This window comes from Nocardia sp. PLKS1-43 (assembly GCF_059510335.1).
In genome coordinates this window covers 1-57,671 of record NZ_JCAJZQ010000003.1, presented here as the reverse complement: position 1 = coordinate 57,671, position 57,671 = coordinate 1, and the positions used below count along the sequence as shown (strand labels likewise).

Annotated in this window: 23 protein-coding genes and 1 tRNA gene (1 of these 24 running past the window's edge); 10 read left to right on the top strand and 14 right to left on the bottom strand. The window is 67.2% G+C overall.

Annotation, left to right across the window (positions count from 1 at the left end):
- On the bottom strand, positions 1–1,144 hold the 5' portion of the coding sequence (locus tag AC5WS7_RS12165) for a DEAD/DEAH box helicase (protein ID WP_495954568.1). It extends 1,181 nt beyond the left edge of the window; only the first 1,144 of its 2,325 coding nucleotides appear in the window; it begins with the start codon at positions 1,142–1,144; its stop codon lies beyond the left edge, outside the window.
- 498 nt (positions 1,145–1,642) lie between these two features.
- Here AC5WS7_RS12165 and AC5WS7_RS12160 point away from each other — a divergent pair, with 498 nt between their 5' ends.
- From AC5WS7_RS12160 to AC5WS7_RS12145, 4 genes are all read left to right on the top strand, one after another.
- On the top strand, positions 1,643–1,849 hold the full coding sequence (locus AC5WS7_RS12160) for a cold-shock protein (RefSeq protein WP_011206895.1): 207 nt from the start codon (positions 1,643–1,645) through the stop codon (positions 1,847–1,849).
- 405 nt (positions 1,850–2,254) lie between these two features.
- Positions 2,255–5,146, top strand: coding sequence for a type I DNA topoisomerase (gene topA / locus AC5WS7_RS12155; RefSeq protein ID WP_495955152.1), 2,892 nt, complete (start codon positions 2,255–2,257; stop codon positions 5,144–5,146).
- Positions 5,147–5,467: 321 nt separating this feature from the next.
- Entirely contained in the window at positions 5,468–5,992 is a 525-nt protein-coding gene (locus AC5WS7_RS12150) for a mycothiol transferase (protein ID WP_495954567.1), read from the top strand.
- Positions 5,993–6,045: 53 nt separating this feature from the next.
- Positions 6,046–7,245, top strand: a complete 1,200-nt coding sequence (locus tag AC5WS7_RS12145) for a DNA polymerase III subunit delta' (RefSeq protein WP_495954566.1) — start codon at positions 6,046–6,048, stop codon at positions 7,243–7,245.
- Between the two features lie 148 nt (positions 7,246–7,393).
- On the opposite strand, the gene AC5WS7_RS12140 is transcribed toward AC5WS7_RS12145, so the two are convergent.
- Both AC5WS7_RS12140 and AC5WS7_RS12135 read right to left on the bottom strand, forming a co-directional pair.
- Positions 7,394–8,743 (bottom strand): alpha/beta hydrolase, encoded by a 1,350-nt coding sequence (locus tag AC5WS7_RS12140; protein WP_495954565.1) that lies wholly within the window; start codon positions 8,741–8,743, stop codon positions 7,394–7,396.
- Positions 8,744–8,765: 22 nt separating this feature from the next.
- A complete protein-coding gene (locus tag AC5WS7_RS12135; protein WP_495954564.1) occupies positions 8,766–8,912 on the bottom strand; it encodes a hypothetical protein in 147 nt (48 codons plus the stop codon).
- A 369-nt stretch (positions 8,913–9,281) separates the two neighbouring features.
- Between AC5WS7_RS12135 and AC5WS7_RS12130 the strand changes: the two genes are divergently transcribed.
- Complete coding sequence (locus AC5WS7_RS12130; protein WP_495954563.1) at positions 9,282–10,178, top strand: oxidoreductase; 897 nt, start codon at positions 9,282–9,284, stop codon at positions 10,176–10,178.
- A 14-nt stretch (positions 10,179–10,192) separates the two neighbouring features.
- Here AC5WS7_RS12130 and AC5WS7_RS12125 read toward each other — a convergent pair whose 3' ends face one another.
- The 3 genes from AC5WS7_RS12125 to AC5WS7_RS12115 are packed head-to-tail and all read right to left on the bottom strand — an operon-like array spanning position 10,193 to position 13,779.
- Positions 10,193–11,191, bottom strand: coding sequence for an LLM class flavin-dependent oxidoreductase (locus AC5WS7_RS12125; protein WP_495954562.1), 999 nt, complete (start codon positions 11,189–11,191; stop codon positions 10,193–10,195).
- 3 nt (positions 11,192–11,194) lie between these two features.
- Positions 11,195–12,640 (bottom strand): MFS transporter, encoded by a 1,446-nt coding sequence (locus tag AC5WS7_RS12120; protein ID WP_495954561.1) that lies wholly within the window; start codon positions 12,638–12,640, stop codon positions 11,195–11,197.
- Positions 12,640–13,779, bottom strand: coding sequence for an acyl-CoA dehydrogenase family protein (locus AC5WS7_RS12115; protein WP_495954560.1), 1,140 nt, complete (start codon positions 13,777–13,779; stop codon positions 12,640–12,642). Before AC5WS7_RS12115 ends, AC5WS7_RS12120 begins: the two co-directional genes overlap by 1 nt.
- A gap of 462 nt (positions 13,780–14,241) precedes the next feature.
- On the opposite strand from AC5WS7_RS12115, the gene AC5WS7_RS12110 reads away from it, so the two are divergent.
- Positions 14,242–15,270, top strand: coding sequence for a mechanosensitive ion channel family protein (locus AC5WS7_RS12110; protein ID WP_495954559.1), 1,029 nt, complete (start codon positions 14,242–14,244; stop codon positions 15,268–15,270).
- On the opposite strand, the gene AC5WS7_RS12105 is transcribed toward AC5WS7_RS12110, so the two are convergent.
- Both AC5WS7_RS12105 and AC5WS7_RS12100 read right to left on the bottom strand, forming a co-directional pair.
- A complete protein-coding gene (locus AC5WS7_RS12105; protein WP_495954558.1) occupies positions 15,267–15,524 on the bottom strand; it encodes a hypothetical protein in 258 nt (85 codons plus the stop codon). The two genes, AC5WS7_RS12110 and AC5WS7_RS12105, sit on opposite strands and share 4 nt — an antisense overlap.
- Before the next feature lie 47 nt (positions 15,525–15,571).
- A complete protein-coding gene (locus AC5WS7_RS12100) occupies positions 15,572–16,315 on the bottom strand; it encodes an SDR family NAD(P)-dependent oxidoreductase (protein ID WP_495955151.1) in 744 nt (247 codons plus the stop codon).
- Positions 16,316–16,675: 360 nt separating this feature from the next.
- Between AC5WS7_RS12100 and AC5WS7_RS12095 the strand changes: the two genes are divergently transcribed.
- A tRNA-Thr gene (locus AC5WS7_RS12095) sits at positions 16,676–16,748 on the top strand.
- A 685-nt stretch (positions 16,749–17,433) separates the two neighbouring features.
- On the opposite strand, the gene AC5WS7_RS12090 is transcribed toward AC5WS7_RS12095, so the two are convergent.
- Positions 17,434–17,751, bottom strand: coding sequence for a DUF6968 family protein (locus AC5WS7_RS12090; RefSeq protein ID WP_495954557.1), 318 nt, complete (start codon positions 17,749–17,751; stop codon positions 17,434–17,436).
- Positions 17,752–19,008: 1,257 nt separating this feature from the next.
- Here AC5WS7_RS12090 and AC5WS7_RS12085 point away from each other — a divergent pair.
- A complete protein-coding gene (locus AC5WS7_RS12085; RefSeq protein WP_495954556.1) occupies positions 19,009–19,773 on the top strand; it encodes a helix-turn-helix domain-containing protein in 765 nt (254 codons plus the stop codon).
- A complete protein-coding gene (locus tag AC5WS7_RS12080) occupies positions 19,757–20,230 on the top strand; it encodes an NUDIX hydrolase (RefSeq protein ID WP_495954555.1) in 474 nt (157 codons plus the stop codon). The genes AC5WS7_RS12085 and AC5WS7_RS12080 overlap by 17 nt, the downstream gene beginning before the upstream one ends.
- Positions 20,231–20,325: 95 nt before the next feature.
- Here AC5WS7_RS12080 and AC5WS7_RS12075 read toward each other — a convergent pair whose 3' ends face one another.
- Positions 20,326–20,745, bottom strand: a complete 420-nt coding sequence (locus AC5WS7_RS12075) for a MerR family transcriptional regulator (protein ID WP_495954554.1) — start codon at positions 20,743–20,745, stop codon at positions 20,326–20,328.
- A gap of 47 nt (positions 20,746–20,792) precedes the next feature.
- Here AC5WS7_RS12075 and AC5WS7_RS12070 point away from each other — a divergent pair, with 47 nt between their 5' ends.
- Positions 20,793–21,749: an MBL fold metallo-hydrolase gene (locus tag AC5WS7_RS12070; RefSeq protein ID WP_495954553.1), complete on the top strand. Its 957-nt coding sequence runs from the start codon at positions 20,793–20,795 to the stop codon at positions 21,747–21,749.
- 104 nt (positions 21,750–21,853) lie between these two features.
- On the opposite strand, the gene AC5WS7_RS12065 is transcribed toward AC5WS7_RS12070, so the two are convergent.
- The 4 genes from AC5WS7_RS12065 to AC5WS7_RS12050 form a co-directional block, all read right to left on the bottom strand.
- Positions 21,854–24,838, bottom strand: coding sequence for a beta strand repeat-containing protein (locus AC5WS7_RS12065; RefSeq protein WP_495954552.1), 2,985 nt, complete (start codon positions 24,836–24,838; stop codon positions 21,854–21,856).
- 209 nt (positions 24,839–25,047) lie between these two features.
- Positions 25,048–26,043 carry a hypothetical protein gene (locus AC5WS7_RS12060; protein WP_495954551.1) on the bottom strand — a complete coding sequence of 332 codons (996 nt, stop codon included), beginning with the start codon at positions 26,041–26,043 and terminating at the stop codon, positions 25,048–25,050.
- 827 nt (positions 26,044–26,870) lie between these two features.
- Positions 26,871–27,401 carry an SUKH-4 family immunity protein gene (locus AC5WS7_RS12055; protein ID WP_495954550.1) on the bottom strand — a complete coding sequence of 177 codons (531 nt, stop codon included), beginning with the start codon at positions 27,399–27,401 and terminating at the stop codon, positions 26,871–26,873.
- Between the two features lie 56 nt (positions 27,402–27,457).
- Positions 27,458–57,541 (bottom strand): toxin glutamine deamidase domain-containing protein, encoded by a 30,084-nt coding sequence (locus tag AC5WS7_RS12050; RefSeq protein ID WP_495954549.1) that lies wholly within the window; start codon positions 57,539–57,541, stop codon positions 27,458–27,460.
- Positions 57,542–57,671: the final 130 nt, after the last annotated feature.

The window sequence follows — 57,671 nt, the reverse complement described above, 5'->3', positions numbered from 1 at the left end:
AGGCGACCGTCCCCGGGAATCCCGCGACGACCACGGCGTCCAGCCCGGCGATGTCGACTCCCAGCTCGAGCGCGTTTGTAGTCGCGGCCCCCAGCAGGGTGCCGTCCGCCAGCGCGGCCTCCAATTCGCGGCGATCCTCGGCGAGATATCCGGCCCGGTAGGCGGCCACCCGCCGCCCCAGATCGGGGTCGACCTCGGTGAGCATGCGCCGGGTTTCCATGGCAACGACCTCGGCGGAGCGCCGCGAACGCACGAAGGTCAGCGTGCGCGCACCCTCGACCACCAGGTCGGTCATGATCCGCGCCGCCTCGGCGGTGGCAGGCCGCCGCACCGGCGCGCCGTTCTCGCCGGTCACCGCGGTGAGTAGCGCCGGCTCCCACAGCGCGACCGTGCGCGCACCCCGCGGCGACCCGTCCTCGGTGACGGCCTCGCACGGTGCCCCGATCAGCCGCGACGCGGCCGCGGCCGGATCGGCGGTGGTCGCCGAGCACAGAATGAACACCGGATCGGCGCCGTAGTGGGCGGCGAGCCGGCGCAACCGCCGCAGCACCAGTGCTACGTGCGAACCGAAGATCCCTCGGTAGGCATGGCATTCGTCGACGACGACGTAACGCAGCCGCCGCAGCAGCCGCGCCCACCGCTGATGCGAGCGCAGCACGCTCAGATGCAACATGTCCGGGTTGGTGAAGATCCAACGCCCGTTCGCCCGCACCCACTGCCGGATCTCCGCGGAGGTATCGCCGTCGTAGGGCGCGGCATGGATCTCGCGCAGCGGGCCGTCGTGCGTGAGTTCGCCGATCGCCCGCAACTGATCGGCCCCGAGAGCCTTGGTCGGCGATATGTACAACGCGGTCGCCCGCGGGTCCTCCCGCAATGCGGTGAGCACCGGCAGCTGATAGCCGAGGGACTTACCGGACGCGGTCCCGGTGCAGACCACCACATGTTTTCCGGTCGCGGCCAGATCGGCGGTGCGGGTTTGGTGCGACCACGGCGCCACGACACCGGAATTCCGTAACGCATCGATCACGTCCGCGGATACCCAGCTCGGCCAGGCCGTGATCTGCGCCGCACGCGGCGGTAATTCCGTGACATGGGTGAGACGATCGGAACTGTCTGGCAGTCCGATTCGGACACGATTGAGCAACGATCGCCCATAGCTCGCTTCGGTTCCGGGCGCCGTGGCGGTGGTCGTGGGAGCCGGTTCTAGCAACTCGGGTCCTCGACACACGCCAAATGTGCGAAAGCTGTGTGCCGTGCGAGGCCCACCAGCGTTTTCACTTCCGAGTAGCGATCTGCGTCACAGCGCGTTTGCCGGACGCTCACTCGGTTATCCGGAAGCAAACCTACCTCGAGTACGGATTTGGGCATTGCGCCCCTTACCTGCGCATTCGCAAGATCATCTTTTTTGCAAATTGTCGGTAACCCGACTGTCGAATTGCTCGAAGACATGGTTCACTGGTTCCTGGTCGCAAGCTTCTGTGTTCGAGGGAACGGATCAAAGGTCCAAACCATCAGCAGGATCGATGTTGCGAACGGTGTGCTTGGTGCTTCCTGCAGGGGGAACAGAGTACAACGGTCGGAACGGACCCGGTGGACGAACCTACCTTGTCCGCCGTTCCGGTATGGAAAGAGAAGGAACAGAATGGCACAGGGAACTGTGAAGTGGTTCAACGCGGAGAAGGGGTTCGGCTTCATCGCGCCCGAGGACGGCTCCGCTGACGTCTTCGTCCACTACTCCGAGATCCAGGGTTCGGGCTTCCGCACCCTCGAGGAGAACCAGAAGGTCGAATTCGAGGTCGGCCAGGGCACCAAGGGCCCGCAGGCCACCGGAGTCCGCGCGCTCAGCTGAGCAAGCGAACTTACTCAAACGGAAAGCTCGTCCCCCATCGCCCCCCAAGGCGGTGGGGGACGAGTCATATTCCGGGCAAGTACACTCGACCGCAAAACGGGGCTTTCAACTCGCCGTACCAAAGGTGCTGCGGACCTGCCGTGCCACCGGTACAGCAGATGAACAGGGTATAAACGTCTCTGGCAGGGGACATCGGTTCCCTCCGCTTGCCCCAGCCGCGCGCAGCGCCTCCTCGCGCCGCGCGGGTCGACAGGAAAGGTGTGTTCGCCGGTGGCAACACGAGACCGCGGTGCAACGCCGAACTCCGAGGCAGCGTCTGATGCGGCCTCCGCGGTGCCCTCCGTGGTTACGCGCGCTGCCGCCTCCGGGCCCAACGCTACGGCCGGGTCCGATACGGGCAGCCAGGTGCGTCGTCTCGTCATCGTCGAGTCACCGACCAAGGCTCGTAAGATCGCGCCGTACCTCGGCCGCGGATACGTCGTCGAGGCGTCCGTCGGCCACATCCGGGATCTGCCGCGGGGTGCGGCGGATGTGCCCGCCAAATACAAGGGCCAGGCCTGGGCGCGTCTGGGTGTCGACGTCGATCACGATTTCGAGCCCATCTACGTGGTCAGCCCGGATAAGAAGGCCAAGGTCTCCGAGCTGAAGAATCTGCTCAAGGACGCCGACGAACTCTATCTCGCCACCGACCCCGACCGCGAGGGCGAGGCGATCGCGTGGCATCTGCTCGAGACGCTCAAGCCCAAGGTGCCGGTGCGGCGCATGGTGTTCCACGAGATCACCGAGCCCGCCATCCGCGCGGCCGCGGCCGATACCCGCGAGCTGGACAACGACCTGGTCGACGCGCAGGAAACCAGACGCATCCTGGACCGGCTGTACGGCTACGAGGTCAGTCCGGTGCTGTGGAAGAAGGTCATGCCGCGACTGTCGGCGGGCCGGGTGCAGTCCGTGGCGACCCGCATCGTCGTGCAGCGTGAACGCGAGCGCATGGCGTTCCGCTCGGCGGAGTACTGGGATATCGCCGCGAAGTTCGATGCCGGCGGTGGTGCGGCGGACGCGGCCAATCCGCGGACCTTCGGCGCTCGCCTGGTCACGGTGGCCGGTTCGCGGGTCGCGGGCGGACGTGATTTCGGCTCCGACGGGCAGCTCAAGTCCGCCAATGGCGTCACGGTGCTGGACGAGGCATACGCCCGCCGGCTCGCCGCGGCCCTGGACGGCGCCGATTTCCAGGTCACCTCGGTCGAGTCGAAGCCCTATACGCGCCGGCCGTACGCGCCCTTCATGACCTCGACGTTGCAGCAGGAGGCCGCGCGCAAGCTGCGGTTCACCTCCGAGCGCACGATGCGGGTCGCGCAGCGGCTCTACGAAAACGGCTACATCACCTATATGCGTACCGACTCGACCACGTTGTCGGACTCGGCCATCGCGGCCGCGCGGGCGCAGGCCACGCAGTTGTACGGGCAGGAATACGTCCACCCGACTCCGCGCCAGTACACCCGCAAGGTCAAGAACGCGCAGGAGGCGCACGAGGCGATCCGCCCGTCGGGCGACACCTTCGCCACGCCCGGCCAGCTGCACGCACGCCTGGACAACGACGAATTCAGGCTGTACGAGCTGATCTGGCAGCGCACGGTCGCCTCGCAGATGGCCGATGCCCGCGGCACCACGCTGACCGTCCGGATCACCGGCCACGCCGGCCTGGACGAGGGCCGTATTCCCTGTGTGTTCTCCGCGTCGGGTCGCACGATCACCTTCGCGGGTTTCCTCAAGGCGTACGTGGAGAGCGTCGACGAGGATTCGGGCAGTCAGTCCGACGACGCCGAATCCCGTCTGCCCGCGCTGACCGAGGGGCAGGAGGTCGCCGCGACCGAGCTGACTCCCGAGGGCCACACCACCAATCCGCCGCCGCGTTACAACGAGGCGTCGCTGGTCAAGGCGCTCGAGGAATTGGGCATCGGCCGCCCGTCCACCTACGCCTCGATCATCAAGACCATCCTCGATCGCGGATACGTCTACAAACGTGGTAACGCGCTGGTGCCCTCGTGGGTGGCGTTCGCCGTCATCGGGCTGTTGGAGGCGTATTTCGGCCGGCTGGTCGACTTCGACTTCACCGCGGCCATGGAGGACGACCTCGACGCCATCGCCGGTGGGCGCGAGCAGCGCGGAAACTGGTTGTCCAGCTTCTATTTCGGCGGCGATCACGGTGCGGAGGATTCGATCGCGCGCACCGGCGGCCTGAAGAAGATGGTCGGCGGGCAGCTCGACGACATCGATGCCCGCTCGGTCAACTCGATCAAGATGTTCGCCGACGACCAGGGCCGTGACGTGGTGGTCCGGGTCGGGCGGTTCGGCCCGTATCTCGAGCGCATGGTGGTCAATCCCGACGATCCCGATGGCGATCCGGTCTCGCAGCGAGCCAACCTGCCGGACGATCTGCCGCCGGACGAGCTGACCCCCGAGGTGGCCGAGAAGCTGTTCTCCACCCCGCAGGAGGGACGTTCGCTCGGCGTCGATCCCGAGACGGGGCATCGGATCGTGGCCAAGGAAGGACGTTTCGGCCCGTACGTGACCGAAATCCTGCCCGAACCCGAGGACGACGGCGAGCCCAAGAAGGGGGCGAAGAAGGCCAACGCGCCCAAACCGCGCACGGGATCGCTGTTCAAATCGATGGATCTGTCCACGATCACCCTCGACGACGCGCTGCTGCTGCTGTCGCTGCCGCGGGTGGTGGGCAAGGATCCCGAATCCGGTGAAGAGATCACCGCGCAGAACGGTCGTTACGGCCCGTATCTGAAGAAGGGCACCGATTCACGGTCGCTGACCAGCGAGGATCAGATCTTCTCGGTGACTCTCGAGGAGGCGTTGAAGATCTATTCCGAGCCCAAGCGCCGCGGCCGGCAGGCCGCCAGCGCCGCACCGCTGCGGGAGCTCGGCAACGATTCCACCACCGGCAAGCCGATGGTGATCAAGGACGGCCGGTTCGGGCCGTACGTCACCGACGGCGAGACCAACGCCAGCCTGCGCAAGGGTGACGAGGTCGAGTCGATCACCGATGAGCGGGCCTCGGAACTGCTCGCCGATCGCCGGGCCAAGGCTCCGGTGAAGAAGGCGGCCAAGAAGACGACCAAGAAGGCGGCGGCGAAGAAGGCCCCGGCCAAGAAGACGGCCGCGAAGAAGACCGCGGCGAAGAAGACCACCGCCACTGCGGAGAAGACGACCGCGGCCAAGAAGACCACCGCAGCGAAGACCACCGCCGCGAAGACCACCGCGCGTAAGGCGGCCTCGGCGAAGTCGTAAGGGTGCACGGCGGTTGACGTCCAGTACGCGACCACCGACGCTGCCCGCACGGAACCCGGCCGCGAGGCGATAGGCAAAATCCAGGTACGCCAACGCTTTTCGGCACGGCTCGCCGCTCAACGGCGCCGCGTGCGCGAGGAAGGAGCCTCGCTGCAAGGGCGAGTCTCGCAGCGCCGCGCAAGCCTCGGAGCGGACCGGAGGCGGTAGATTCGGCGACGGGGCGTGAACGGTGTCTTCGACGGCCGGAAAGTATCTGTTTTCTGTCGGTGCTCTGTCGTAGTGTGTCGCCCATCCCAGCATGCTTCGGCGGAAGGACGTCCGATGACCGCACCCTCGACCGAGCGCCGCGATCAGGAACGGGAAGATCTGATCGCGATGCTCGCGGAACAGCGTGAGTTGTTCCGAATCACCCTGCGCGGCATCGATGATGCGCAGGCCCGCGAGCGCAGCACCGTCAGCGAGTTGACCCTCGGCGGGCTGCTGCACCATCTGGTGAACTGTGAACGGTTGTGGACGGGCATCGTCGTCGACCGCGACGAGAATTCGAAACTCGATGTGTCGCAGTTCGATTCGGAGTACCGGATGGCTCCCGAGGAGACCGTCGAGGGCCTGCTGAAGGAGTGGGACGCGGTGGCGGACAACACCGCTCGGGTGATTCGTGAGGTGGACAGCCTGGACACCTCGATTCCCACGCCGACCTCCCCCTGGGTTCCCGAACGTGTCTGGTGGACAGTGCGTTTCACACTGCTGCACGTCTTCCGTGAGATCGCCCATCACAGCGGTCATGCCGACATCATCCGGGAGGCGCTGGACGGCGCGAATTCCACGTATCAGCGCAAGGGCTGAAGCCGCGGGGTGGACCGGGAAGGCTGTCGGTGCCGGCCGCTAGGGTGTATCCCGTGGCGGGTGTCTTCGATCGGCTGGTCGGCCAGGATGCGGTCGAGTCCGAACTGACCGCTGCCGCGGTCGCCGCGCGCAGCGGGGTCTCGTCCTCGGCGATGACGCATTCGTGGCTGTTCACCGGGCCGCCCGGGTCCGGCAGATCGGTTGCCGCGCTGTGTTTCGCGGCCGCACTGCAGTGCACCGATCCGGGGGTGCCCGGTTGCGGGCACTGTCACGCCTGCACCACCACCATGGCCGGGACACACGGCGATGTGCGCCGGGTGATTCCCGAGGGGCTGAGCATCGGCACCAAGGAGATGCGCGAGATCGTGCAGGTGGCCTCGCGCCGGCCCAGTACCGGGCGTTGGCAGGTGGTGCTGGTCGAGGATGCCGACAGATTGACCGAGGCGGCGGGAAATGTGCTGCTCAAGGTGGTCGAGGAGCCCCCCGAGCGCACGGTGTTCCTGTTGTGCGCGCCGTCGGTGGACCCGGAGGACATCTCGGTCACACTCCGCTCGCGTTGCCGGCATGTGCATCTGGTCACCCCGTCGGTCGACTCGATCGCCCAGGTCCTGCGCGAGCGCGACGGCCTGGATGCCGAGACAGCGCGGTGGGCGGCCTCGATCAGCGGTGGGCACGTCGGTCGGGCGCGTCGCCTGGCCACCGACGAGGAGGCCAGAAGCCGCCGCAAGCGCGCCCTGGCGTTGGTTTCGGCGACCGCGCGTCCGGCCGTCGCGTACGCGGCCGCCGACGAGCTGGTCAAATCCGCTGAGGAGGAGGCCAAACAGGTCAGCGCCACCCGTGACGAACGTGAACGCGAGGAGTTGGCCACGGCCCTCGGCGCCGGCGGCACCGGCAAGGGCACCGCCTCGGCGACCCGCGGCTCGGCCGGGGTGCTCAAGGATCTCGAACGCCGCCAGAAATCCCGCGCCACCCGCACCAGCCGCGATTCGCTGGACCGAGCCCTGATCGACGTGGCGGGCTTCTACCGCGACGCCCTGGCCGTTCGCCTGACCGGGCCCGCCGGCCCCGTCACCCTCACCCATCCCGATCTGCGCGAGGAGATCCGCGACCTCGCCACCGAGGTACCGCCGGAGGGGCTGCTCCGCTCGATCGAGGCCGTCCTGCACTGCCGCGAAGCCCTCGACACCAATGTCAAACCGCGGTTCGCCGTGGCGGCGATGGTCGCGACTCTGATCGCCGCCCGCCCGCGCTGACCGCCGGAGGTTCCCGCCGGATCGGCTGGGATGCCGTAATGCCTTGGTGGAGTGGGCGTTCCGCTTGCCGAATGGTTCGCCGTGGCCGGGCGGCGGTAACGGTCGCCGCCGCGCTCGCAGCTGCTGACTGCCGGCATCACGCGGCAGATCAGATGTGTTCGGATATCGATACTGTGGCCGTTTCGGTGCCCTGGGAGACCAGGGCGTCTATGTCCGATTGGTTGGTGGAGACGGCGCCCAGGGGGACGGTGATGGTGAGGCGGCCGTCGCGGGCGGCGGGCAGGGTTTGGTTCTGCCTGCCGTGCGGAGTGGTGATCGTGACCTGGTAGGCGGTGCCGGCGCGGTAGCGGGTTGCGGTGGCGACCGTTGCGGAAGTGGTCGCGCTCAAGGTGAATCCGCTGCGGCTGACGCCGCTGAGAGTCGCGAACGCCATGCTGTCGCGGTGCACCGTGACCTGGTATCCGTATGCGTCGAAGCGCGGTTCCGCGGCGGTGAAGCTGAACGGCTCGGGCTGCGCGGGCGGTCGTGCGAAGGTGGCCATGAGGCCGGGGAGGTACTGGGCCAGATCACGTCGCCAGTACGACCAGGTGTGTGATCCGCCGCCGTAGTCGTGCCATTCGTGGGCGATGCCGAGGGCGTTGAGCCGGTTGTGCATGCTGACGCTCTGAGGATGGACGTCCTTGCCCTCGGTGGCGTCGTACGTCTTGTCGAAGGGGCCGGGATTGCCGTTGCCGGTGTACAGCGCGAGATGCATACCCCGCAGATTCGCCGCCAGATCCCACGGATTGTGTGCGCGCCAACGGATTTCCTGGGTGGCGCGTGGACCCCACAGACTTCCCGGCACGGGGTTGTCCAGGTAGGCCAGCATCTCGTCGGTGGTGACGGCCTGTGCATCGTTGGAGTCCAGCGCGCCGGAAAACGATGCGGCGGAGACGAATCGGTCGGGATGCCGGGCGGCGTAGCTCATCGCGCCGAATCCGCCCATGGAGAAACCGGCGACGGCGTGCCCGCTACGTCCGGACACGGTGCTGTAGTGCGCGTCGACCCAGGGCAGCAGCTGGCCGATGTGGTAGCTCTCCCAACGCGGATTGCCGCCGTGGCCGTTGTTGTACCAGTCGCTGTAGAACCCGCCCTTACCGGAATCGGGCATGACGACGATCACCGGCGCGTTGCCGACGATCGCCTCGGCATTGCCCTTGGCCGGGTCGGTCCAGTCGCGGGCCTGCGGTGCGGTGTTGCAGCAGCCTTCGAGCAACAGCAGTACCGGATAGCGCCGCGCGGCCGAATAGCCCTGTGGCAGCAGTACTCTCACATATGTCGGAGCGTTCAGGTCGGGCGTTGTGAACACCAGCTCGTGCAGGCGCGCGTTGATCGCTATATCGGAGCGCAGCGTCAATCCGCCGCTCGGGGCGGGTGCGGCTACCGCGGGTCCGGCCAGGGACAGCGTCGCGCATATTCCGGTGAGCAGCGCGGCACACCGAATCTTGAACCGGGACATGGGTTTCCTTCACTCCGATGAACTACAGGTGTGGCAGCGGGTCAGCGGGGCCGGACGGCCGCAGCGTGCGGCATTCGTTCGCACCGGAGATCCGGAACGGATGACCGGCCACGGTGAGCACGGTTCCGTCCCGCTGCGCGAAGGTGTTGCGATTCCGGTCGAGGGGCACGCCTGCCTGCCAGCGGCGCTACCTGCGAATTCGCGGTGCGAACCGGATCGGCGTGTGCCGTAGTGCAGTTCGATGACACGATCACGCCCGGTGTCGCAACGGCTGCGACGAGCATGCGCCGTTTGAGCACCGGATCTCCTTTCGCGACATTCCGCAGAAATGTAACCCGCGCCGGATTCGTATGCCACCGGCGGTCACCCACACGCCACGCCTGCCGAGGTCGTGTGGCGCGCTGGTACCGACGCACTTGTCGCGGTTGCGCCGAGTCCGGGCAGGTTGGGCGGGTTGCCTAGGCTCGGTAGGCAGCCTGTCCGAGCCGCAAGGTTTTGCTCGTCCGGCTGTGCAGGCGACCGGGACTACTCGAGGGAGATGATGTTGACGGCGAATCCGATCATCGCGGTCGTGGGCCCGGGGGCGATCGGCACGACCGTGACGGCGGCGTTGTACGAGGTGGGCCGTGCGGCGAGAGTCTATGGCCGAACCGCGCGTGAACGACTCGAGTTGCGGGTGGCGGAAGGCGGCATCGTCGTGCCCGGGCCGGTGCGGACCGACCCGGCGCAGGCCGACGGCGCTGTCGATCTCGTCTTTCTCGCCGTCAAGTCGACGCAGGTCGAGTCGGCGGCACCGTGGTTGAAGGCATTGTGCGGCGCTGACACCGTGGTCTGTGTGCTGCAGAACGGTGTCGAGCAGAAGACGCTTGTCGCGCCGCACGTCTCCGGCGCGCGGGTGATCCCCTCGGTCGTGTGGTTCCCAGCTGAGACCCAGCCCGACGGTTCGGTGTGGTTGCGCGGCGAAGCGCGGCTCACCCTGCCGGACACATCGGCGTCGCGTGTGGTGGTCGAAGCGCTGCGCGGCACGCGGTGCTCGGTCGACCTGGCCGCGGACTTCGAGACCGTGGCGTGGCGCAAGCTGTTGCAGAACGCGGTCGCCGGATTGATGGTCCTCACAGGTCGCCGGTCCGGGATGTTCGCCAGGACCGATATCGCCGAACTGGCCCTCGCCTACCTGCGGGAGTGTCTGGTCGTCGCCCGAGCCGAGGGCGCGGCGCTGAGCGATGAGGTGCCGCAGCAGATCATCGACGGCTTCCGAAGTTATCCGGCCGACATGGGCACCTCCATTCTCGCCGACCGTGAAGCCGGCCGGCCGCTGGAATGGGACACTCGCAACGGTGTCGTACTGCGTCGCGCCCGCGCCCACGGAATCCCGACGCCGATCAGCGATCTGGTGGTGCCGTTGCTCGCCGCCGCGAGCGACGGGCCGGGCTGACTCCCTACCGTCGGCTACGGCGTCGCCGAACGCAGGGCCGGAATGACCGAACGGCCCAATTCCGCCAGTGCGGCAAGGGGATCGGGGCCCAGGGGCGGGCCGAAGGATATGTGCCGGGCACCGAGTCGGTGCAGCTCGAGACATCCCTCGATCACCTCCCCGGGTGATCCGACGACGGCCAGGCGCATCATGCGGTCATCGACGAATTTCACCGCATTCTCGAAATCCCCTGTGCGAGCATATCTTCCAGCTTCGTGAAAGTCGTCGGGTCGTAAACCGGCAGGAGCCAGATGATCCGGGGAGAAGGACTGGCCGTAGTAGGCGAGTTTCTCGGCAAGTGCCCGGCGCGCCGCGTCACGTTCGCCGACCGATACCCAGATACACGCCGGTAGATCGAATGCGGCGCGGTCGCGCTCGGCCTCGCGCAGGCCGCGGTGAATATCGGCGCTGATCCTGCCGAACAGGTCCGGACAGGGCAGCAGGGGCAGCGCGCCGTCGGCGATCCGGCCGGCCAGGCGGCGCATCTGTGGTCCAGTCGCTCCGACGTATACGGGCACCGGACTCGTCGGAGGCAAGCGGAGCGAGGACGAGTCGCTCCACCAGTCCGGCAGATCGTCGTCGGATATACCGGAGTGGCCCAGCAGTGCGCGCAAGGCCGTCACCGATTGCCGCACTGTCGTCATCGGCCGCCTGCGTTGAAGTCCGGCCCAGCCGAGGAAGTCGGTCGCACCCGCGCCCACGCCGAGGGCGAACCTGCCACCGGAGACCTCCTGCGCGGTCGCCGCGACCATCGCGATCTCGGTGGTGTGCACCGTGTACGGATTCATGATGCCGATGCCGAGGTGGATGCGCTCGGTGTTCGCGGCCAGGGCCCCCATCAGCACGGGCGCGGAGCGCAGCAGTAGATCGTGCGATACCCAGACCTGGTCCACCCCTGCCGCTTCCGCGGCCGAAACCAGTTGCAGGAGTTGGTCATAGGGCAGATCGTTGTTGACGCGGATCGAGATCTTCACTTCTCACCTGCTCGTCGCGGAGGTCGCGGGCTCGCCGCCGAATCGGCCGTGGAATCCGGTGATTCCTGTCCGCCGGATGAGGTATGCGGCCAGCACACAGCCCAGTGCGGCGATGATCAGCGCGCGAGCCGAGCCGGCCGCGGACGGAACGGTCGCCGCCCCGGCCACACCGAGCACCGCGACGCCGATCACGCTGCCGACTTGGCGGGAGACCGTGAGCAGAGCCGAGGCCGCCCCGGCGCGTCCGGCGGACGCGACGCGCAGCATATTCGCTGTCGCCGAGGCGATCGCGATGTCGACGCCGAGCCCCACGAAGAACGACGACCCGGCCGTCAGCTCTACCGTGCGAGTCCATATGCCGGTCGCCATGACGAGCAGTCCGCCCGCGATCACCAGCAGTCCGGTGAGCATGGCCGTGCGGTTCGAGGATCGTTTGCCGATCCAACCCCCGCACGGTGAGCCGAACACCGCACCGATCGCCTCCACCGTGATCACGAAACTGGTTCGCAGCGGCGAGAGTCCCTCGACCCGCTGGAGAAATCCGGCCGTCAGGAAAAGCTGTCCGTAGAAACCGAAATTGACCACGAACGCCACCGTCGCGGCGGCGCGGGCGTCCGGGCGACCCAGCAGTGACAGCTGCAGCGCGGGCCGGGGATATCGGCGCTCGACCGCCGTGAACCCCACCGCGAGCGCCAGTCCCGCCGCGATCAGCACCGGACCGGTGACCGAATCCGTATTCGGTTGCGCCGCTCCGCATTCGATCACGCCGGCCACGAACGCCGTCAGGGCGGCCAGAAATACGCTTTGGCTCAACAGGTTCAGCCGATTGCGCACGGTCGGAGTCGCACGCAGGCACGGTCCGGACAGGGCGAGCGTGAGGACGGCGACGGCCAGGTTCGCCCAGAACAGACTCCGCCAGCCGAAGGCGGAGACGAGCGCGCCGCTGAATATGAGGCCCGCCACCGCGGCGGCGCTCCCGGCGGTGGTCCAGACGACCACCGCGCGAGTCCGACGCCCGTCGTCGATGTAGCCGGACTTGATCGACGCCAGGGATCCGGGCATGACCGCCGCCGCTCCGATACCCTGCAACGCCCGGCCGGCGATGAGCAGTCCGCCGGAGCCGGCCACCGCGCACACCGCCGAACCCGCTGCGATCAGCACTGTTCCGGTCAGGTAGACCCGTCTGGCACCCCACCGGTCGGCGAGTGCACCACCGATGAGAAGTAAGGCCGTGAAGGCGAGCATGTAGGCGTCCACGATCCAGAGCGCGACGTCGGCGCCGATGCCGAGTTGCCGCTGCATCTGCGGCAGGCCCACGGTGACGATGGTGTTGTCGAAGGTCACCAGGGAGAAGCCGAGGCACAGCGCGACCAGCGTCCAGTCGGACGGTTCGGGATGCCGGGGCGGGGCGGGCGGGAGCGTGGCTGGAGTGGGCCCGTGGCGCGCCATCACAGATCCCTGGCCGCCGTGGCGGTGAGGTGATGCGCGCCGACGAGCTGCCGGCCGCGGTGCGCGACCAGGGCATGGCGGGAGATCACCACGGTGTCGCGCCAGCATCCTTCCAGTCCGTTGCGCCGGTAGATGGCCGCGGAGCCACCGGCTTCGAACAGTTCGCGGCACACCTCCTCCGCGGTATCGACCATCTGACAGCAGGCCGAGCGCAGCAGCGCCACTTGCTCGGTGGGGACCTCACCGGCCTGTGCGCTGGCCCACGCGATCTTCGTCGCGATGTCGAGCAACGTCGCCGCGGCCTGCACCCGCCCGTGGGCGCGGGCGTATGCCGCCTGTGCGATCGGCTGCTCGGCCAGCGGTGCGGCCCCGTAGCGGGTGCGGGTGGTGGCGGCCAGATTCGTGAACGCGGCGAGTGCGCGGTCGGCGGTCGCCCGCGCGACCTCCGCGATGCACCCGGCCATCAGGCCGTAAAGCGGGTATCGGAACATCGGGGTGTCGATATTCGGCGGCGCGGTCAGATCGATGCTGTGTCCGGCCGGCAACTCGGTGTCGCAGCCGATGGTGTACGACGCGCTACCGCGCAAACCCAGTGCGTCCCAGTCTTTTTCGATGGTAAACGCGGCCGGCGGGACCAGCCACCAGCGGGTGCCGGAGGCTCCGCCGGATTCGGTGGCGGGAGCTGCGAGCGCTGCCAGGGTTATCGACGGCGCGCCGGTGACCAGCGGCCATCGTCCGCGCAGCCGCACTCGCGTGCCGTGCCGGACGGCGGTGCCGACAGGTATCGAGGAACCGCCGATCACCAGGCGACGGCCGGCGAAATCGCCTGCGACCGAAGGGGATAGGCGAGCCAGGAAGGCTCCGGCCGGACCGTTGATCGCGGCCACCCACCCGGCGGCGGGATCGGCGACGGACACTTCGTGGACCGCGTCCAACAACTGCGGCACCGACCACTCGAGGCCGCCGAACTGTGTCGGCAACGCGGCCCGCGGCAGCGCGGAATCCTCCAACTCCTGCCACACCTTCGGATGCAGCGTTCCGTATTTGTCTCCGAAATCTCGGTGTGCCCGCGCGGCGCGGGAGAGTTCTCGCACCGCTACGGCCCCGGCATCGGCGGGAGGTGTGCTGAATGTGGTCATCCGCTCTCCATCGCGAAAACGTCCGTGCTACCTGGGCGGCAGCGCTCGATGTGTTCCCCCGGCGGGTTCAATATGCCACAGTTCGATGGTACATACCATAGAATGATGTGTCATAGTTTTATGGAATATTCCCAGTGGGGGTGAGCGCTGGGCGAGTGGACGCTTCATGGACCGATGCCTGTCGAAGCGGTCATGTGCCCCGAGTGGCCGCTCGAACGGGGGTAGTCGGCCTCGACCGGCCTTCGGCGTCGGATGCCGGTGCGCTGTTCGCCGGCGCCGGCATGGTGGTGCGGATGCGCTCACCGCTGTCGCCGTTCGTCTCATTGCCGACAAACCGGTCCGGGCGGGTGTGAACTCTTCCTATCCGGGAGATTGTATTCTACTGTTACACAGGGTATTTGAGGTCGATTAGGTCGGTCGCTGGCGTCCTGTGACGCTCGCTGGATGGGGAGCGTGTGCGCCATGGGAGACCGTGCAGCGTGGATCAGTCTGGCGGCTACGGCCGCGATCATCGTCGCATTGACCGTCGGCACCTGGTTTCTGCTGAAACGCCTGGTCAGGTTGCTCTCGGCGCGGCGCGGCGCCGAACCGGAGGTCTGGAATCGGATCGATGCGTGCCGCAGCCCCGCGGTCGTGGTGCTGTTTCTCGTCCTGATTCGCACGTATGGCGCTGTGCTGGAGCTTCTCACGCACGGCAACCACTGGATCGGCGTTGTGCTCGGACTGCTGGTACTGCTGTCGTTCGGGTGGCTGGCCAGCCGCGGGGCGGCCGTGCTCATCGCCGTGATGGCGGTACGGTTCACCCACTCGACGGGTGATGATCATCAGCGCCTGAACCGAATTCGGACGCAGCTGGGCGTTTTCCAGCGCGCCGCCTCGGCCTTGATCTGGCTGGCGACGCTGATCTTCGCGCTGCTGGACTTCCCGTCCACCCGCGCCCTGGCCACGAGCCTGTTCGCCTCGGCGGGGCTGCTGGGCCTGGTGTTCGGACTCGCCGCGCAGAGCACCCTGGCGAATATGATCGCCGGCCTGCAGATAGCCTTCGGCGACTCCGTCCGCATCGACGACACGGTCCAGGTGAACGGCAAACACGGTGTGGTGGAGGAGATCACGCTCACCTACATCAGCATCCGGATGCAGGACAACCGCCGAATGATCGTTCCGGTAACGGATTTCGTGAACCAGCCGTTCGAGAACTGGACCCGCAAGAACAACAGCGCACACGTCGACAGCTACCTGTACGTCGACCACGCGGCGCCCCTGGAAACCCTTCGCTCCCGCCTGCACGACATCCTCGCAACCAGCGACCAGTGGGACGGTGAAGAGGGTTCGCTCGTGATCGCCGAATCGGACCGGGACTGCTTGAAAATCAAGATCACCGTGAGTGCGCCGTCGCTGCACCAGGCCACCCGGCTCGGCGAGCAGGTTGCCGAGCAGCTGACGCTCTATCTGGTTCGGGAGATACCCACCGCGCTGCCTCGGGAGCGTTAGGCGCTGTCCTGTTCGTCCAGAGCAGTCGCGGGCTGCTCCCGGTCGCGCACGTCCGCCTCGGCCGCGACGCCGGCCTTCCTACTCGATGAGTTTTCCGGTCCCGGTCGAGCTTCCCAGCCGGCCATCGGACAGGGATCGGACTCGATGTCCGCGCAGATATGGCCGGCGGTGATGTCCGCGCCTTCCCCGGCCTGCCGGACCGCGTGGGTTCGTCCCCGGCCCGCGCCGGCGATGAACGAAACTTGTTCCCGCATACCGCCGGTCGCCTTGCGCATCGTCACGGCCCCGGCGAAGTCGATGGTCAGAGGGTCCGGAACAGGCCGCCGTCGACCAGTACCTGAGCGCCGTTGATATAACCGGCGGCCGGGCTGGCCAGGAACACGCACAGCCCGGCGATGTCCTGCGGAACTCCGATGCGTTGCATGGGATTCATCGCGGCGGCGCGGGCCTGCGCTTCGGGGCCCCAGGCCTTGGAGATGTCGGTGTCGAAGGCTCCGGGAAGCACGAGGTTGGCGCGCACCTTGGGCGCCCACGCTCCGGCCAGAGCCAGGGTGAGTGCGTTGAGCCCCGCCTTGGCCATCGCGTACGGGAGGTCCTCCACGCCGGGGCGCAGGGTGCCGGCGGTGGTCACGTTGATGATCGAGCCGCCGTCGCCCTGGGCCATGCGCGCCCCGAACAGGGCCGACAGGCGGAACGGGCCGCGGGCGTTGACGGCGTGGACCTTGTCGTAGAGTGCCTCGGTGACCGAGGACAGGTCATCGTAGACCGGCGACATGCCCGCGTTGTTCACCAGCACGTCGCAGCGCCCGAAGGCGTCGTACACGGCGTCGAAAAGCGCCTCGGCGGCCTCCCACCGGCCGACGTGGCAGCCGACCGGCAGCGCGCGACGCCCGGTAGCGGCCTCGATTTCCCTCGCGGCCGCTTCGCAGTTGTCCAACTTGCGGCTGGCGATGACGACATCGGCTCCGGCCCTTGCGAATTCGGTCGCGACGGCGCGTCCGATGCCACGGCTGCCGCCGGTGACGACCGCGACCTTGCCGGTCATATCCAATTGCGCGGCGAGTCCGCCGGACGGAACGCTCGGATCGAGATCGGACACGGTATCTCCGTTTCTGATTATGCTGCCGCCTGCGCAGCGGGTGGTTCTCATCTGGTCGTTATGGTCGCTTTCGGCGGGCGTGGAGTCCAGAACGCCAGCCCAAAGCTGCTCATCTCGAGGCTGTGTGCATCTGGATTCGGCACGATGCCGCCCATTCGGCCAGGCAATCCTCAACACGCATGGCATTCCGCCACCGCTATGGCCGATTCGCGGAGACAGCCGCCCAATCTGCCGATCATGCTGCGCTGACCTGCTGTTTTCGCGATACAACGGCGGAGACGATAGACTCGGGCGGCCGAAAGGTACGCCGCCTTAGCTCAGTCGGTAGAGCGCTTCACTCGTAATGAAAAGGTCGGGGGTTCGATTCCCCCAGGCGGCTCAATTCTCCCTGGTAGGGCCCGTTTGAGCGTCGATGATGTTGACCTCGGACGGTCGAAGTTCCAACTAACTCCCTCCGGACCGCAGGTCACGACTCTCCGCTGACAGTGCGGTCCAGTGCATCGACGGCCGCTCTGTGCGCCTGTCCGCGTGCCATGTAGCGCTGTTGGGTCATCGCCGGGTCGACATGTATCAGCACATCCGCCGTCACATGCCGACAGGCCCGCATCGTCCAGGATTGTCGCGACCGCACCACGGACGCTGTGCGCTGTAACGTCGTCCTGGATGCCGAGCGCATCGCGTACCCGCTGTCACTCGTGACCGACGTTTTGAGGATCGCGCAGTGTCCATACGCCCGATGGAAATACCAGGTCCAGAACTTTCACCTCGGCGGAAGGCGGGGATTTCAGCCGACGTGCCGCCAGAGTAGCTTTGCGCCCCTTCAGCATCTCGACGGCGAAGGCCCGAAGGGCAATCACTCGCTTGCGGTTCTTCGGAGTGGAGGGCGAAGGTCTGGTGCGGGTCGATAAGGACGACGATCCGACATTGATCTGGAGCGTGGGACCTTGCAGACCAGCGGAAAAGTAATCTCCGACCAGAGCAGGCCGAGAATCCGACTGCGGCGCAGTCCTGTCGCGGCCAGCAGAGTTACCCAGTCGATCGGATGACGGGGTTTTGCTCTGTGCTCAGCCGAGCGTGATTTTCAAGCCTGGGTCGCCGCCGTCGAATGTCACTGCCGCGCCGGTCGATTGAAGCATTGCGTCCAGGATCATCATTCCGTTCTGAAGCGCCTGCATCGAATCGACTCCGGCCATAGACCCGGTGATCGGCTCGTCACCGATGCCGGTGATCCGGTACGGGCATACCCAGCCGAGCGCATGCATCCGGGGCGCGGCCAGATCCACGAGCACCGGTGCGCCGGTGGCTTTCAGGTTCAGCTCACGTCGTGCGATCGGCTCTCCGAACTCGCCGTAGTTGTTCAGGCTCAATTCGTCAGCGGTCATTGCCGAACCCTAACCCCGCGCACCGGCGGGCCGGAAGCCAGATTCAGATGCTTACCCGCGAGGCAATCCGAGTACCACTGCGCGGCCTCCCGATGGCACTGAGCTGCCCGCCGGGAGTCGTCGTGATACGTCTCGCTGCACTTCGATGCCATCTGCTGGTATTGCTGATCACACCACTCTTTCACCGGCCCCGGCACCCCGTCGTGCGACGTCTGCACTCCGACCGGACATTGTTGCGCCGCAACGGTGTCCGCCGACCAGGCCACCCCGCCCACAGCGTGCGCCGGGCCGGTGCCGACCGTAAGCGCTGGGCTCAGCCCCACCAGCACAGCAGCTAAGCCGAGACCTATACATATATTCATCTGTCCCCCTTGGGATTTCGATGGTCTCCGTACTTCAGAGCATCGCGAAACCGAACGATTACCTCGACCGGTAACAGTTCTGCCTTAGCTCCGTCAGCCAACTCCGGGGCCATGTACGAACCTGGTTCGGAGCGCTGGTCGAGTATCGTCACGCCCGCTCAGCCTTTGATGCCGGGAACCGAATCATGTTCGCCCCCTGCAGTTTCGGTTTTGGTCGGGCATCCCACCGGATATGTCGGCAAGCTCTCGGTCCGCTTTGCGGAGTAGCTCCGCATAGTCCGGATACGTCAACTCCAGCGCCCGCAAAGGTGTGCCCCATGTGCGTATCGTCGTGGTTGGCGTCCGGATCTCCCGGACCGCCAACGACCGGTCCGGAGCCACGAACCACACGCACCACACGTCGCCGAGTTTGGTGGTCGCCATCGGCTCAGTCCTTCCTCGGCCAGAGCATCACAGCGAAGAACGCCACCAACGGCACCGCGAACGCAACGCTGATCCCGATCATGCGATATCCGGACATTCACCAGGGTCGAATGCTCGTGCGTCGTTGCAAGACTGTCGGCGCTCCAAGTACACGCCGGTACCCGGAGCGCTATCGGGGGACTCTTGCACTTCGAGCACTCCACCGGGAAACATGTAAAGCCTTGTGCCCCTGCCCTGTTCGTATTCGTAGCTGGTCCGATCCGAGATCGACTCACCGGAGGGAACTTCGTTCCCGTCTGTGCTCATCTCAACCCCTGTAGTAAGTCGCTGGAAAGCCACCCGGGGCCGGGCCTCTCGTCACCAACCCCGGGCGCTGATTCGAAGGTATGAACAACCGCCGGACGCTAGAACCGTGCCGGGGACGTTTTCGAAGACACTTCAAACGTCCCGAATGCCCCCTAGCCTTGAGGGTATGGCTCAGCAGAGGCTGGAAACCGCAATCCTCAGATCAGGGCTCAGCTCTGCCGAGCTAGCCGACAAGGCAGGCGTAGACGTGAAGACAGTGAACCGGTGGCTCGCCGGTCGTACACCACACCGCCGGACACGGGTCCGGGTAGCCGAACTACTCGGCGAAACCGAAGAGACGCTGTGGCCTGCCGCTAGGCCGGACACCCAAGCCGGGGCACCCGCTACCGCTGAGGTTCTGGGCGCTTACGCGCACCGCTCCGAGATACCTAACGATCTCTGGATTTCTTTGGTGCACAAGGCAACCCAGCGGATAGACATCATGGGGTACGCCTATCCGTTCGTGCTCGAACTACTGCCTAAAGCCTCCGAAATGATAGCCGCCAAGTGCCTAGCCGGGTGTGATGTCCGGTTAGGGTTCGCCGACCCGGGCTGTGACCACGTAGCCGAACGCGACACCCTCGAGCAGATGAACGGCACGCTTCCGGGGCGGATACGCAATGCGTTGTCCATGCTCGGACCGTTGCCGGATACCCCAGGGTGCCGGGTAGGTCTGCACTCAACGCACTTGTACAACTCGGTTTTTCGGTTCGATGACGAGATGATCGTCACCCCATATCTGTTCCGTGCCAGGGGATACCAGCACACCGCCTTGTACCTACGGCGGTTATCCCCTTACGGGATATTCGAATCCTTCGCGGACCAGTTCGAGCAGGTATGGCAAACCACCCTGCCGTACACCGAAGGGGGCTCTCGTGGGCTCACGGCGTGACTACTACAACGATCCGCAAGCGCCGGAACCGAACTCACTGAAACCGGGTGCCTCCGCTCTGGTCGTAGACGACTCCGGCCGTGTGCTCATGCAGCGACGCGGGGACTCGGGTAACTGGTCTCTGCCGGGCGGGATCATGGAGGTAGGGGAAACGCTCTCCGAGTGTGCGGTACGCGAGACTCGGGAAGAAACCGGACTCGATATCGAGATCACCGGGTTGCTCGGTATCTACACCGACCCTGCACACGTGATCGCATACGCCGACGGAGAGGTTCGGCAGGAGTTCGCGGTTGTCTACTACGGCAGGGCGACCGGTGGAACCCTCAGTGTCTCAACCGAATCCACATCGGTGGAATTTCTCACACTGGAAGAACTGGAATCGTTGCCGGTGCACCCTACGGTGCGCCTTCGGTTGCAGCATCATGCAGAGAACCGGGGCGTGCCGTACCTGGGGTGAACGCTCGCAGTCCTGACCGGGCGGGGCGTTCGTATTGGGCCGTGGAGATTGCCGACAGGTGGGGAGTGCGTGGGGCACGTTGCGGGCGGCGCTGATCAAGGAATCGGCGAGTGCTCGAGCTGCGGGACCGGCTCCACGCGGCTGAACTTCGAGCATTCGGGGCAGTCGGCTATCAGGGGGTGGCTGCAGGTGGTGAGGTGGGCCAGGAAGGTGTCGGTGGCTTGCAGGAGGTGCATTTGGGCTTGTAGTTCGGCGCGTTTGGATTCGATGAGGGTTATGCGGGTGGGGCGGGGGGTGGTGCCCAGGGTGCGGATTTGGTTCAGGGAGAGGCCGGTGCGTTGGAGGGTGCGGATGAGGCGGGCTGTGTCGAGGCTTTGCTGGGTGTAGGTGCGGTGGCCCGCGGGGGTGCGAGGCGGGTGTAGCAGGCCTACGGATTCCCAGTGGCGTAGGACGTGGGCCTCGATGCCGAGGATCGCGGCGGCGTCGCCGATGCGCAGGGTCGGTTCGGTGGTCACGGTCGCCTCCTTGACTTCATGTCGACATCAAGTATTAGCGTTCCGGCATGTCGAAAACAGTTCGCAGTCCAAGTCTGTTCGAATGTTGCTCCGCCGCAACGGGATTGGTGCGCGGGATGGTGCGGCCGCGCAGGCCCGACGAGGCTTTCCTGCGATCGATCACCGATGCGGGGTTGCCGGTCGCGCGGCGCACGGTCGAGATCACGACCCTGGAGCAGGTGCCGCGTTCGGTGCCGACGGCCATGGTCGTGGAGGGGCGGTTCGAGCCGAAGCGGATTCGCAATTCGCTCACCTCGTTCGTTGTCCGGCATCCGGAGGCCACCTTCCTGGTGGATCCGAGTTTCTGCCTCGACGCCGAGCGCCGGGCCATCGCCGAGTTGCCCGCGATCCTGCGGGTCGCGGTTCGGCCGCCCGCCGGCACGATCGCGACGGTCACCGCCTTGAATGGCGAAACACAGCTTCCCGCACCGGATTTCGCGCTGCCGACCCATGCGCACTGGGATCATGTCTGCGGTCTGCTCGACTTTCCCGGGCTGCCGGTTCACCTGCACGGCGACGAACATCGGTGGATAACCGAGGGAGTGGTCGCTCCGGTGGGCGGGGTGCGCGACTCGTTGCGCGATCGTCCGCTGGAGCGATTCGACCTCGACGGGCCGCCGGTACTCACCTTCACCCGCAGCCACGACCTGTTCGGCGACGGCAGTGTGGTGCTCGTCGATCTGGCCGGTCACACCCCGGGCAGCATCGGGATCCTGTGTCACGCCTCGAGCGGCTGGGTACTGCTCGCAGGCGATGCCGCGTGGCACCACCTACAGATCGAGGATATTCGCCAGAAGGCCAGTTACCCAGGGCTTTTCGCGGATGCGGACCGCGACGCGACCTTCCGGACGCTGCACCGGCTGCACCTGGCCCGCAACACGGTGACCATTGTCCCGACCCACGATCACGACGCGAGCAGCCGGTTCGCGACGCACCGCATCGATCCCGCGCGGGCGCTGCCGTGAATTCGACGATCACCGCTCGTGCGGCGATCCCCGACATCGCGCGACGGCCACGCAACTGGGCCGCCGGTAGGAGATCCCTGCCGGCGGCCCAGCTGCTCTGGTTGTCAGGCGTAGGTGTAGGAAACGCCGTTACTGGTTCCGCCTCCGGTGGTGACGGTGACAGAAACCGTCCCGGCCGGCTCGGCGGGGGTGACCGCGCTTATCTGGGTGTCGGAGTCGACGATGAACGAGGTCGCCGGTGTGCCGCCGAAGCTCACCGCGGTCGCGCCCGTCAGGGCCGTCCCGGTGAGGGTGACGGCGGTCCCGCCGGCCGTCGTGCCCGACGTCGGAGCGACCGTGGTCAGGGTGGGAACCGCGGCATAGGTGAAGGCGACGCCGTCGACGGTTCCGCCCGAGGTGGTGACGGTGACGAGCACCGTCCCCGCCGACCCGGCCGGGGTGACGGCGGTGATCTGGGTGGGTGAGTCGACGGTGAACGAGGTCGCCGGTGTGCCACCGAAATTCACCGCGGTCGCCCCGGTCAGGGCCGTGCCGGTCAGCACCACGGTGGTCCCGCCCGCCACCGGCCCCGAACCGGGGGCAATGGCGGTCAGGGTGGGAACCGCCACGTAGGTGAACGCGACGCCGTCGACGGTTCCGCCGCCCGTGGTGACGGTGACCAGCGCCGTTCCCGCCGGTCCGGCCGGGGTGATCGCGGTGATCTGGGTGTCGGAGTCGACGATGAACGAGGTCGCCGGTGTACCACCGAAGCTCACCGTGGTCGCCCCGGTCAGGGCAGTGCCGGTCAGCACCACGGTGGTCCCGCCCGTCACCGGCCCTGAACCGGGGGTGATGGCGGTCAGGGTGGGAACCGGCACGTAGCTGAACGGCACTCCGTTACTGGTTCCGCCCGCGGTGGTGACGGTGACCAGCACCGTTCCCGCCGATCCGGCCGAGGCGATCGCCGTGATCTGAGTGGGCGAGTCGACGGCGAACGAGGTCGCCGGTGTACCCCCGAAACTGACCGAGGTGGCTCCGCTCAGAGCCGTCCCGGTCAGCACGACAACTGTCCCGCCGGTCACCGGTCCCGCATTCGGCGCCACCGCGGTCAGGGTGGGAACCGCGGCATAGGTGTACCCGATGCCGTTGCTGGTTCCGCCCGCGGTGGTGACGGTGACCAGTACCGTCCCGGCCGATCCGGCCGGGGCGACGGCCGTGATCTGGGTGGGCGAGTTGACGGTGAACGAGGCCGCGGGGGTCCCGCCGAAGCTGACCGAGGTGGCGCCCGTCAGTGCAGTCCCGGTGAGTACGACGGTCGTTCCGCCGGCCACCGGACCCGAGTTGGGAGCGATGCCGGTCAGGACGGGAACCGCGGCATAGGTGTAGGACACGCCGTTGCTGGTGCCGCCCGCGGTGGTGACGGTGACCGCTACCGTGCCCGCCGGTTCGGCCGGGGTGACGGCGGTGATCTGGGTGGGCGAGTTGACGGTGAACGAGGTCGCCGGTGTGCCACCGAAACTGACGGCCGTCGCTCCGGTCAGTGCCGTTCCGGTCAGGATGACGGTCGTTCCGCCCGCCACCGGACCCACGTTCGGTACCACCGTCGCCAAGGTGGGAACCGCCACGTACGTGTACGCGACGCCGTTGCTGGTTCCGCCCGCGGTGGTGACGGTGACCAGTACCGTCCCGGCCGATCCGGCCGGGGTGACCGCGGTGATCTGGGTGGGCGAGTTGACGGTGAACGAGGCCGCGGGGGTTCCGCCGAAGCTGACCGAGGTGGCTCCGGTCAATGCCGTTCCGGTGAGGATGACGGTCGTTCCGCCGGTCACCGGTCCGGCGTTCGGCGCCACCGTGGTCAGGGTGGGAAGCGCGGCATAGGTGTAGGAGACACCGTTGCTCGTTCCGCCCGCGGTGGTGACCGTGACCGCTACCGTGCCCGCCGGTTCGGCCGGGGTGACCGCGGTGATCTGGGTGGGCGAGTTGACGGTGAACGAGGCCGCGGGGGTTCCGCCGAAGCTGACCGAGGTGGCTCCGGTCAATGCTGTCCCGGTGAGTACGACGGTTGTCCCGCCGGTCACCGGTCCCGAGTTGGGTGCGATGGCGGTCAAGGTGGGAACCGCCGCGTACGTGTACGCGACGCCGTTGCTGGTGCCGCCCGCCGTCGTAACGGTGACCAGCACTGTCCCCGCTGACCCTGCTGGTGCAACGGCCGTGATCTGAGTCGGGGAGTTGACGGTGAACGAGGTTGCCGGTGTGCCGCCGAAGCTGACCGAGGTGGCTCCGGTCAGGGCAGCCCCGGTGAGCACCACGGTGGTTCCGCCGGTCACCGGCCCTGCATTGGGAGCGATGCTGATGAGGACGGGGATCGCGGCATAGGTGTACGCGACGCCATTGCTGATTCCGCCCGGGGTGGCGACGGTGACCGCCACCGTGCCCGCTGACCTCGCCGGGGTGACGGCGGTGATCTGGGTGGGTGAGTTGACGGTGAACGAGGTTGCCGGTGTGCCGCCGAAGCTCACCGCCGTCGTACCGGTCAGTGCCGTCCCGGTGAGCACCACGGTTGTCCCGCCGGCCACCGGGCCCGCGTTGGGTGCGATGCTGGTGAGGGTCGGAACCGCCACGTACGTGTACGCGACGCCGTTGCTGGTGCCGCCCGCTGTGGTGACCCTGGCAAGCACTGTCCCCGCCGTATGAGCGGGCGTCACCGCCGTGATCTGAGTGGGCGAGTTGACCGTGAACGAGGCCGCGGGGGTCCCGCCGAAACTGACCGAGGTGGCACCCGTCAGCGCCGTCCCGGTGAGTACGACGGTCGTCCCGCCGGCCACCGGCCCCGAACTGGGAGTGATGCTGGTGAGTGCAGGGGCCGCGACGTACGTGTAGGGAACGCCGTTGCTGATTCCGGTGAAGCCGGTCACGGTGACCTGTACCGTGCCGGGTAGCCCCGGAGGGGCGACGGCCGTGATCTGCGTGGCGGAATTGACGGTGAATACCGTTGGGATGATGCCGAATTGCACCGTGAGGGTTCCGATGAAACCGGTGCCGGTGATCGTGACGCTCGTGCCCCCGGTCGTGGGACCCGAGGTCGGAGAGATGGACGTGATGGTAGGCATTGGTGTCGGCCTCCCCTTGCTGCTGTAGTGATGATTCTCGGGGTAGCGGGCCCGCTCCTTCCAGTAACGTCCTGAGATCGGTTGTCCGGCAAGGGTTTTGCGGTTCGCTTTCGTCCACTTTCGTCCGTTTTCGTCCGCTCGGATTCCGCCGGGTGTCCGCGGGTTTCGCCACATCGGCGTAGCCGAGGGCGATTCCGGCGCAGGGATCGCTACTCGATCAGCAGATACTGCAGATGGGCCGTATCGTCGGAGTTCGCACCGACATCGACTACCGCGACGAATTCGCGGTCACCGGCGCGTCGCTGCAAGGGGATCCAGAAATTGGCGAGATACCAGCTTGCCCCGGTGGTACCGCGCGGGCCCAAGCCCGCACAGAATATCCAGTATCGGTCGGGGTGTAGATCCGGGCTGGGGCGCACCCGGGCGATGATGCCGATGTTGTGGTCCGGGCTCGAGCCGAACCGGCTGCCGTCCGCCAACTCCAGCTGCTCGAATTGTGAACCGTCCTCGGCGACATTGCCTTCGAGAGTGAACAGTGGATGCTCGACACTTTCCAGATACAGACGTGTGCAGTCGTTGCAAGCCAGCCCGAAGCTGATATAGGGACGGTCGCTGTGGGCGACGACGTACCGATCGCTCCGGACTTCGGTCAAAATTCCGGTGCGGCGCTGGAGCGCGGAAAACATGTACAGCAGGCCGCGAAATTCCTTGTCCGGTAGCGCGGTCAGCACATCCGAGCGGTGTTCGGCCGCGTATGAATGGGCCTTCCGCTCGAAGGTGTATCGATGGGGAATTTCGGCAGTTCGGAATGCTTGCCCCTGCCGCAGCGGCAGTTCGAAGCTCGGGTAAACGAGAGTGATCCCGCTGGTGACCATTTCGGTCCCGAGGAATGCCTCCAGTTCGATATCCGTTCCGGGGAGGCCCAATTCGTGTGCTCGAGCGGCGATCGGTACAGCCTCGGTCATCTGGAACAATCGCTCGATCGTCCAGCCGGGGAACATTTCGAGCAATACGCGGCAATGGTAGTCGCGGGGAAGGCCGACCATTCTTCCCGAAAGCCACCGATAGAACTGTGTCTTCGCCGGTCCGTAACCCGGAGGGATAGGAGGATCGAGCCGCGCGGCGTGCCTGTCGTATGCGAGCAGAAAATCCGAATGAGTCTTGAGATGCCGCTCGGCCAGCAGCATCTTCAGAACAGTAGCCATTGAAACCCCCTTTGCCACCTCTGCAGCCGCTCTGTAACGGCGCCTCGACCTGGAATCGCACCCCGGACAGACCGCACATCCTGTCCGGGGCGGGAGTACTTACTCGGACACGGGAGCAGGAGCCTTCGTTGTCGACCTCACCCACCGCGGCGTCGACGAGCTGTGCCGTCCTCGGCTCACCCACGCTGACCCGCAACGAGTTCCGTGTCCGGTTCGATGGCGCGCGAGGTATCTGCGGTGCTGCCGATGAAAGCCGGCGCAGTGGACGGTCTCGAGCCCGGTCGAAGCGGGTACCGCAAAGCGACAGGCTCCGTTGCCGGTTCGGTCCGCGGAGACGGGCCCCGAGCTCGGCGAGAGGGAGGTGATGGTGGGCATGGCACTGCCTCCTTTGTCGCGATGGTGTTTCCGCTACTGCATCTGGTGGTCGCCCCGACTCGATTAATGGCTAGCTATTTCCATTAAAATCCCCCGACCATGTTGCGGGGCAACGCATCCGATCCGTTTTCGTCCCTTTTCGCATGTCGGCCCGGGTCGAAGCCGCAACGACCACACCGCCGGGCTGGAGCTGCTACGCAGCGTGGCGTGTCTCGAGCGGAGGGTGTTGCGCTGAGCCGCGATGTTCGTCGGATCCGGCTATCACGATAGCGTTCGGCGGGGATCGCCTGGCTGTAAACGTCGTTGCAGACATCCTCGGGGCGCTCGCCCGGGTACGCGGCGGCCATCCGCCGACTTCGATCCGAACCGCCGTCCGGCACTGGGTGTTTCACTCGTCACGAGAAGCCGGGCGATTCACCGGGCGGCTTCGTCTCCCTGACGGAGCGGTGCGGTTACAGTTCCCAGGTGCCCTGGGCGGGCCAGCCGCCGTGTTCCCTGTGCCGCGCCTCCGCCCAGGCGATCACGGTGCCCGCCAGGGGGCCGTTGCCCTCGCGCTGGAAGGTCTGCTTGTCGATGGTGAGGTCGTACTCGGCGTTATCGGCCGGCGGTGTTGCCAGGGACAGCGCCCGGACGTGGTAGCCGATCGAACCGGGAGTTTCCCCGGTTCGATGGATGGTCACCCGCCACTGCGGCGGGTGGACCTGTCTGCCGTTGGGGCGCAGGCCGTTTCGTTCGGTGGTCGTGTAGTCGTCCGCGACCGCATCGACGGACCAGCTCGGATACTCGAGCACCACCGCTGTTCGCGCGTCGATCAGCAGGTTCGCCCGGCCGAGACCCCGGCCCGCCCGGATCTGTTCCTCGGTCGGTTCCGGCTGGCAGATCCAGCCGTGCTGGAACCGGTAGATCCGCCATTCCCGAGCGTCGGCGGGAAATATCTCGGTCAGGTACGCGCGGGTGTGTTCCCGGGTACTGAGGTCTGGCATGTGCGGCTCCTTGTCGGGGCGAGCAGGTTACGCGGGCCTGGTCGCCGTCGTGCGGGTCAGCCGGCGGGTCCGGCCGGTGTGGGCGTGCGGGGCGCGAGCAGGTATTCCAGATGTGCCGACCTGTTCACCAACCAGGCGGGCGGGTGGTCTGAGGTGGCGCCGCTCTGCGGGTCCCACCACACCGGCCCCGGCGTGCGGTTCGGCGCGACGGTCGCCGGGTAGACGATCACCGTGGCATGGCCGATATCGCCGAGGACGGGATACCCGCTCGGGTGGAACAGCGGTTGCCCGGTGATCGGGTCCTGCTTCTGCCAGATGTTGTGGACCAGCGCCGCAGAGCCGGGGCCCTGCTGCTTCATGTATTCGTGCAGTGCCGCGAACTGCCTGTCCATGTCACCGGCGGACAGGAAGCTCCGGATCGGGCTGCCGAGGAAGTTCTGGGCGCGCTGCATGCCGCCCGCCTCACCCCAGCGGTCGTCGAGCCACCGCGGCAGTGCGACCTGCGGATCGCCCAGGAAGCTCGCCAGACCGGCCAGCGCCGTATCGATGCAGTTGTTGTTGCGGCCGGGTTCGCTGATCCCGCCGGCGTTGACGAGTGTGCCGTAGTCGTTGTCGCGCGGGTCCGCGCCGACCAGGAACCGGTCGCCGTCGCGCAGGGCATCCTCGACATCGTGCTGAAAACTGTTGTCCTCCAACGGTTGCAGGTAGTCGATTCCGTAGTGGCGAGTGTTGCCGAGGCCGGTGAGCCGGGATGCGGTGAGTGCGCGGGCCATCGCGTTGGTGAGGTGCCGCAGATCCTCCGCGCTCAATCCGTCGGGGTCCGAGGTGCGCGGCAGGCCGAGGTGCTCGCGCAGGTGCTCGGTGAATGATTCGACGGACATGTCCGGATGCCATTGGCCGTGGTCGTGACCGATGGTGATGTTCAGGTGCGCCGAGGCGATATCCGCTGGGCTCTGTGTGGCCACGAGGTCGACGTGCAGCAGTTGCATCGGCTCCAGGATTTCGCCGCGTCCGAACTCCGAATCCGTTGCCAGATGGGCTCTTTGCCAGAACTCTCGGGCCTGCTCGGGAGTGACGCCCGCGCCGAGGTCGGTATGCATGACGATCCGCGCCACCGCGACCGGCGCCACGAGATCCTCATCGCCGGCCCGTTCGTACCGGAGGTGATCGAAGGAGGCCGCGGCGCTGCGCGGATTTGCCGCCACCGGCGTGGCGGGGCCGATGGGTGTCGCTGTCCGGAGCATCGCACGCCGCTCCCGGGCCTGTTCGAGGACTGCTCGTCGATCCTCGGACAGGCCGTGGGCGGGCGGGGCGCTGCCTTCGGACGATGGTGAAACTGGTTGCGGCAGTCGCTGTTCGGCAACAGTTGCCGAATCCCCCGGTGCGGGGACGAGTGTGTCCGTTGCCGGGGCTCCGGGTGCGGCGGTCGACGGCGATGTGCTCACGGGCCGGTCATCGAGAGCCGGGAAGACCGGTCGCGCGGAGCCCGGGTCCGCGGCGCGGGCCGGGTTGCCGAGTTCGGTTTCCGGGTGCGATGTGACGCGCTGTTCGAGTGCCGCGAGTGTTTCCGGGACGGAGAGCACGTGGGTTCGGGCGTCGGCCGGTGCGTTCAGGTGGGTGAGGACCTCCTGGATCAGCATCGGTGACCTGCTCAGGGCCGGGTCGAAGACCTGCCAGGCGGCTACGTCGCCCTCGACGGTGTGCACGAGGTTGGCGGTGTACCGGCCGATGGGCACGGACTGTTGCGCGGACACGTTGCGGCGCAAGGCATCCGGCACCGTGGTCGGCGCCCGCATCCCCTCGGCGGTGAGCACGAGTGTGCGGGGATGGGTGCCCTGGCGGATCAGCGCCGACGCGATCAGATCGGCCCGTTCGGCCGACCCGACCTCGGTGGTGAAGGGAAGTTTGCTCAGTGCCTGGATCCAGTCCGTGGCCGTATCTTCCAGGACGGGGGCCGGGTCCGCGTCCCTCGGCCGGGCGAAGGCGTGGTCGATGTAGTCGTGTTCGCCGGGCAGGGCGGTCCGCAGATCATCGCGCAGTTCGCGGCCGCCGGTGGCGGTCCGGTACGCGGATTGGACGGGCCACAGCGCGTGCGGATCGCGGTCCAGCTGCGTGACCATCGTCAGTGCGGCGAGGGGCTGTCCGGAATCGATCCGGTCGCGTATCGCGTCGGTGTATGCGCGCAGCGCCGGGCCGTTCTCCAGGTGCTCGGGCACCGCGGGCACGGATGCGGGAATCGTCGCGGGTTCCCAGCCCATCAGCTGCCGCACCCGGGATGCCTGCGCGGCCGACAACCGGTCCGTCTCGTGGGCCTGCTGCACCGCGGCGGCCAGCGGAGTGGTGTGCCCGATCCGGTAGACGCCATCCAGGAAGGCCGGATCGCGTTGCGCAGTGGCATGCCGCAGCGTGTCCAGCATCGCGGGGAAGTCGATCCGATCCGCGCCGTGCAAGGCGGCGGCGAGCTGGGAGGCGTATTCGTGGTCGGAGTCGGTATCGCGATTACCCACGATGAAGCGGTGGAATTCGGTGGGCAGGTGCGATCGCAGGAATCGCGCGAGTGCCGGGTTTTCGTCGACGAGTCCGACTCGTGCCGGGTTGCCCGTCGCATGGGAATCGATGATGGCGAGGATGTCGGTCTCGACCGGTGCCGCGCCTTCGGCCTGACGTGTGCGCAAATAGTCCTGCACCGCGTCGCGGATCTGCCCGCCCAGGGTCCGGCGCGCCATGATGTTCAGGCTCTGCAGCAGACGCTCGTCGGTGTCGGCGTCCGCCAGCGTCCGGTCGAGTTCCCGCAACGATTCGGGGCGGTGCACGTCGTCCTCGCCGCGTGCGGGGAGCAGGCGTCCGGGGGCCAGGGCCATCGCGTGCGCGTCCGTGACGACCACGGTCTGATCGCGCAGATATCCCTGCTGCGTCCAGCGCATCCAGGAGCGGTCTGCGGCGTCGTCCGCGGCGCGCCGTGCGGCGAAGGTTTCGATGACCCGCTCGGCCGGTCCCTCGACGCGCACTGCCCGGCCGGGATCGAGGTGGAGTTTCGCGAGCCAGGAGTTCTGGCTCACCGGTTCGCGGGCGACGGCCGGATCCCAGACCATCCACTCGGGGACACCATCGGGGTTGCGGGTGTAGACCAGGTTGGCGACGTGGTGCCGCCAGTTCAGGAGCTTGGCGGTACCGTCCGGCAGGGCCTGGCTCATTCGCAGGTCCTCGCCGTTGACGAGGATCTTGCGTGGCTGGGTGCCCAGCGAAATCAACTCCAGCGCAACGTGATGCGCCAACTGGACGCATCCGGTGTCGAGATAGCCGTGCGGCATCGGGTGGTCACCGGACCAGTGCTCGAAGGTCATGGTGTCGAGGTGCTCGAACCATTGCCGGGCGGTGTCCCACTCCACCGGCACCCGCTCGTCGTCCGAGGCCCAGGACGTTTGCCGCTCAGCGGATTCGGCGAAGATGTGGTCGAGATAGTCCTTGTCCTCCGGCAGGCCGCTGCGCAGATCCATGGCCAGATCGCGGCCCTCGGTCTCGTTCCGGTAGGCGTCCTGGACCGCCCACAGTTTGCGCGGGTTGCGGTTCAGATGTTCGACGAAGGCCAGTGCGCCGTCGGTATCACGCACCGACAGAAGCGATTTCACGTATTCGCGCACCGCGGGCAACGCCGCGGGCGACTGGCCCGGACGTGCCGCCGTGCGGGGCGGGCGAACCCCGGCCGGCAGGTCCTGTTTCGGTTGCCAGCCCATCAGCCGGGCCATCCGGCGTTCCTGGGAGGCGGACAGTCTGGCTTGCTGAACCGCTTCGCGGACAACGTCCTTCAGAGGGCGGCCGTGCGTGCGGGCGAACGCGTCGTCGAGCGTCTCCCGCGAGGTGTGCGCGTGCTCGAGCATGGTCAGCACCCGGGCGAAGTCGATCGGCCGGTCGCTGGTGAGCGCCGCGCCCAGGGCGCGTGCGTAGGGGTGCTCGGGCACGGAGCCGGTCTCGGATGTGAACGCCACGGGGACGGTCTCGGTCGCCGGCCGGATCGTTCCGTCGGTGGACTCCGCCGACGGCCGAGCCGGCTGGTCGGCTGCGGACGCGCCCGCGGCATGCGGCGTACCGGCCGGTTCGTGAGGCAGGTCCGGCAGTGCCGCGGCGGTCCGGGATCGCGCTGTGGTGATGTGGCCGGCAGGTTCGCCGGACCGGATGCCCAGCACGCTGTTCTGGTTGTCCTGCGCCTGGACCTCGGGCTGCGGGCGTGCGGAGAGGGCGTGGGCTCCTGGTCCGCTCATGCCGATCGCCAGGAACTTCGGTAAGTGGGTGAGGTCGACCGCGAGGATGCCGCCGCGGCGCGGGACCGTGGTGTCGGGTGGGTCCTCGCGGTCGGGGTCGGGGATCCAATCCGAGGTGCCCGGTGCTCTGCGCTCCTTGTCGCCGTTGGGTTCGGTCGAGTACCGGGTGCCGTCGGAGGCCGTGCGGAGTCTGCCGCCCCCGGGGTAGGTGTACTGGATCGTGCCGTCCTGCTCGCGGCGGTAGCGGGTGCCGTCCGGTTCGATGCCGTATTCGGTGCCGTCGGGGTCGCGGCGGTAGCGGGTGCCGTCCGGCTCGGTGCCGTATTCGGTGCCGTCGGGGTCGCGGCGGTAGCGCAGGCCGTCCGGCTCGGTGCCGTACTCGGTGCCGTCGGGCTCGCGGCGATACCGGGTGCCGCTGGAGTAGGTACCGTATTCGGTGCCTCTGGGGCTCTGGCGGGGCGGAGTGCTCGGTTCGCCGATGTGGTCGGTTCCGCGGGGGTCGAGGCGATATTCGATACCGGCACGCGGCATGGGGTAGTGGCCGTGGTCGCCGTACGGGTCGTCCAGCAGCAGGCGCACCGGGGCGCCGGCCTCGTCGTGTTCGATCGCCAGGACGGTGTAGACGTGATTCTGGGTCAGGCCCGGGACTGTGCCCGAGCCCCCGAAGGTATCGGTTCCGATGGATACCGTGGTCCCGCGGCGCAGAGCCCATTCGATGCGGCTGCCGATCGCCCGGGCCGCGGTGCCGGCCCTGCTCGACAGCACCCGGTCCTGGGCTCGACCGTCGTAGATTTCGCTGAAATAGGCTGTGAGAGCATGTTTTTCGCGCCCCCACTGCTGTGGATGGAGCTGATCCAGATAGGCGCGGAAGTCGGCGGAAGGCGTGGAGTTCTGCGTGCGCAAGAACTCCTGCCACGCGATGGCGAAGGCGTTCGGGTCGTTGTGGTGGCGGGTGGCCAGGCGCGCTCGGGTGGAATTGAACAGCGCCAATTGTCCGGTGTGCCCGTCCCGGAAGGTTTCGGCGAGTTGGCGGGAGAATTCGAGATCTGCTGTGTGGGGCCCGCCGTTCGTCGTGTCCGAGCGCATGTAGTCGCTCACCAGTTCGTGCAGTGTGTCGATGTCGAACCGCAGCGGATGCAGGATGTCCACGTTCCTGAACCGAGCGACGGGTTGTGCGAACCAGCCGTCTTCGGCCCGGTGGAACCCCTTGCCGAGGCGCGCGGCCGCGGTGGTCATCGGTGTTCCTTCGATCGCTCGGTACCCGTCGCCGTTGCCGAACCGGTGTGCGTATGCCTTCTCGATCATGGTGGCCCAGAGCGGTTCTCCGGGTTCGTGACGGATGAAGTACCCGGTATCGGTGCCCGGGGTGACATAGATCGTCTTTTCGACCCGCACCCATTCCAGAGCGGCGTCGCCGTCCTGCCGTTCGGCGAGGAAGCGGACGCTGACGGTGCCGTCGCCGTGGTCGTGCAGTATCTCGGTGATCGCGCCGGGGTTGTATTGGGCGAGTGATTTCAGGTCGGCCAGCAACGAGCAGTCCCCGGCCGAGCCCTGGCGCACCTCTTCGGGTTCGGGTATCCCGCTCGGCCCGAAGAGCGGGTCGTCGTATCGTGCGCGTATCTCGGGCAGCGCCGGAAGCGCACCGCCGGAGGTGTTGACGCGAATCCACGGGAAATTCCCGGGGTACTTCACCCATTGCCAGGGCCTGTTGCCCTCCCGTGCCACGAGTGCGGCGTCGTACGGCAGATGCGCTGGTTGCCACTGGCCGTGTTGGTCGAAGGCGAGGAATCGGATGCCTCCGCCCGCGACGTTCCAGCTCAGTGTGCCGGTGTCGGTGCCCGCGGTCCGGTCGAATACGAAGTCCTGCGACAGATCTCGCAGGACGTTGTGCACCTGTCCGTCGGGTCCGCTGAACCGATAGTGCGCGGGCAGGCCGGGATCTTCGACGAGACGTGCCGGTACCTTGGCGCCGGTTGCCGCCAGTCGTTCGACTCGGCCGTTGTGGTCGACGAGGGTGAGGATGTCGGCGCCACCGGCGGGGCGGGTGATCCTGGTCGGAACCGCCGGCATCGGCAGTAGCTGCTCGCGCTGGGTGAGGGTCAACTGCTGTAGCTGCTGGTCGGGACTCAGTAGCTGTGGACCCGGGTCGGGGCGTTCGAGTTGTGGTCGGGCGATGTGGGTTTCGCCGTCGAGTTCGGTTTCCAACTGCTGCTGCAGGTTGCGGCCGAAGTAGGTGTCCCCGGCGGCGGGTTCGAAATTCCCGGAGGTGCGCGGGGGGTCCGATGAGACCGGACCGGAGACGCGGGCGGGCAGGATCTCCGCGTCGAGGACGAGCATGTCGTTCGCTTCGTCTCGGGTGACCCCGGTGATGCGGTAGCGCGTGTCGTGGGCGAGCAGGAGTTCGTTGTCGCGGGGTACGCCGCTGCGCGGGCCGATCCACAGGCCCTCGGCGCCGGGCGGAACGGTGAAATTCACCCGGTACTCGAATCGGCGGCCGTCCGGCATGGTGGCCAAGTCACGACCGACCGAGGTGGACAGATAGCCGGGCTCCTGTTGCACGGCGCCCACGAGGTCGGCCGGATCCCGCCAGGAGGACATCGGATTCCCGTCGCGATCCCGCAGGAAGCCGATGCTGGTCAGGCCGCGCACGACCCGGAACGGTTCGGTGTTCGGCAGCGGCCGGATCGCCCGGTCGAGCGTGCGGATACCGTGCTCGAGCACCTCCAGGCTCGGTGACGTGCCGAAGTAGCGCTGGAAGAACGGTTGCAGGGTCACCCGGTAGAACTGATCGTCGGCGATCAGCTGCCTGAGCGTCGACTCCGGGTCGTTCCGGTTCGAGATCGCGTTGATCAGCCGCCAGGCGGCGTTCGCGCGGTACGGATCCGGAATCCGTTCGTGCACATGCGCTTCCCCGGCTCGGCGATGTGCCGTGAGCTCGGCGAGCGAGGGCTCCTGCCGGCCGGTCAGTTCGGTCAGCAGCGCCATGTGCTCGCCGGCGGTACGCCCTCGGTCGAGGACTTCCTGCGCCCGGTCGCTGCCTTCGCGCAACAGTGTGTTGTGGATCGCCGAAGCGTGATAGGCCCACGCCGCGTGCTGCTGCTCCGGAGTGAGTAGCTGCCATTGGTTCAGGACGGTCTCGCCGTAGTTCAGGCCCTCGGCGTCGGAATCGAATGTCCGGGTGTGGTTTTCGTCGATATGCCCGATGCCCGGGCGCTCGGTTCCGGTTGGTGTTTCCGGCCGCCACTCGTGTCCCGGCGGCGGCTGGAATGCGGCCGGGGTGTGCAGCTGGTCCGGGCGAAGCCGCAGCGGTGCGCCGTCGGCGGTCCGGGCGATCCGCAGATGTTCGGGGTGCTCGGCGGAGGCGTACAGCAGGGCGAACGGCGCGTCCGGTGCGCCGTGGTGGTAGACGTCGCGAGGCGCATCGCGATGCAGCACAACGGCATTCAGTCCGAGTTCCCGGGCGGCGATGGGCAGGAGGTCCGCGCTCATCAGATGGTCGGTGGGCCGGTTCGGGTCACGCACCGCGTCGAGCAGATACGCCAGCCGATCCTGCGCGCGCCGGCGCACGGATTCGTCGAATTGCCTTGCCGATTCCTCGAATTGCTCGCGGCGCCGGGTTTCGGTCGCGACCTCCTCGGCGGGCCTGGGCAGCGGATCGTCGCGGCCGAGTTCGCCCCTCGCGACGAGTTCGGAGTGCAGGCGGATGCGCCGCCAGCGCTCCCCGCTGCGTTCGGCGTCCCAGCGGGCGCGGCGGAGCTTCTCGACCTTCAGCTCTTCGAGCCCGTCGGGGGTGTACGTGGGAAGCAGTTCGACGTAGTCCGCGAGATGCGCTTGCATGCGCTCGGCGAGCGTGGTGCGCAGGTGCGCCGGCGTCGGGTGGCCGGAGAATTCGGCCAGCACGTCCAGCAGCTGGTTCCCATCGTGCGGGGAGGACTGCCAGACCGGTGTGGACGGCTCGCTGCTGTCCTGTGCCGGTCGCCGATTCACGACGATCCGGCGCCTGATGTCCTCAACCCGGATGCCGGGTTCGGCGTCCTGCAGGTTGTCGGCCTCGAGCCGTAGGTCCACGGCCAGCTCGGGAGGTACTCGAAGCGCGGTCGCCGCGCTGTGGAATGCGTCCCGCAATTCCGGGCGCAACCGCTGCGCCAGTTCCAGGGCTTCCCACGGTTCGGCGGAACTTATCGCCTCGTCGATTGCGGCGAATTCCCGCAGCGCATCGGTCTGCGCGCGGGTCAGCTCGCGGAACTCCGGCGTCGGCGTGCGCGCAGCGGCTTCGCGCAGCGGCGGGGCGGCGATCGGACCGGTCGACCGGTCGCCGGAACTTTCCGCTCCCAAGTCCGCACCGGGATACCCGGCGAAGTCGGTTCCGGCGTGGAATTCGGCGAAGTCGTCGGTGAAGTCGTCGCTCGCGCGGGTTTCCTCGCGTGCGATGTCCTGCAGGCTCAGGCCGAGGTTGTCGGCCCGGCGTTGCCAGTGCACCGCGTTCCGCGGGGTGGTGGCGAGGGCTTGCGCCGCGCCGGCGAGGTCGTCGAGCAGGTGCGGGCGGATCTGTTCGATGAGGTGGAAGACCTCGGCCTCATCCATGCCCGCGACCGAGAACTTGTCCTGCAGGACCCGCTGGACGTCGGCGTATCCGCGCAGCGCGTCGTTCTCCTGCGGAGTCAGATCCCGGATCTCGGTGGCGGCCGGACGCGTCGGTGCGGCGGCGGAATCGGCGGCCGGACGATCCGCGGGCGACGCCGACGGGCGGTCGTGCCCGGCGGCGTCGGTAGTGGTCTCCGACTGTCCGTCGTCGGTGCTGCTCGCCTCGCCGGTCGTGCCGGGGCGCAGGACCGGGCCGGCGTGGCCGGGCAGGTGCAGGTGTGGTCGGTCGGGGTCTATTCCGTTGGTGCGGAACAGGTTCCGGACCTCCGCCTGGAATTCCTCGAAGGTGCCCCCGCCGTGCGTTCCCAGTGCGTCGTGCACCAGTTCGGCTCGCACCTCGCCGAAGCTGTCCACCGGTGGTTCCGCGCCGAAGCCGACGCCGGCCAGCACCTGCTCGGCTCCGCGCGGCACGTCCCACTGGAACATGTCGGCGTGATCGTGCTGAAAGTCCCTGAACCAACCCGTGATTCGATCCACCGCGTCCCGATCGCGAACGTAGATCACGATTCCGTCCGCGCGCTGCTGGAATGCGGTGCCCACCTTCGCCGAATGAACGCCCGGGAACTCGTGCGGCCGGTCCAGGACGTTGTGGACGAATTCGCCGAAGACGTGCGGTCGTGCGTTACCGGAGGTGTTCACGAACATCTTGAATCCGACGTCGGCGCCGCGCATCCCGTCGGGGCGGTCCACCCGGCGGAAATGTAGGAAGGAGGGATCGTCGATCGCCCAGAAACGAGCCATGCCCGGCGAGAACGGTCGCTCGTCCTCGTCGGTGGCGATCTGCGCGCCGGGGGCGCGGTGTCGGAGGATGTCCACCAGCTGGTCCCGATACCGCTGCGGATCCTCGGCCCGGGCGCCGCCGCCGGGCCGGGAATACAGCGCGTAGACGTTGCTCGAACTCCGGATCCACCCGCGGTGGTCCCATACCTCGCGCAGAAATGCGTCGAAGTTCTCCCGCGACACCGCCGGGACGGCCAGGCCCCGCTGCTCGTAGGACTGTGCCCGCAACGTCCGCAGGTCGTCGAACGAGAGGTCCGGCAGCCGTCGATGCAGCAGCGAGTACAGGGCTTCCAGCGTTCGCGGTGCGTTCAGGATGCTCGAGAATTCCCGGCGGGCGCGGGTGGCGATGGGAGTCGGCGCCTCCGTGCTGGGCGGCACGCTCGGTCGTGCGAGCAGCAGCGGCGGCGGCGCCGGTCTGGACGGCTGCTCCGCTGTGCCGGCCGAGTGCGCCGGTGCGGCGGCGGCCGAATCCGTCGCGCCGGAGCCGGATTCCGCGGGACGGGTCCGCGGGCCCGAATCGTCCGCGCGCTCGTCATCGGATCGCGCGGTTTCGGCGGCATCGTGAGTGTCGCTGCGGCCCTTGCCTTTCGGATCCGCCCAGGGGGCAGTGCTGTCCGTGCCGCCAGGGAACGGTCCCGGGTTCGGCCCGGGGCCGGACGGGCGGTCCGGTTCCGGCGGCAACAGCAACTCGGCGTGCAGGACCGGTAGCCCGCGGGCGGGACGTTCGATCCGGGTGATCCGGTAGCGGCTGTTGCGTGCCAGGATGAGTTCGAGCTTGTGCCGGTCCCGCGCGTCGCTGCCGATGTAGACGCCGCGCGCTCCGGGCGGAACGCTCAGTGCCACATGGTATTTCATCTCATCCGGCATGTGCCGGACGCGCGAGGAGAACGACGTGGACAGGTAACCGGGCTCCTGCTGGATCGCGCCGACCAGGAGATCGGGGTTCCGGTCGCCGAGGCGCTGCCCGTCCGCGGCGGTCAGGAAATCGATCGTGCTGAGGCTGCGGGTGACCTGTACCGTTCCGTCCAGCCGCAGCGGTGTGCCGGTCACCTCGTCGAGCACCCGCATATGTTCGTGCAGTGGGCCGGGGGTGAGCGGTTCGGAAGAGCCACGGGGAACGAAGTGCTCGCGCACCAGATCGTGCATGCGGGCGTCGGATCGGATCTGCTCCCACCGCGCGCCGGGCCGGGCATCCAGGAGTGTGCTCGGAACCGCCAACTGCTCCGCGTCGGACGACCAGGGCGACACCCCGGCGCGTCGCAGCTCGTCCTCGCGGGCCTTCCACTGCTCGGCGCTGTCGACCAGATGGGCGACCCACCGATCGATCCCGGACGCCGTGCCCCGGCGCAGTGCGATATTGATCAGGGCGCCCTCTTCGTACCGGCGGAGGGTGTGCCGCACCTCGTCGGAGAGGTCGTCCCAGGTGCGCAGGACGTTGTGCGCGAAATTCTCGCGGGCGGCGTCGTCGGCGAAGTAGCGCACGCCACCGACGAGCCGGCCCTGGTCGGCCAGTGCATCCGGTTGCGGCTCGATCGAATCCCACGATGAACGCCGGGGTGCGCCGGTCGGTATGTAGCGGACGTCGTCGCGGTTCGGCTCGGACGGGACGACCTCGGCCGTGACGCGCCCGTCGTCGGTGACGCCGGTGAAGCGGAATACGGTGTCGCGGGGGAGCAGCAGTCGCGGCTCGGCGGGATCGCCGGACAGCAGGCCCCGGACGCCGGGCGGCACGGTCAGCTCGACCCGCGGGCGCGTCGGCGGCGTTTGCGCGGCCGCGGTGAAGGTGTGGTGCAGCATCTGCGAACCCACGCCGCCCGCCGTGAGCCGGTCGGCGAGCGTGCTGTCATCGCTGGCCAGATGCATGGGCATGGTGATCGGCAGCTGTGCGGACGTGGCCTCGTCCAGCCGCCGGATCTGGTCGCGGAGTGCGTCGATGCTGAACGGTGCGTTCAGGTTCGCGCGGAAGTGGTCGTTCAGTTCGTGATAGCGGTGGAAGTCGTCCACCACGTTCTGCCACTCGCGGCGCGGATCGTCGGTGGCGAGCAGATTGCGCAGGACGTCCAGCATGCCCAGCTGAGCCGAGTCGATTTCGTCCTCGATACGTTCCATGTGCTCGACCTGTGGACGAAGGTCTTCGAACGCGGGTGGTTGCCGGCCCGGCCACAGAATCTCCATGCCGGTCGGCGTGTCCTCCACCGCGGCCCAGTTCCGGACGAAACGGTCGGGATCGGCCAGGAACTCGTCCACCACAGCGGGCTTGCGGGTGTGGGCGAGGATCGCGGAACGCTCTCTCGGGTTCAACCGATCGAACAGGGTCGGCGCGGGATGGGTGAGTGGTGTTGTGCGCGAGGTGGTTCCGTCACCAGGGACGGTGATGTCGACGAGGCGCTGTGCGGTTCGGGTGGTGATGTCCGATGTGCCGACACCCGATTCGCGGTTGCGCCCGAACAAGGTACGGATGCCGCGGAAGGACGAATTCGCCGTGGGCAGGGTTCTATTGCCCCGTGCCGCAGAGGATGTCGACTGTGCCGAGGACGACGCTACGGCGGTGTTCCGGCTACGCAGGCGGGATACGAAGCCCTGGAGTCGTTGCAATCCGCGTCTGCGTGCGGAGCCCGGTGCCGAGTCGGTGGCGCGAGCGGTGCCGTCGATTCCCGGACCCGTATTTCGGTGGCCGGTCTGACTGGATGCCGTGTCGCCGTGTGGAATCAGCGATGAGCTGCCGGTCCGGTCGGCGGCGGTGGACGAGGTACGGCTGCCGCCCGGCCGGTCCTCGGGTGCGCCGATGCGGATGTCGGCGGGGAATTCCGGGACCGTCGTCCTGCGAGGGAGCAGGGGGCGGACCGTATTGCCCTCGGGGGTGTAGAGGATGGCGTGCACGCCGGCCGGGCGTTGCCGGCCGGGCAGGGTGTGGGTGGGGTCGGCGGCGTCGTCGACACGGATGAGGCCGTTGTCGTTGAACATCCGGTAGGCGTGTGCGCCGATCCCGTTCGCGTTGGGAGCGGCGTGGACGGCGACGACGAGGGCCTGCGCGCCGGGCCCGTGAATCTGGAGGTTACGGACGATCGTGGTGTCGTCGGGGTAGCCGCGGAGTCTGCCGCCCGCAGCCCGTTCGAGTTCCCGGCGAGTGTGGCCGGCCAGCGAGGACGGGCGACGCGGCATGCGGATTCTGGTGCCGGGCAGGGTGTTTCGGATGGCGGTGAGCGCTACGACGACGCAATCGGCCGGTGCCGGCGGCGGGGCGAGCACGGCATCGGCCCGACGGTTCGTGACCGTCGTGTGAGCGGTGCTGCCGTCGCTGCGGACCGGGCGCGGCGTCGGTGTCGTAGCGCTGGTCGGCGTGCGGAGGTTCAGCCGGTCCAGGCGGCGACGGAAGAGGTCGCGGATGCTGCGGCGCGGTGTGTCTTCGGTCGGGCGGGGGATTGCGGCGCCGGTGGTTCGATCCGATGTCGGGGTGATGCGGGATACGAAGCGCCGCAGTCGGTTCCACGGGTTGCGCGAGCGCCGGGCCGGTGTGGCCGTTTCGCCGGAGCGCAGCGGGGTGCTGCCGTCGGTCGCGGGGGCCGTGCGCGATGTTTTCGGGGGCGCGAGCTTGTCGAGCGGCTCGAAGCCCTTGGGGACGAAGGCGTCGTCGAACAGCTTCACGTCATCGACGGAGGCGGCCCTCTTGGCTGGTTCGGAGCCCTTGGCTGTCGTGAAGTCCTTGGGGGCCAAGGGATCTACGACGGGCATGATGTCTTCGTTCGGGTCGAGCTTCTCGGCCGACTTGAAGCCCTTCGCGGCGGTGCCGCCCCCGGACAGCTTCGCGTCGTCCAAGGACGCAGCCCGTTTCAGGTTCTTCGGCGCCGTGAAGCCCTCGGGGAGGACGAGGTCGTCGGAGAGCGTGAAATCCTTTGGTGCAGTGGGCTTCTTCGGCTGTGCGGGGCCGTCGGTGGGTTTGATGAATTCGGTTGGATCGAAGCCCTCGGGGGTCGTGAAGCTCATCGGGGGCATCGGAGACAAGGGGCCCACGACCGGCGCGATGTCCTCGTCCGGGTCGAGTTTCTTGGCACGATCGACATCCTTGGGTGCCGTGAAGTCCTCGGGGGCCAAGGGATCTACCAGGGGCATGATGTCTTCCTCCGAGTCGAGCTTCTCGACCGGCTCGACGCCCTCGGTGGAAGTGGTGCTGTCGGACAGTTTCGGGTCTTCGAAGGACGCTGCCTTCTCCGCTGGTGCGAGGCCCTTCGGGGTGATGTCCTCGGTGGTGGTGAGGTCGCTGATCGATTCGATGTCCTCGGGGGAGGTGAGCTTCTCGGTCGGCGTGATGCCTTCGGTGACGGTGTTGTCGGACGGTTTCACGTCGTCGACGGAAGCGGCTTTCTCGACCGGCTCGACGCCCTTGGGAGAGATGGTGTCCTCGGGCAGTTTCAGGTCGCCGACGGAGGTCGCTGGTTCGAGGCTCTGGGTGAGGGTGTCGTCGGACAACTTCACGGCGTCGTCGGTGGCGTTCTTGTCCGGTTCGACGGTCTTGGCGGAGGTGGTGTCCTCGGGCAGTTCGAGGTCGTCGAATGATGCGGTCGGTCCGAGGTTCTTCGGGGCTGTGGAGTCGGACTTTTCGAGTATGGGGCGGTATTCGGAGGAGGGTGCCTTCTCGAGGAAGTCGCGGTGTACGGGGGAGTGGGAGAAGTCGGTGAGGTGGGGGACGAAGCGTTTGGGGCGGGCCGAGGCGGAAGGTGTTGGGAGTAGCAGGTTTTCGAGGGATTTGGCGAGGGGGAGGGGTTTGGTGGGGGAGCTGAAGATGCGGGGGTCGACGCTGGGGGTGGTTTCGTCGAGGAGTACGGGGAAACCGGTGAACGAGTTGGATCGGTTCGGGCGGCGGGGCGGCACGTCGGGGGTGGTGGGGACCGTATTGCCTTCGGGGGGCAGGGAATTCGAGCGAGGGCGGCCGGTGTGATCGACGGTCGTTTCGTCCGTGGGGAGCAGGGATTCCTCGTGGTCGAAACCCGGGAGGGTGGTCGCATCGTCGAGGGTGGATCGGAGGTTGGTGAGCCGGAGCGGGGGGAGTGTCGGAACCGTGATGGTCCCGGTGTGCAGTTCGCTCTCCGAGGGCGTGTGCAGGGCGGTTGAGGAGGATGTGGGGTCGAGCAGCTCGCTTTCCTGGGGGGTGTGCTGGATGTTCGCGGCGGAGAGCGGGGTGAGCACCTCGCTGTCCGAGGGGGTGTGTAGGGCGGTTGTGGCGGATGCCGCGGCGGCGAGTTCGGTGTCCGAGGGGGTGTGCTGGATGGTCGAGGGGGATGCCTGAGCGGGCAGCGCGGAGTCGAGCGAGTGCGCCATGAGGGACGGATCATGTTCCACCACAGCGGGAATGGGGATCTGTCGAACCCTGTCGCCGACGGGGATGCCGGCTTCCGCCGGTTCGGTGAAGGGTATGACCTCCTCGTCGAATTCCTTTGCGGCATGGTAAGATTGCTTCTTCTCGGTCGCGGCGGGTGTGCTGATCGTGTGCTCGTCGTGCTCCGTGGACGACTCGGTGTCGAGCGTCGTCTCCTTCTTCGGCAGCGCCGATTCATCCAGCAGCTCAGGCGATTCGACCGGTCCGATGCCCCCGAGGTCCTCGTCCGAGTCGGTGAGGTGCGGGGCGACCCCGGTGGCGAAGGGCAGCTTCTTCCCGGACGGGTTGTTCAGATCGAGGCCGCGGATGGAGATGTCGTCGTCCGAGGGGAACTCGTGGGTGAGTTCGTGGTGGTCGGGGTCGTGGATGACCGTGCCCGTCGGGGACGGCGGCGGGAGGATGAGCTTGCCGTCCGCGTCGTAGAGCCCCTTGTCGGAACCCTTGTCGAGCCCGCTGTCGCCGACGGTCCCGGGCTTTTCGAGCCCCTCCATCGACAGGGCGATGGCGGCGGCCAGCTCGGGGTCCTTGTTCTCCTCGGCCTCGACCTTGGCCTTGGCGGCGGCCGCGTGGAACTCGGCCACGGATTCGTCGATGGCGGCGGCGAGTTCCGGATCGGTCTGCTTCAGGTCCGGCCCGGCGGCTTCCTCGGCCACGGCGGGTGTGCGCACGACGGTGACGGCCGGGTCGGCGAGCGCCTCGCCGAAGGTGAGATCCACGGGTTGGCTGTTGGCGTCGAGCATTTCGCCGGGTTTGGAACCGGCCGACGGGAACCAGAGGTAGCGGGCGGCCTCGGCGTCGCCGAATATCGCGATCCGGCCCGGACCGGGTGCGGTCTGGGTGTCGTCCTGCGGGTTGTATTCGTCGAATTCGAAGGTGAGCAGGCTGGCGAAATCGTCCCAGGGCCTGGTCGGCAGGGTGAGCGCCGGAGTGTGATCGCCGATCGGTACGGCGAGGTGGTAGTGGTTGAAGGCGACCAGGGTCGCGGCGTCGGCCGGTGCCGCGGCATTCGGGCCGAAGGTCTGTCCCCGCCGCATGTCCTGGCCGTATACCCGCACGTTGCGGCTGTTTTCGCCGCTGCGGGCGAGTGCGGCCGCGGCGGCCTGGGGGACGACGTGGAAGACGTCGGTTCGCCAGACGCCGCGCTGTGTCAGCTGTCTGACCTGACGGATGTACTCCTCGAAGTGGGCGATCTGGTCCGCGGCCGAGATCGGGTTCTGCTCCTCGGCGGTGGTGAGTTGTCTGCCCAGGTTCTGGTCCGCGTTCCTGATCGTCGTGAAGTCCAGCAGGTATTCGCCCATCCTGGGCCCGACCAGCTCGGCGGCGGTCATGAGGCGCAGGTCGCGGATCCGGCGATCGAGTTCGGCCGCCGAGTCGTACGGAGTGCTGTACATGATGCGTTCGAGGGCGTGGAAGAAGCAGTCGCCGTCCGGCGGCATCGATTCCCACACGAATCCCTCTGGGGCCGCGATCCCGTCCACGACGCGCGATCGGGGGCCCGTCTGGCGTCCGACCTTCGGCGACATACTGCTGCCGCCGAACAGGCTCGAGATGAAACCCTTGGACTTGGTCTTCGGCTTGGACGCCTCGGCACTCGCCTCCGCCTCGGTCCCGGCCTTGGCCGCCTTCAATTCGGCAGCGAGCTTGTCGGCCGCCGCGGCCTGCGCCTTGATCTCCTCGGGATCGAGTTTCTCGGCACCGCTCGGATCGAACTTCTTGGTATTCGAGGCGGTCGCGTTCGAAGACTTCGTATCCGGCCCGGTCTCGGTATCGGTCGCCCCCTTCTCGGCTGCGGCCTTCTCGGCTGCAAGTTTCTCGGCTTCGGCCTTGGCTTTTTCGGCTGCGAGTTTCTCAGCCGCGAGTTTCTCGGCTTCGGCCGCGGCCTTCTCGGCCGCGTCTGTGCTCTTGTCGGGGTCCTCGGTCTTGGTGTCGTCGTCCTCGGTATCGCTGGTCGGCTGCTTCTTCTTGGGTGCGGCCTTCTTCGCCTCGGCGTCCTCCTGGGCCTTCGGCTCGGTTTCTTCCTCGGCTTTCTTCTCCGCCGCCTCCTTCTCGCCTGCGGCCTTCTTTTCCGCGGCGGCTTTGTCCTCTGCCGCCTTCTTCTCCGCTGCGGCCTTGTCCTCGGCCGCCTTTTTTTCAGCTGCGGCTTTGTCCTCGGCGGCTTTCTTTTCCGTGGCGGCTTTGTCCTCTGCCGCCTTCTTCTCTGCCGCGGCTTTGTCCTCTGCCGCCTTCTTCTCTGCCGCGGCTTTGTCCTCTGCCGCCCTCTTCTCGTCCGCGGCCTTCTTCGCGGAATCGGTCTCGTCGCCCTTCGGCCCGCTCTCCTTCGGCGGCACGAAGAGAGACGAATCATCCTTGGGTGCAATGACTTTCGGAAGATTGGCACTGTCCGGCGGCTTCTCGTTGGAACGCAGGATGAGATCACCGGTGACCCAGAGCGTCCCCTTGGGCCCGATGACCTCGACCACGGCCACCGAACGCAGTCGTTTACCTTCCGGTTTTCCGCCCTTCACGTTGGTGCGGAACAGGTTTCGCAACACGCTGCCGATCGCGACGGTGCCGCCCTTGCCGGAGACGTCGCCGCCCAGCGGGATGCTGCTGGGTCCGCCGCGGTCGTTGGTCTGCTTGGCCCCGCTGTATCCGAAACTCAGTGCGGTGCTGGTGTTTCTGCTCGACGAGGAGCCCATGTTGTCGACGGAGAATTCGAAGGTGTCGAACGCGATCTGGTCGTTGCCGTCCTCCTCGCGCGGCGAATACAGGCTCATCTTGACGACGGTGTCGCCGATCTTCACGCCCGCCGCATGCTGCTGCGGGGTCGGCATGGTGCCGGTCTGCTCGACATTCAGGAACGGCGCGGTGGACTGCGGTCCCAACTGGACGAAATCGCCCTTCGCGACCAGCGTGACCAGCCGGTTGTACATGCCCTCGGCGACCCGGGTGCTGTCGTTGGTGCGCAGCGACGGGTCGACGCGCAACAGCGCCTCGGCGAACTGCTGTGACGCGCCGAATTCACGGATGTCGAATGCCAGCTCGGGCTTCCAGGAGGGCACGGACAGCAGCTCGCGCACGTCGTCGGGCACCTTTTCGGCCGGTTTGACGGCGGTGGCCGCCTCGAGGTCGACGGTCTCGGGAGTCCCGATGGCCTTGGCCGGTTCGAGCTTGCTCTTGGTCGGATCGAATCCGAACACCTGCGGCTCGGTGCGTGCGACCTCGGCCGCGGGTGTCTCGCCGGGCTTCGGGATCGGCTTCGTGTCACCCTCGTGCACACGCATGAAAGTGGTGGCCTTGACGGAGTCGGATTCGGACTGACTCGGCGTCGGAATCTCGTCGGGATCCAGGCCCTCCGCGACGCCCCTCCACTCGCCGGTCGCGATGAGCGCCTGCCCCTCGGCGATCGCGGTGCCGCCCGTGACGAGGAAGTCGCCGAGCTTGTCGTACAGATACCCCGACAACGTCTCGTCCATCGTCCGCCAGTCGACCGTGACGGTCCATTCGGTGGGGATCTTGAACTCGTACTGGCGCGCTGTGCTGCGCTGCCATGCGCTCAGGTCGCGGGTCGAGTTCTGTACCTCGCTGTGCGTGCCCGTGCGCTGGATCGCGAGCGTCGCCCCGGGACGCTGCTGATTGCTCTGCCCGCCGAGGCCGACACTGAGCTGGTTGCTCTGACTGTGGCTGCTGCCGACGTTGGTCGCGCCGGGCTCCACCAAGGCGTTGCCGTCGGCGCGGATGTGCCGGTGGACGTTGTCCAGGGCGGCGGTCCGGGGGACCATCTTGCCCTGGATGGTCGCCAGGGTCTGGCCGTCCGGCATGTCCTCGTCCGATTGGGGGCGCTGGGTGAACGTGACGCCGACCATGCGCGGGATGCCGCCGGACCGGTCGACGAAATGGAACGAGTGTTTGCCCTCGGATCCGGCGTTGGCGAGGTTGCGCACGCCGTAGCTGGTGGTGTGCGCGTTGATCAGCGGTGCGACGCCGGGGTGGTAGTTGTTGTGGCCGACGACGGTCGCGCCGGGGGAGATCTTCTCCAGCAGAGTCGTGGCGGCGTTCTCGAGCGCGCCGCGACCGTCGTCGAAGATGACCTCGGTGGCGCCGCCGAAGGCGGGCAGGGCCTTGGCCGTGTCGGGAGCGTCGGGGCGCTTTCCGACGTAGGCGTCCGACAGCAGGCGCGGCTCGACCGGTACGTATTTGTCGACTTCCTTCTCGGTGCCGTCGTCCTGGGTCTCGGTGACCTTTTGTTTCTCCTGCCCCTCCGGGATGATGTCGAGCTTCCACCCCTGCTCTGCGGCCGTCTTCACGAGCAGCGCCTTGTATTCGGGATAGTCGTGCAGGTCGTTGTCGGTCAGGAAGAACTCGAGCCGGTTGGGGGCGTCGACGATGCGGGTGCGGGTGCCGTACGGCTTGCCGTGCGCGAGGCCGGACAGGAAGTTGCGCCAGCCCGCCTTGACGGTGACGGCGTAGTGGCCGTCCGCGACGAACCGGTACACCTTGCCGCCGTAGTCGGAGGTCACGCGCATGCTGTCGGTGGCATCGCCCTTGGTGACATGGGTACTGGTGGAGTTGCCGCCCTGCCACCCGCCGCTGGGCCGGAAGCTGTGATCGGATTCCTCGCCGTAGGTGCCGCCGAGGATGAACGCTCCCCGGTGGCCCTTGTTCACGCCCGTGGTCCGGGTCGTGGCGTTGTTGGCCTCCAGCCAGTGCTCGGTGTCGACCGCGGCCGGTTTCAGTGCCCTGATGTTGTCGAAGAAGCCGCGGATGTCGACGCTGTAATCGGTGCCCGTCACCTTGCCGGGGATCTCGGTCTCGAATTTGTACGAGTCGCGGAAGATCAGTGGCGCGTACATGATCATGTGCTGCGGTGACATCGAGGCGTGCAGCACCGAGCTGGCCTGAGACGCCGGGTCGGTGGCGGGATCACCGAATGCGGTGCGCCATATCCACTTTCCGACGCCCGTGGCCTTGGTCCACGCCCAGTGACCCCAGGTCTGGCTGTCCTCGGGTGCGGTCGTCTCGGGGTCGTCGTTCTTCTCGGTTTCGTCGGGCCAGGCGCCGGGGACCTTCGGCTTCTTCTCGGCCGGCTCGAGTGGCTTCGGGAGCGGCTCGAGTTCTCGCAGGGGCTTCGGGGCCTCCTCGGCTTCGGTACCGGTGGTGACCGCCTTCTTCGGGATGGTGATGGTCGTCTCGGGAACATCCGGGCGGGAGGTCGAGGTTGTGCCGCGCTCGGGGAGATCGATCGATTCCGGCTCGTGATCCTGCTTGCGGAACCACGGACCCAGGCTCGGCCGCCATCCGCTCAGGTCCGGAACCCAGGAGTGGAAGCTCGCGCGATGGCTGCGCCACCACGAGGACGGATCTTCGGTCCGCCCCGAGCGCGGTTCGGTGATCGGGAGTATCGGCCCGCGGTCCTCGGGGAATTTGCCGGGAATATTCAATGTGCTGGGGTCGAAGTCGCCGGCCGCGGCCGCCACCGAGAGCTCGATGTCGTCGATGAGACCGCTCGTTGCCTCGTGGAGTATCTCGCCGACCGAGTGGTTGGCCACGACGGCGGCCAGCGGGAGCCTGCCGACGCCGTCCTCGATGGATTTCTTCGAGGCCAGGCCGAGTCCCTTGGTGATGTCGGCGGGGAGTGCGCCCCCGTCGGCGCCGTGATCCTTACGGATCTTCGGTAGGACCACCGGGTCGGTGTTCGGTGTTGCGGTGGTCAGGTAGTGCGGTACGGCCAGGCTGACCTTGCCCTTACCCTCGATCGGAGCCGGCCCGTGGCCGTGGCTGTAGGAGATCTCCGCGACATAGCGGGTGCGCATGCCGAAGATCTCGAGACCGGCATCGCCTTTGTAGTCGTCCTCCCCGGAATTCTTCGGGCTGAAGGTGTAGATCTCCTCGGCGTGGTATTGGCCGGCGCCGCTGCCTTTGGGTTTGCCGTAGGAGAAGTCGTAGGAGGCGGTGAGGCTCGACAACCGCTGGGTGCCGAATATGTTGAGTGGATTGGTGAACGACGCGCTGGCACCGGCATCAGCGGCGAGCGGGGTACTTTCGGATTCCTCACCGGAGGACAGGATGATGCCGCTGTAGTTCATCGTCTGGAGGATGGGGGTCCGCCAGGCGTGGGTGACGCCTTGATTCGGATCGGCCTTCGGGTCGTACTTGCCGTCCGGGGTCTCGTACTCTCGGACGGCCTTGATCGTGACGGTGATGCGGGCGGGATCCAGACCGGCGGCGGTGGTCCCTTCGAATTCGGTGCGGAAACCGCGCTGGAGCATTTCATCGAATGTCGCGAGCTTGGTCAGCCTGGCTTTCATCTGCGCGAGTTTGCGGGCATTCTCCAGGCGTTCCTCCGCGGTGGAACTCAGGTCGAGCAGGTCGTTCGCCTTGCTCGCCGAGGGGAGGAAATCCATATCGGAGACGAATTTCTCGATACCGTCGAAGATATTGTCGGGTATTTCGACCTGGAGTGGGGTGGTCAGCAGGTCGAGATTTTGCAGATGCAGCAGGTGCGGCGGGAGGAAGCGTTGTTCGCCGGCCTGGGGTTTGCGGCCGAGGGAAGCCTTCGACGGCACCAGCATGTTGATCGGATATCGCTTCCCGGTGGCCGAGGTCGTCGCGGTGTCGTCGGTCGTCTCCTTGACCGGCGTGGTGTCGTCTGTGGCCGGATTCGTGTCGGCCCCGGCTGGTTTCGTGTCGTCTGTGGCTGGTTTTGTGCCGTCTTCGGCAGGGACGGCGTCCTTCGTGGACGCCTTTTTTCCGGTATTGTTCAGGGGCGTGCCCGGCTTCGGCAGAATGGGCGCTCCGTCGGGGCGAACGAATTTGACCCGGATCTCCATCTCGGGTGTGGTGTGCAGCAGGCGCGCGACCAGACGCAGCGCGCGGGATATGTAGCCGCGGCCGCCGTAGGTCAGCGCATGGCTGTTCTGGTGCGTGACCCCGCCCTTGAAGGGGGTTATATTGCCGCCGCGTGTCGCATAGCCGGTCGCCTTGTCGGATTTGCCCTGCGCCAGGCCCAGGGAAAACGCTATCGCCGCGCCGAGCCGGTTGGAGATCGCGGCTCGAGCCTGTGTGCGCAGGCCGCGCACCACGTTGTATTCGAGCCGTGACTGGCCTTCCGCGGTGACGGGGCCGGTGAGTTTGTCGCCGCCGTGGAAATCGACGACCTCCACCTCGAAGAACCCGAGCGGTTTACCGGATGAGGTGTACATCGTCGGTGATTGCACCGAGCCGCCGTGCATCATCGGGATATTGCCGCGCAAGTTGTCGCCGAAGAAAGTCCGCAGCTGGATCGCCGACGCCTTCGAGATCTGCTCGATCTGGTCGGGGAACCCCTTCATCACGTCGGCGAACAGCTCGTCGTGGGCCGGGAAATCGAGCGGACCGTAGAAGGGCATCTGATCGACGGAGATGTGCGGGTTCGGATTCTCGTCCGACTCCGAATAATCGGCGGGGCGATGGAACGGAATCGGCGTGTGCTTATCGTCCTTTCCGGCCTCAGGAATCTTTATCTTGTTGTCGTGCAGATGGTTGGGGAACCAGGCGGTAATGAGGTCGGGGGCGGCTTCGTGATCGATTTTCACCCAGTCGTCTTCATGATCGCGGATATCCGGTGACAGCACGCCGGCCAGCCCCTCGGGGTTGTACCGCATCTCGAAGTGCACATCGAAGTCCTGTGATATCGCTTCGGCGTCCGTGCTGCGCTTCTTGATGACCGATTGCACCGATCCGATCACGGCCATGGCCGAGGACAGCTGATTGTGCGTGAAATTGATCTGTGGGGTCACACCCCAGTTGACCAGTTTGCCTTTTTCCAGATCGAACAGGTGGGTGTACGGGAAACTGAACGATCGTTGGCTGTGCTCGCTCGCGGAACTACCGAGGTCGACGTTTCCGTAGGTCCAGCGCTGGAGGCTCACCGCCGGGCCATTGCTCGGTCGCGAGTTCTCGCGCGGCGTGAATCTCGCGCGCAGGAATACCGGGAACGGGTTGCCCTTGTATTCCGCGGCCAGCGGCATACCGGATTTGCTGAGCAGGCGGTACATCTCCGCCGTGGTCAGGCGTGAGGTCAATTTCTGTTTGACGGCGGCGTGGAACGGGTCCTTCGGGGTCTGAGGGCCGGCCAGCGCTTCGGTCAGTGCTGCCTTGCGCTTGGCGTCGGGACCAGTGTAGGCCGGCCTCACACTGTCCGTCGGCTTCTTGTCGTCTGCCGGGGTCGCCGCCTTCTTACTGTTGTCGGCGCCGACCTGCTGTTCGGCACCTTCGGCGTCCGCTGGTTTCGTGCTGCTGGTGGTGGCGACCAGTTGTTTGGCGGCCTCGGTCTCCACAATGTGGATGGCTTGTAGGCGAAGCCACTTGATCGTGCTCTCCCGAATCGGCTCGATGAAGACGAAATCCTCGGCGCCCTTGCGATGCCCGCCGAAATTCCAGACCGTTCTACTCAGATTCGAGTCGGACGGGGGATCGGTCGGTTCCGAGTCGCCCGAGGACCGCGCACCGATCATGGTCGTCGTCGGAAGCTGATCCGCCATCGCGGGATCCATGGTCCTCGCGACACCGTCGGCGGAGTAGAGCACCGCGTGCGTACCCGCCAGCTCCCGCGGCACGTTCGGCGGGAAGGATCGGGTATCGGGGTCGGACGCATCGTGGACCGCGACACTGCCGTCGTCTTCGACGCGCATCAGATACGCATGTGCGCCGACACCATTGGAGTCGGTGTAGTCGCGGTAGTCGTCCACCACCAGGGCCACCGCGCCCGGTCCGATCGCGGTCAGCTGTTCGGCGATGCGGTCGTGGTTGTCGAACCGGGTCAGCGGCGCACCGGCGTTGTGCGCCAACACATCCGCGGGCATACCGGTGATTCCGGCGAGTGATTCGGGCACCTGCGGGCGCGGACGTCCGGTGAACGTGGACAGCTGCTCGAGCGCCACGACGGCGCAGTTGACACCGCCCCATACCGCGGCCGGATCCTCCGGGACGGTGTAGTCCGGCAACGTCGGGTATTCGGGGGGACGCGCACCCACCTCGCCATAGTTCGGCAGCAGTTCGTGCGCGGCAGCCACGGCCTGAGCCACCGGGATCTCGGTGGGTGTCACGGATCGGTCCGCGGGCCCGGCGATGACCAGATCGCTGATGCCGTGCTGGCGCATCAGATTTTCCAGCACCACGACATGGGATCGCCCGGACTGACCCGTCTGGGGGTTGTAGACGCGGAACTCGTCACTGGCGCCGATGCGTTGCGCCGCCAGCGCGTGGGAATCGTAGGGATTCAACATCCACACGCGTGTGTCGGCGGGCAGATCGGTCAACCGCACCGAATCGCGAGCTTCGTGCCGGGCGTCCGCACCCAGGCTCAGTTCCGCCCAGCGGAGCCACTGCGCGAGGGTACGATCCTCGTCGTTCGCCCGCAGACCGGCTATCACGTTGATCGCATCCTGGCGCTGCGCGGATGTGAGTGTCGTGTAATCGAATGCGTTGGCGCCCGTGGAATCGTGCCGCAGCCAGTGCATCGCCAGCCAGCCGCCGAACCGGCCCACCGTATGTCCGGCGATCGCTCGGGTCCGGAGTTCGGGAAGGACCGCGAGTCTGCGGTTGTTCGCCTCGCCGCTCAGATGCAGATAGGGATTGCGCATGGTGGCGGGCGGATGCCACGGCTCTTCGTGCACGTAGGTCCGGCGGCCGTCGACCAGTGCGGTCGGAATCCGGCGGGAGAACCCCTGGAACAGCCGCCCGAGCCGGAACCTCGACGGGCCGGGCTGCGGACGTTCGTAGGGGGCCAGGGTCGCGGGGAATTCGCGCGGTGCGGGCCGCGGCTGTTGCTGCGTTTCGGGCGGCGGCGCCTTCTCGTGCGGCGCGGTCGAACCGTCGACCGTCGGGGTGCCGTACTGATACCTCGCCGGCGTCGAGGGGCCCGCCTGGTTCTGGTCGGGCTGCTGGAGAGAGCTGTTGTGTTGTGCCGCAGCCGAATTCGCGGGGAGGTGTGCGGAGAAAACCGACCGCTCGCCGCTCGTCCCGGGGATGTCTTCCGGGCGGAAGGTGGGCGAGGGAGTTGTCGTGTTGCTGCGGTCGCCGCCGAACTCGGGTGCGGTGTCGGAGTGCGGACTGTTGCCCTGTTCCGAGCCGAGTGATCCGAATTCCGGGTCGCCGAGCATGGTTTCGATCGTCGGCAGGTTTCGCTGCGGCTGGAAAACGATGGGGCGCGCTCCGGGAGACCGGTTGGCGCCCGGGGTTTCGGAGGACGGGTGACGCTGCTGCTCCGGGGGCAGCGCCGCGTGAATGCCGTTGCTGCCGTCGGTGTTCGGGGCCGGGCGGTGGGACGTGGTGTCGGTGGATCTGGGCGGCGGAGTGACGGGGCCCTGGGTATCGGCGCCCTCCTCGAGCGGGGGTGCGCGCGAGGGGTTCGAATCCGCGCGACGGGAATCCAGCAGTTGCTGTTCGACCGCGGCCTTCTGCATGGGCGTGGCCTGATCGCGCAGGTCCTTCTCGGCCGTGTCCAGCGCGCTCCTGGTCTCTTCCAGTTTCGCCTCGGTCTGCTCGTTCCCGTTGTCCCGGTGCGCCGCGGCGGCATCGCGGTGTTCCTGCGCCGCCTCCTGATAACGCGTGATGAACGTCTTGACCCGGGCGTTGGGCGCGGCGCTGCGGTAGTCCTCGGGCGAGATGTAGTGCACGGCCTCCCCGGGAGTGCCGCCGGTCGCCCAGTCCCCGTCCGGATTGCCGCTGCGCGCGGCACGGGTCTCGGCCTGATGATTCACGCGTTCCGAATATGCCGGGCCGCCACTGATTTTGACCTTCAGGCCGCCGTGCGCGATGGCCTCCTTGGACGGGGTGATGTCCACGCCCCGGCCCATCATCTTGTTGCCGAGGATGATTCGGCCCATCTCGCCGCCGTTGGCGATGATCTTCTGCAATTCGTCGTTCGCCCGGTCCTTACTGCCGTGCGAATCGACCCATGCCACATCGAGTTTGTCGAATTTCACCTCGAGCCCGCGCTCGTTCGCGGCGTGCTGGAGCGCATCGGACAGCTTGGCGACATCGGCGTTGTCCATTGCGATCGCCAGCTGCGGCGAACCCTTCTGTTCCCATGCCCCGGTCTTGGCATCCTGTACGAACGCGGTGTCGAGGATGTCGTTCGCCATCGCCTCGAATTTCTCCGCACCGGAGGCGAAATGCCGTGCGTCCGGGGTTTGCAACTGTGATTTGAAGAACCTGTCCACCTTCGAGATCGGCCCGGTGCCGTACTCCTCGTGCATGACGTCCTCGACGCCGCGCGGATTGCCCTCGGTGGGGGTGAGCAGGGTGCCCGACATTCCGGTGATGTGGTCGAAGTGGCCGCCGCTGAAGATCTGCTTTCCGGTGATGCTCAGCGAATGCTCCGAATCCGCAGTGATCGACAGGCCGTTCTTCGCCTCGAGATATTTGGCGAATCCGTTCCACCGGCTCGAGCTCTGCTTCTCCGGATCGTCCATGACCTGGTCATTGGTCTGCGAGGAGATGATCTTGATCTTTCCGTCATCGCTGACGTGGTAGTCCGAATTCCGCTCCGGGCCCCATTCCGCTTGTGCCGCATGCGCGAACTCCTCGGCGTCCGCGTCGCTGATGTCCCGCTGGCCGTTGCGCAGCATGATCGCCAACTTGGCCCGGCCGAAACGGGTCATCTTCGAATCGAAGATTCCGCGCTTGTCCGGATCCTTGCCGAAATCCGCCGGGCCGAGTACGCCGCGTTCCTTGGCCTCCTGCAGCGTGTTCCAGACGTCGTGCACGCGGGTCGTGAACGCCTCGTCGGCGGGGCCCGACTTTCCGGGCGAGAGTACGTAGTGGGTCTGCTCGTCGATCAGCTGCGCGTCGATCTCGTCGATGATCAGATCGCCGCCGGGGAACGGCTCGAAACGGTCCGGCAATCCCCGGCTTTCGGCTGCCGCGTCGAGGATCTGCTTGTACTCCTTCATCGATGGCGCCTGTTCCAGATCCGCACGCAGCTGCGCCAATTCCTCGGCCGACATCCCGCTGTCCTTCAGCTTGTCGACCACCGCCTGCGCCTCTTTGACCGCGCGGAACCCGTAATCCTGAGCGGTGCCCAGGACGATCAGCTTGCGCCCGGGCACCCGCTCCGGGAACGGCTGGTCCGAATCCAGGTGGTACACATCGATTCCCAGGCCGTGATCGCCCGCGACCAGACTCTCGAATTCGTGCTGCATGTGCACCACGAGCGGATCGCTACTGGTCATCACATGGGCGATGCCCTTGTCCAGGACGGTGCGAGTCGCCCGCGAAATGGCGGTCAATTCCTTGCCCTCGCCGGTGTCCATTTCGACCGGGCCGTGTCGCATCAGAATTTCGGAGGTGAGCTGTGTCCAGCGCAGCACCTTGCCGCCCGGGCTGCCGATCTCGCCACCGGTACCCCGGCGGAACAGTTCGATCTGCGCCGCACGCGAGTCCTTCTCCGAACCGGTGAGGATGCGCTGCTCCAAATCCTCGGTGCGCAGCGTGCCCAGCGGTCCCGACCGGTCCTTTCCGGCCTGGATGTCGTAATGCTCCAGCAGCGCTTCGGCCGCCGCCTTGGCAGCGGAGACACGTTGCCTGCGCACCAGCGGGAAGGCATCGTCCTGGCCGATATGCCCGTCCTGGAACGCTTTCCAGGCGTCCGTGCCCGCTTTCTCGGCGCCGGACATGAGTTCGTCGACGGCCGTCTCGACGGTCTGCCGGTGATCTTCGGCCGCCTGCTCGTAGACCGCCCGCGCCTCGGAGATGCGCGCCTCGTCGTGGGAGGCCTCGGCCGTCTCCAGTGCGCGCCGGGCCTCCTCGACACTGCTGCCGGAGCGTTGGATGGTCTGTTTCACCTGCTGCTGGTGCTGCTCGGCACGTTCCTGCGCGGCGACGAGACGCCGATACACCTCGGCGTCGTGTTTCGGCGTCGTGGACCCGGCGGGAAAGTCGTTGTGCGACTGAGGATCTTCCGGACCGGACTGCCGCGTCGCCGGGTGGTCGGAAGTTCCGGGAACGCGGATGTCGGTGATTCTCGAATCCGACACGACCGTATCCAGCGTCGTCGACCTCGGCACCGCACGCCCCTCGGCGTCGGTCAATCCGCCGGAGCGGGACCAGATGTATCGTGCGCCGGACTCGTCGCCGAACACCACGAGATCGTGTGTGCCCGAGGCGCTCTTGCCGAATCCGGCCTTGGTCAGCTGCTGCGGGCGGGATCCCAGTTCGGTGACCTCGTCCCAGGCCTTGCCCGGCGGGCCCGCGAACTCGTGACTCGTTGCGGCGGCGGGGATGTCGTCCGGCGGCGCGGGCTCATCATGTGCCGAAGTCTCGCCGAGATGGGGTTCGGCGGCGGTGGACGAGCCGATGCGGACGTTGCCGGTCGCGCGGACACCGTCGAGACCGCGGCCGGGAGCGTGGGCCGGGTTGCCGTCGGCGGTGTAGAGCACCGCGGTCACGCCGGCGACATCCTCGCGATCGTGGAAGATCAGCGGGGTTTCGCGATTGGTGGCCGGATCCCAGACCCAGTCGTTCTTGTTCCGGACGGTCATCACCACGGCGTGCGCGCCGATGCCGTGCTGATCGGCCGGGCCACGGAAGGTTTCGATGACCGCGGCCTTCGCTCCGGGACCGAGTTCGCGCAGCGCCTCGCCGACCGCCTCGTGGTTGGGGAAGCTCTGCAGTGTTCCGGTGGAGCGCATCTCGAACTCGAGCGCGTCCATGCCACGCAGGCCCACCGGCTCCTTGGGCGCCTGGATTCTGCGGTTGCCGGGAAAGTCGGAGGCCAAGCGCCGCAACACTTGTCGGCTGCAATCGTTGACGACGCGCGCACCGGTGAGGTAGTCGGTGATGACGTGCTCGTGGGTGGAGCCGGAGATGTCGTCGGATCGGTTCGTGTGGGTCGAGTGTTCGATCCCGGCCTCGGTCGAGGTCCCGATCGGCTCGCGCCGCTGCGTGCTGATGCGCGACTGCGGATCGTCGCCGGGTTCGACCGGATGAGAACGGGTCTCGGTATCGTCGCGACGTAATGGGCTGCTGCCGCCGAGGTTCCGGTCGCCGCCCTGCCGCGCGGTGGACCGGAACGGATTCGTATTGCCGGTCCGGTTGTCGGGACCGGTTCTGGTGAGCGGGGTGCTCTGCGTCTGGTCGGCGGGACGCAACGGTGTGCTGCCGTTGCGAGTGTCCTGGGTCGTGGTGAACCGGGCGGCGGACTCGTCCGGGACCTCTTCGACCGTGGTCTGGAACGGGTTGCGGCGCTGGGTCTCCGTGGGGAACGGTCGCGGCGCATCCGACTCGTCCGGGAGGTCTTCGACGGTGGCGCGGTACCGGGTGCGGTCCGGGGTGTCCGTCGGTGTGGTGGTTCGGAGCCCGGTGTTCGGCTCTTTCGGGGCTTCCCCGACAGTGGTCCGGAACGGGTTGCGGGACGCAGTGGTTTCGGTGCTGGGGGTGGCGCGCAGTTGGTCGGTGCCGTTGGCGGTGAGTTTCGTGCCGGTGCGGAAGGGGTTCTTGCCGTTGCCCGGGGTGGTGGCGGCGCGGGGCTGTTCCTGAGTGCTGGTGCGGAAAGGGTTGGTCCGAGTGGAGCCGTCCGCGATCTTCGTGGCCGTCGAGTAGATCCGGGGCGACTGGGCCGGTCGCGTCGAAGCGCCGTCGACACCGGATGACATCGACTGCCGCACAGGCGAACTCGTGTCACGGGAGATCCCCGGCGAACGGATCGGGGAGCTTTGCGTGGATGCCGGGTTCGCGGACCGGTCGGCGGTCCGGGTGAAGGGGTTGGTCTGCGAGGAGCCGTTCCGGCTGCGGTTCGTGGGTGTGGTCTCCGGGGTTTCGCGAGGAGAACCGCTTCCGGCCGATGTCTCGCCCCGCGGTCCTTGATCGGTCCGGCTGTTCGCTGTCAGGTGTGTGTCGTTGTTGCCGTTGACGTTTCGGCTCGCATGATTGGCATTGGCGGCGGGGACGTTGCGATTACCGCTGTCGGGCGTGATCTCGGTGCCGTTGCGGTTGGACGCGACGGTGTCGTGGGTGTTGCCGTTGACGATGCTGCCGTTTCGAGGGCCGCCCTCGACGGTGCCGCCGTTGCGCTCGGCTCCGTTCGTGGTGATGCCGTTGCCATTGCGCGCGGCCTCGTTCACCGCCGGCGGATTGGCGCTGTTGCTCTGGGCGCGTTGCGAATTGCCGTTGACCGAGGGTGAGTCGAAGGCGGTGGGGTTGTCGGTCTTGACATCCGATGCCCAGGACTTCTTATCGGACAGCGATGAGCTG

What these genes read in the sequence shown, in the direction of transcription:
- AC5WS7_RS12105 (WP_495954558.1), bottom strand. Translation starts at nt 15,524, where the DNA reads ATGCGGGAACAAGTTTCGTTCATCGCCGGCGCGGGCCGGGGACGAACC.
- AC5WS7_RS12070 (WP_495954553.1), top strand. Translation starts at nt 20,793, where the DNA reads ATGTCGAAAACAGTTCGCAGTCCAAGTCTGTTCGAATGTTGCTCCGCC.
- AC5WS7_RS12140 (WP_495954565.1), bottom strand. Translation starts at nt 8,743, where the DNA reads ATGTCCCGGTTCAAGATTCGGTGTGCCGCGCTGCTCACCGGAATATGC.
- AC5WS7_RS12130 (WP_495954563.1), top strand. Translation starts at nt 9,282, where the DNA reads ATGATGTTGACGGCGAATCCGATCATCGCGGTCGTGGGCCCGGGGGCG.
- AC5WS7_RS12065 (WP_495954552.1), bottom strand. Translation starts at nt 24,838, where the DNA reads ATGCCTACCATCACGTCCATCTCTCCGACCTCGGGTCCCACGACCGGG.
- AC5WS7_RS12110 (WP_495954559.1), top strand. Translation starts at nt 14,242, where the DNA reads ATGGGAGACCGTGCAGCGTGGATCAGTCTGGCGGCTACGGCCGCGATC.
- AC5WS7_RS12160 (WP_011206895.1), top strand. Translation starts at nt 1,643, where the DNA reads ATGGCACAGGGAACTGTGAAGTGGTTCAACGCGGAGAAGGGGTTCGGC.
- AC5WS7_RS12055 (WP_495954550.1), bottom strand. Translation starts at nt 27,401, where the DNA reads ATGCCAGACCTCAGTACCCGGGAACACACCCGCGCGTACCTGACCGAG.
- AC5WS7_RS12060 (WP_495954551.1), bottom strand. Translation starts at nt 26,043, where the DNA reads ATGGCTACTGTTCTGAAGATGCTGCTGGCCGAGCGGCATCTCAAGACT.
- AC5WS7_RS12150 (WP_495954567.1), top strand. Translation starts at nt 5,468, where the DNA reads ATGACCGCACCCTCGACCGAGCGCCGCGATCAGGAACGGGAAGATCTG.
- AC5WS7_RS12115 (WP_495954560.1), bottom strand. Translation starts at nt 13,779, where the DNA reads ATGACCACATTCAGCACACCTCCCGCCGATGCCGGGGCCGTAGCGGTG.
- AC5WS7_RS12085 (WP_495954556.1), top strand. Translation starts at nt 19,009, where the DNA reads ATGGCTCAGCAGAGGCTGGAAACCGCAATCCTCAGATCAGGGCTCAGC.
- AC5WS7_RS12120 (WP_495954561.1), bottom strand. Translation starts at nt 12,640, where the DNA reads ATGGCGCGCCACGGGCCCACTCCAGCCACGCTCCCGCCCGCCCCGCCC.
- AC5WS7_RS12090 (WP_495954557.1), bottom strand. Translation starts at nt 17,751, where the DNA reads ATGACCGCTGACGAATTGAGCCTGAACAACTACGGCGAGTTCGGAGAG.
- AC5WS7_RS12100 (WP_495955151.1), bottom strand. Translation starts at nt 16,315, where the DNA reads ATGACCGGCAAGGTCGCGGTCGTCACCGGCGGCAGCCGTGGCATCGGA.